A 57,671-nucleotide genomic window follows, 5' to 3' on the forward strand; every position below is an offset into this window, starting at 1 on the left:
TTTACTTGATGAAGCGGCACTGGCAGCCTGTATGGCGTATGTTGATTTAAACCCAATCAGAGCAAAGATGGCTGATACACCCGAAACCTCAGACTACACCAGTGTAAAAACTCGCTGTGAACATGCCAAAGAAGGCAAGCAACCTAAACACTTGGCACGTTTTACAGGTAGCCCCCGAAAGCACATGCCCAAAGGTTTACCGTTTGAATTAAAGTCCTACTTAGAACTTGTAGAGTTGACAGGCCGATGTATGCGAGCAGACAAACGCGGCGCTATAAGCCCAATCAACTCCCCAATTTTAGACAGGCTCAACATAGCACCAGAAAATTGGCAAAAACTCACTTCACAATTTACCAAAGTATTCCATGGTGCAGTAGGGCGACCCCAAAAGCTTGATAATTATTGTGCGAGCCTAGAAATAAAACGGCGCGCTAATTATAAGCAGTGTGAAAAGTTACTGGCTTAACTTTTAGGCCATTAAGGTAATCTCTAGATAACCAATACATCATGGTTTGGTGGGTTAGCCGTGCCTTTTGGATGCGTATAAGTTCAGTTTTTTGTATTTTTGAGCTTATAGTGCATGTAGTTAATTGAACATTGCCTGCTTATTGATTTTAGTTTTTTGAATGGGTGTCATTGTCCGTTACTATTTCATTGTCCGTTACTATTAGACAAGCTTATACCGCATGTAGTTCATTCGGTCTTACTGACTAAGTCGTATTTCAGGTTGAACGTGGCCTGCTTAATGGTTTTAGTTTTTGAATGGGTGTCAATGTTTGAGTTTTGGATTCGCATTGAATGGGTGTCAATGTTTGAATTTTGGATTCGCAGGAACACTATGCTTAAATGGATTTAGGCAGTAGAGCGAAGCAGGCTGCCAGAGCCGAGACATTCATCGATTAACCTCATCGTGGCACTATTCAAGGCGGCTGGTTTCATCATTGTGATCCAGTTAGTTTCAGGCTCAAGTCAGGTGTAAGCAACTTTGCATATTGTATTCATGCACGCGTGCTGAGCATCTTGAAAATCGAAGTGGAAAGCCACTAAACGATTGAATCAAAATAGGAACTCGGCTATGGTTGAGGCATCAATAAAAAAATAAGTTAAAACGAGTAATTCTACAGGCTCGTTATATTTCAAGGATGGCTCGGCGTTGGATTCATTAAAATTAAACGATTTTCTTCACCCAAGACCTTCTCCTAAATGGATTGATGTTCTCTGTAAATTACAACATTTTGCGATTATCACCTATGCAGTTGATCCTTCAAGGTTTGATGGGCTTTTTCCTGAGCGTTTTAAACTAGATACTTTAAAAATTAATGGTGAAGAAAAAGCTTTAATTTCCGTAGTTCCTTTTATCGATGTAGATTTTACATCTGCGGTTATGCCATTTCCTAAGTTCACAATGGGACAAACAAACTATCGAATTTATATTATCGATCAAGAAACAAATGAGAGATGCGTTTGGTTTCTTGGTACAACTTTAGATTCATGGACACTTGCAGTACCAAGACTTTGTTGGAACTTACCTTGGTATAGTGGTGAAGTTAAATTTGAATGTGAATATGATGAACCACAACAAAGATACCGTAAATACAAAATGACGACAGAAGCCACTTGGGCTCCAGCTAATGTTGAATTAACACAAACCAAAGACTCCAAAATTGAATTGTCAGGCTTCCCTGATACAGAAACGGGTCTAGTATACCTAACGCACCCTTTAGCTGGTTTTTATCATCGTCGAGATGGTAAATTAGGTACGTATAGGGTGTGGCACAAGCAATTAGAAGTATCTTCTGCAAACCTTAAGTTTGCTAGTTTTGGTTTACTATCTCGCTTAGGTTTAGTCACTCAAGAGGAACAACAAACCCCTCATAGTGTACTAATTGAACCGATTAATGAATTTACTATTTATTTACCGCCAAAAGTGGTGAAATAGAAATATATCAAGCAATTAAAGAGGAACTTTTTACAGTTTGCTCGGTTCCGCTTCGCTTCACATTTTAGCCAACTATTATTCACTGCTTAAGGCGCTAAGTATTTTTCATGTTGAGGTGTCAAATTGAGCAACCCATTTCATTTATCATTGGTTGTTCCTGAGTTACGTTTATCAGAAGAGTTTTATGTCAACTTTCTCGGCTGTAAAAAAGGCAGGGATACAGGAAAATGGATAGATATTATCTTTTTCGGCCACCAATTAACTCTTCATCAAGAAACAGAAACTATGAAAGCTCAATCTATAGACCATTTTGGTGTCATTTTAGAAAAAGCAGAATGGTTGTCTATTATTCAAAAGGTTGAAGTTGATACTTTACCATTTGTTCTTCCACCTAACGAAAAAACCAATGATGATAATAGCGAATCAGGTAAATTTATTATCAATGATCCTGCAGGTAATTTAATAGAATTCAAATTTTATAAAAAGTCACCTTTAATTATTGTGTCATAAATACATAACAAGGATTTAAAGCAGTGCTGCTATTAGTTTACAGGGCTTTCGCTTCGCTATACATTTTAGAAAATTATTATCCGCCTCTGAATAGGCTATATGATCTCCTCGTTATCAAGCAATAACACTTTCTGCCTTAAAAGTTTGTCTCCCGCAACTATGAGTGGTGAACTTCTTATTGGAATTCCCCTATAATTACATCTAAATGCATGTTGAAGTAAACGGTCGTTGGATAATGACTTTTTGCAAATCGACAACAGCACATGTTCTATTGAGGGGATTATCCTGTTCCCGTAAAATGAGTATTTGTATTTATTTTCACTTTATATTAATTTGACAGTATGAAACGGAGTGCTTGCTTAATTTTAACGCTAGAGAATGAAGAGAGTACCCAGCAAAAAGTTGTTATATTTTATGTAGATTAATGAGTATATTTTATGGCTACAAACTATAAATTTGAAAGACTGAATGCTGGCAGAGATTATATTGCTGATAACTATGACGCTCCGCTTAGCTTATCTGGTATGGCAACATATTCATATATGTCCCCTTACCATTTTTTGCGTGTTTTCAAGAATACTTATGGAGAAACGCCTAACGAATTCTTGATTCGTCTTAGAGTCGAGCAAGCTAAGAGGATGCTTATTACTGAAAACTTTAGTGTCTCAGAAATTTGCGAGAAAGTGGGTTATACAAGCCTTGGTAGTTTTTCTTCATTATTTTTAAAACAAGTTGGTATGGCGCCTACGGTGTATCGTCGTAAGCTTTGGGCTTTGTCTGCAGAATCGTATCGCTTTCCATCACAGGCTATACCGGCATGTTATGCGTATAATTTTTTAGGGAAATCGACTAATTGAGCAATATTGGAGAAATATCATTGTGATTATTTCTATAGAATAAAGAGACATTAAAACAAGGAGTATTGAGATGATCACATCCATAGCACACACCACAATATATGTACTGAATCAGGATGAAGCACTTGATTTTTATAAAAATAAGCTAGGGTTCGAAGTCGGTGATGACATGAAAGTAGAAGGCGATTTCCGATGGCTAACGGTATATCCGAAATCTAATTCACAGCTTCAGTTGGTATTGGCAGAGCCAAAAGAGGGACCAATGTTCACTAAAGATTCTGCCGAAAAGATACGAAGTTTGATCGAAGAGGGCGCATTTGGGGCGGGTGTTTTCGAAACTGAAAATTGCCAAAAGACGTACGAAGAGCTTGTGGCTAAAGGAGTGGAGTTTATGCAGCCACCGACAGAGCAGCTTTATGGCGTGGAAGCTATGGGCATAGACAACTCTGGTAACTGGTTTAGCTTGGTTCAACGATAAAATACAACAAGTAAAGTCAGCTTGGTGCCGTTAACGGCATCTTGCTTTAGGCATTGGTATGGTCGCCTATTGTCAAATTTATGCACACAGCTTCAAGGCGTGTTGGTCACAAAACGTGAATTAACAAATTAATCAAAATGACGTCAAAAGCTTTGCTTGCACTCACTTTTATAAGTAAATAAAAAGGGCAGACATTAAATACAGGGATCTTATGCGTGCGCCTTTGTATTGTTTATTGGGTCAAATCATGGACCTGAAACTAGTCCGAACGACGGAGGTGGCAAAGTTTGTGTGCCGCCATACAGACCGTGTCGATGATGAGTTGTAGTGGGGCGTTTTTACTACGGTGAATACTTCGCCCACGCACTAAACTAAGCTTTGTCAACGAGTTTCAATGTTGAGTGACCGAAACATAGTGTCGGTGGGAGGAATGAGCCGCGCCTTTATTTTGGGGGAAATCACACCGAGTTAGCTAGCAAAAACTTTATGTGAGCTTTTGCTATGCTTACAAGGGTGAGGCTTATTCTATGGTGTTGGCTTTGTATAAAATATGGTGCTTCTTTATTGTATTTTTTTGTACTACTTGTGTTGCTTCTACGCCGTTTTCTGAACCGGAATTTAGCCAGATTAGTCAACATATCCACTATCTTAATGGCGACTCCCCACTTAAAGCGATAGCGGAAATCGAAAGAATAAAAAAGGAAGAAGGAAATAAGCTAACTCTGAGACAGCGTATCAGATTGAAATACGCTAAAACATGGGCATTAGTTTTGGTTGACCGCCTTGAAGAGGCATTGAGAGAACTTGCACAGTGCAAAGTTTTGGATGCAGAATTAGAAGAGTCATTATTGTTTTTTTATTATGGACTAACTGCCACTATTTTCAACCGAATAGAAATGTATGAGCTTGCCCTTGAGCATTACCTCGATGGTTATCGAATTTCTATCGACAATGAACGAGATGTTGATATTAGATTAGCAGAGAACAATATTGGTACTGTTTATCTAGCTATGGGACATTTGCAGCAAGCTGAGCATTATTTTGATTTGTTTTATCAAGATGCACTTGAGCGAAAAGACGACCCGATGAGCAGTCTTGCGTTAACCAATTTAGGTAAACTTGCTTTTGTAAGAGGAAATACAGAGCTAGCCTACAGGCACTTTCAGGGTGCGCTTGAAACACAAAAAGCCATCAACTTTAATTACTTTTCGTCAGAGTCACATTATTACCTAGGTAAAATATATCGACAACGCGGGCAAGTAAATAATGCGCTTACCCATTTGAACACCGCAATAAATATCGCCAAAGAGTCAGATAGCTTGTCTTACAGTATCGCGCCCATAATAGAAAAAGCACGTCTTCTGTTGGATCTAGAACGATATGAACAAGCACTGAAAGATGTTAAGCAATCAATTAGTATGGCGATTAAATTTAAGCGTCATAAATCGTTAGCTGAAGCCTATTTACTGCAAGCGTCAATTTATACACAGTTGCAGCAGTTTGATTTGGCCTTAAAGGCAACCAAACAATATGCTGATGTGAAAGTAACGCTTTCTGAATGGCAGTCTAAAGTGAGTGTTGCTTACTACCTTGCTGAAGTCGATGTAACCAGTAAAGAACTCGATATTGCTAATTTAACTAAAGAAAATCTCATTCGAGAGTTGAACAATAAAGCCATAAAGCGTCAGTTTATACTTTTTGTTGTGGCCGCAGCGGTAATTGCTGGGTTATTGGTTTTCTTTCTTCATAGAATTCGTGGGAAAAATCAGTTACAGGCGAAAACACTCAAAAAACTTAAAGAAACCCAGCAGCAATTAATTGAAGCGGAAAAGCTCTCTGCATTGACAATCATAGTGTCTGGGATGGCACATCAACTGAATACCCCCCTTGGTATTGTGGTGACTTCAACGTCTATAGTGACCGAACGTCTGCAATACATTAAATGTGCAATAAACGAGAAAAAGTTAACGCAAAAAATGCTTTCTGACTTTATTGAACAATCTGCAGACGCATTGATCTTGGTAAGAAACAACAGTAGCAAGGCAGCAGGTTTAGTTGAGAAATTTAAATTAATTGCAACAACATTAACAGGGATGAAATCAACATCGATTGATTTACGTGCGTTTATTAATGATAAGCTTGCTGGGTTATTAGGTAAATATAAGTGTGGAGTAACGACAAATATTGAGGGTGACACCGTGCACATTGAGGGGTACCCAGAATTATTATTAAATGCCTTGGATCAACTCGTTGATAATTCAGTTCATCACGGGTTTTCGCAAAGAAGTGACAACCAAATTAACATAACCATCGACGTAAAAGATGGGTGGGTGACAATAACGTACGAAGATAACGGGGTAGGCATAGAAAAGGATCAATTAAGTCAAATATTCACGCCGTTTTATACCTCCAGTATTCAAGATGGTAACTTGGGGATTGGTCTGAATATTGTTTATAACTCAATTGCCGTGTTGATGGGAGGTGAAGTGTCTGCGCAACCTACAGAGCAAGGGGCTAAGTTTGTGATGGAGTTTAGCCAAGTTATAAAAGAGGCTGAGTAGTTGGCTTCGGGTTCTATCGCCAGAAACTAGATAAAAAGGGTAGATAAACAGGATAGGCAAAAAGCTTTGATACCAGTGCAGGTTTAAGTCCTACGTGCGTCACTTTTTAAGATAACTATGCTTGCGTTTCATAATTCCTCGAACACTGCGGCAGAGTGTTTATAGCATTAGCCCTTATCGATCTTAAATTTAGTGCTGATTTAGATATTTAACCTGATTTATTTATGGTTTTTTTAAGTTTGCTCTTTTATTTTTTTGCCTCAAAAGAACCGGTCAGATCACTTTGCTTATGTTTCAGGCCAAATCAATAACTCCGACCCCTTTGATTTAAACCATTTAAGTTATTTCTGCGACTAACTTATTTTTAATATTAAAGATATGATGGCAATGATAAAAAGAACCACTATTTTCATGATTTTCAGCTGCGTGCTTGGACCGTTTGCACACGCTGAGCCGATACTACTTACTAACGGTACGTTATTAGAGCCAAGCACTCAATCAGTAATTAAACAACACCTCTTGCTTGATGGTGATCGGATTATTAGTCGACTAGAGCGTATTTCAAATAACTTTATGGGGAAACAAATTGATATAGCTGGGAAATATGTGATCCCAGGTTTAATTGATATGCACACCCACGCATTTGGCAATAGAGCGCCAAACACCAAAACAGAAACGATGGGTCCAAGTACGACCGCTCAAGTAGTTTTACATGCTGGTGTAACTGGTTTTGTGGACTTATTTGGTAACGAGCAAAGGTTGTTTGAGCACAGGAGGCTCCAACACGCAAAATTAATTACGGGAGCAGATATTTATGCGAGTTTATCGTGTTTAACAGCCCCTGGTGGACATTGTTCTCAGTTCGGCAAAACACGTACTATTTCTAATGAACAAGAAGCTACTCGGCACATTGCTGAGCTTGCGAAAAAGCAAGCTGACGTGATAAAGCTTGTGAGTACTTTAGAGGGGAAATTACCATCACTAACGGCGCATCAGCTTGAATACACAATTAAAGAAGCCAAAAAGTACGGTATTAAAACGATTGTGCATATTCATACTCTTGCAGATATTGAAAACGCAATTAAAGCAAAGGCAGATGCAATCACTCATTTACCTGATGATACGGTTTTGCCTATAGAGCTTGCAAAAACCTTAGCCGAAAATGGTATTGCAGTTATTCCTACCACCTCAGTTGATACAGATTATTATGAGTTTTTGTTTTCTAATGTGCTAGAGGCACCGTTGGCTAAAAAAGTCGCTGCTTCACGGATTTTAGACGCTTATGCAGTGTCTGCAAGCAATATGACGATGAAAAGTAAACATAAAATTAAGCGAAGAACTAATATGTATTACCAATCCTTAGCAAACTTAATTGCAGCAGATGTAAAGTTGTTAGCAGGGTCAGACTCTGGTAATTATGGTACTTTGCAAGGATTTACAATGCACCGTGAACTTGAGAAGTTTGTTAGCGCGGGTCAATCGCCTTGGCTTGCCCTAGCGAGTGCAACAAGCTACGCGCGTGAGTTTTTAAATAGGCCAACAGGCTTAAATAAAAATGGGGAGGCAAGTCTGGTTATTTTAAATAGCTCCCCCATTGAAGATATAAAAAATAGTCAAGATATTTTTGCTGTGATACACCGAGGTAAGCTAATCAATTAAGGCCTATTACCCATCAATTGATGAACTGTTTCAGGTTATAAAGTAGGGTTCAGGTCACTGCCTTCATAATACTATTTAATGAGCGTTTATCGGCGGTTGTTATCATTTTTTGTATTGATTTTTCTTGTCAGCTGAAAGTTACTTGCCATAAAAAGCGCACTATGAGTAAGTAGCCAGCTTAACTGGCCACTTATTTTATCGAGTGAAGTTCACACGTTTATTCTGTCGCATTACAACCTTTACCAGGTTCATTGCTACATACAACATCGGTGATGGTGACTGTGCCCGTTGGAAGCGGGTTACCGTTTAGGGTTACGGCAACTCCTGATGCGAGCATGTAGTTGAGAATACGTTGCAATGCATCGCTTGCACCTCTGGCTCTGTAGCCGGTATAGTTATGTGATTCGTGTAAGCGGATCCCTTTATCTCGCCCTGAATCAATAATGGGTTCAAACATGACCGACACGTCACCATTTAAGTTTTTTATTATACCTTTAAACATAAAGGCATAAGTCGTACCATCGCTAGGAAAGTGTACATTAACCGCGAGGTTAACTGTAAGCGCTTGATTTACTATAGCGGTGCCTAAACTGACTGATGCAGACGTAATGGCACCGGCTATATTACCTGTAAAGTAGTCACTCAGTGCTGTTTTAATCGCTGCCTTTTGTGGTGCATACTTAGCAACCGTATGAGCCGTATTAATATCTGAATATGCCCCTAAGAATGGCCGTAAATGCTCGATGTTTACGCTACCTTGAGCTAAGTCTTCAATTGTATTTTTGGCGTTTCGAACATGTGTTACACCTGCTCTAATAGACTCTTTTACAGGAATAGCCCAATACATGACCAAGCCTTCTTCACGCTCAGTTTGATAAGCGCTCACTTTATTATTATGTATATCAATAACATGTACTTTACCACCATTGGGAGCATATTGAATTGCACGGTTTTGCATTTGTTGTTCAGAACATGCATTACAGACAGCAATCATATCACTTGCAAAACTAAACGAACTAAGAAGGGTGCTGCTTACAGCAAACGAGACGACAACGACAGTTGAAAATAATTTCTTCATGGTATTTCCTTATAAATTGAAGATTAAGTGGCACATCAGTGTGCACAAAATTAACTTTAGCTTGCTTTATGAGAGGGTCAAGTAGAAATTGACGCCGTTTTTAGCAAACTAAAATTGACGACCAAAGGGATGCCTTTTGAATTAAAGCTGTACTTTGTGCTTGTAGATTCATTGATTGGCTTTCTTGTTCTGAGCATACTACTGAAGCGCTACAATGAAACTATTGTAGTCACAATGCTTTATTCATAAATATTTTGTAATACTTTTAAACACTTTTTTAATCTGTTTTTGCTAAGTAGGCGTATAAACTGAAGTCATAAAATGCTTTGAGTGACTTAACAATGAGAAAAATAATTATATTACTTGCGCTATTAACAGTTGCGGGGTGTTCTACTAAATTCGCATACCGAAATGCAAGTTGGCTCACCTATTGGTATTTAGATGACTATATTTCATTGACGGATGATCAAGAAGCGCGTTTTGACGAACGTTTACAACTTTGGTTAAGTTGGCACAAAGCCGAGGAACTTGATAAATATATTGCTCACTTTAATGAAATAAAAGCAGATGTTGAAGCCGATAACATGTCTGTGCAGCGCATAGAGTTTCACCAAAACAGATTGCGCGCGCATTGGTATCGAGTCAGAGATACATTAGCGCCTGATTTGGCTGCAATGGCACCCATGTTAACTCAAGAGCAAGTGAACACGCTTTTTTCTGAGTTGGCTGAATCAGAATTAGAGTCGATAAAAAAGCGTCAAAAGCGCTCGGTACAAAAACGTAAAAAACGGTGGCTGAATGACCAAGAAAATAATTTAGAACGTTGGTTAGGTAACCTCAATGACAGGCAAGAAGACTTGATAGTCGCATTGTACGACAAACAGCAGACGACTGCTGACTTGAGAGCTGAATACCGAACCAATTATCAAGCTCAACTCAAGGCCCTATTGGCAAAGCCTAGTACAGATAAACAATTTGAAACTGGTTTGGTAAAGTTACTCAAAGAGCCTGAACAGTTTAGAAGTGCGGAGTTAGCTGAGCGCATTGCCCACAATAGACATCAACGTAATCAGTTTTTAGCTGAGGTTTATCAGAGTTTGTCTGAGAAGCAACATCGTCATTTAATAAAAGAGTTAGAAGAACTGATTGATGACTTTACCTCATTAAAAAAATAATGAATACAGCAGCGGCTGAAAACTTAAAAATAGGTGGCTATTTATCAGTTTATTTCATTTAACTACTGAGCAATGTTAAGTCATACATATAGTGGATAATTAGGAGGTAACAAACATTTAGTTTGCTTTTAACTGTTGTCATGGAGAAAGTTCAAAAGCGCTAATTCTTTGTTTGCATCGTAATACTATGAAAGAGAGAATGAATCGTACTGTTTTTAAAGTAATGATAAGAATCTTTATATTTATGCAATGTTTATTACGTCATGTTATTTTTATTTTAGATGTGCAGTGCAGGTTGTTTATTTGAGTTTTTGATAAAATATGGATATAGCATTGTAAATTTTACACTATATAGCCGTTTGTAAAAGCAACAGCTATATAGCGCTAAAAGAACTATTCAGTTACAACCCGAGTAAGTACTTTAACTGAGCTAAGTGGCACATATACTAGGTCGTATATAACAGGCGCTGGCCAGATCAAGCTCTTAAACTCGCCCATAACGGATCTTGGCTCAGGGCAAACTGCCTGTTCTGGAGCGCTGAACCAAGATGTATATCGAGTTTCACCTGCCGAAAAAGAATAAAGAGTTCCATTCTTTTGTGTTATTCCAGAGTTTGTATAATTACACTCTTTCGAATAATAAGTTACCTTTTGAGAGGCTGCTGCTTTATTTAAAAAAACTGAACTAAATAAAAAAGAGCAAGTTATTAAAGTAAGTATATTTTTAGCTTTCATTTTTATCCTTAAACAATTCTAATTAAAAGCCACTATCATCGCGGCTGAAGTAATTTAACATGATTGCTGCAAAATGCATCATGAAATTAATTTATTTTGGTTTTAATTGTTGTGAACAACAGTAACCATAAATGCACTTATTCCATTGCTAGTTTAAAATGATGTATTTGATTTTTACTTTATTTCGGTTTTCCTACTTCTGATGGCTTAGTGTTATAAATAAAAAACTATCAATTTATAATGTCAATGAATGTGTTAATTACTGTTTATATATCACAAACTATGTGCGTGATAAATATGGTGAGTACAGAGAATGAATAGGCAGATTTTTGAGCAATGCATGACTGCCACTTAATAGTACATTGTGTATGTTATGATGTTTTTTCTATTTGGAAGTGGTAAGCATCAAACATCAAACGAATAGCGCTAATAACAAATAATTGAACTACGAGAATGAGTGGTAGTTGTGTGGGTAAAGCTACTCAGTATGTATTATCAATAAAGCTAGCGACTGAGGGCATTATGAATAACGAATATCTCATCTCCTACATTTTATGCTCTATTGAGGTAATCAATTGAGAGAGAAGTCATGTGTTCATAACAGCAGCTGAGCTGCCTAGATGATTATTTTCACATACAACCGTTTCAGAGCTTACAAAAACATTAGTCACTAGAGTGTTGATATTGAAATATCTCTTCTAGTGGTAACTTAAATACCGTCGCAATTTTAAATGCTACTTCAAGCGATGGAGAGTATTTATTGGCCTCAATCGCCATGACGGTTTGACGTGTTACGCCAATTTCCTGAGCCAGTTGCTTTTGCGTCATTTCATTATTTAAAAAGCGCAGAGTTCGAATTGAATTGGTAATAACGCCACTAGCCATAAATAGCTCCGGTTCGTCCTTTGTAGAGTTGTGTCGCGTAGTTGGTTATTTCCGCCAATAAAAAGGCGCAAACCATGATATGTAATGGCAAAAAAGGTATGTTGTATTCTATAGACGGTCCAAACCCTTGCGCATGCGCTTGATATTGAAAGATTGCAATGCATATCCCTGTTTGTAATATATACGTGGTGTATTTATATCCAACTAAGCTTATTTGTTTTTCGCGCACATCAAGTGGTTGTTCAAGCTCATCATCGCTGATGAAAGCCAGCACGATATAACTGATCACCATGAGTACAATACTGTAAATAATTACTTGCAGTAACAGCTCAGACAGCCAAACCGGTGATGCAAGTTGTTCTGAGCTAGCTGAAAACACGTTTTTTAGATAGAAATAGCCAATGTAAGTACTGACTAATAAGTCAATACTCAATGTAACTTCTCTAAAACTGATACTTTGCAAAAATTCTTTTAAAGCGGCTGATCTAGTCATGTATTTTATACCTGAAGTCAAAAATATTTAACATAGGTATAGCGTAGATTACTTGACTTGTTGATGTCAAATATTTTTTACCTTAAGTTAAGTTTTATATACCTATCGTGATATTTAGACTGTCATGTTCAGTCAAACTAAGCCCTTTAATCGATAAATAATAACGTTACTTGAAATGAACTACGATACATATTTAGGGTATAAAAGTGAGGTTGTTTTAGCTTACAGCTGAGTGGTCTTTAGGCTTAATACCGTCACTTTATCTGGGATCGAGATGGTTCAATGGTGTGTTTTCAAAGTGTATGGAACCTGCGAAATTTAAACTATGTTGCTCAGTATAGTTGAATTGGCACCCAGAATATTAAAATTAAAGTATTTATAACAATGGCTTATGTGTAATTTCTTGGTGGCGAAAAGTTTTGTTTGGTGTTGACTAAGTGAAATCATGTAAAAATCATTAGGACGTCAAGTGTTTTGATATTGACCGGCGTAATTTGAGCATCGATGCAATCATATTGAGCATGATATTAATAAAAGCCATTTCAAGATGGTCGCTAAAATACACTGGTTTCAAGTTAGGGGAAGCATTATGAAACGTATAGGCATATTCGCTATTTTATTACCTTCAATTATGGCAGTGAGTAGCCTTAGCTATGGTAAAGACACACCACTGGACTTAAAAGAGCGCTATTTTGGTGAATCGCCACCGGGTTTGGTCCCAAAACTCTTTGACCCTAAAATAGTATCACCACAAGGGCGATTCGAAGGCGGGACGTTTACACCTGATATGACTGAGTTTTATTTCACTCGCAAAAATGGGAAATATAAAAAGCGCACCTTTTTTGTTACCCAATATATAAACAATCGCTGGGGGCCTGAAGTTGAAACCGATATCAGATGGCCACAATTCTCTGCTGATGGCACTCTCTTATATGGTGGGAGGGAATACAGAGAACGGACAGACACGGGGTGGTCGGCTGCTAAAAAGCAAGGTGTGTTCTTAAAAAATCAAGCTCATGGCATCTCACTGTCTTCTAACGGGACCTACTATTTTGCTTTTTTCAAAAAAGAAGACAAAGGACATGGCTATCTGGGTTATTCACGCCTAATCGATGGGAAATATAACTCCCCCGTAAAATTGGGCGCAGAGATAAATACGGGAGAATGGATTGCACACCCTTATATCGCACCGGACGAATCTTATCTGATGTGGGATGTAGTGAGAAAGGATGGCTATGGCCAAGCAGACATCTACATCAGCTTTAAAAACGAAGACGGGTCTTGGTTACCAGCAATGAATATGGGCCCTCAAATCAATACTAAGCTACAAGAAAGCTCACCACGCGTGACTCATGATGGAAAGTATTTATTTTTCTCTAGAGGAGAGTGGCAAACTCGAAAAGACGGCAGTACCAATTGGGTTGGAAAAAGTTACTGGGTAGATGCCCAAGTGATTGAGCGTTTAAGGCCTAAACCGTAGTTTATATAGCAATCTCGGCAACATCAAAATTAAAAATAATGATCCCGTTATAGTTACTGTTTAAAGCTATCAGTTAATTATTGCGGCGAGTATAAAACGCTGAAGCTTAATACGGCCGTTATTTAGAAATTAGAGAATTTACTGGTTACAAATTAAAGGTACATTATGAAACATAGTTATATTTCATCGGTGTTATTGGTTTCTGCCATTGTGGTGAGTAGTCATAGTTACAGTAAGAATAATGCCCCTGTTAGAGAAAACATCTATCTTGGGCAAAAGCCACCAGGTTTGACGCCTAAAATTTTTGCTCCGAACCTGATAAAAAAGGGCTTCAGAGCAGCCGCTGCTGCATTTTCTCCTGATTTAAAAGAGTTTTACTTTCGAAGAAGAGGTGGTGAGTATAAAAAGAATACATTGGTTTTCATTCAGTATAAAGATGAACAGTGGGTGGAGTCTGTTTTGCCGCCCCGAGCTGGACAACCATTTATTTCTACAGATGGTCAAGTTTTACATTTGGGGAAAACGTACAGAGAGCGAGTTGGGTCTGGTTGGTCTGAAGTGAAAAGCTTAGGGGCTCCTTTTGATGATATGCCTATCATGCGTCTGACGGCGTCATCTAAAGGCACGTTTTATTTCGATGAGGCAACTGAAATAGGGAATATCCGCTATTCTCGGCTGGTCGATGGCAAACGAACGTTACCTCAATCTGTGAGTAAAGAAATAAATACCGGTAAATGGACAGCACATCCATTCATTGCTTCAGATGAGTCGTATATTATTTGGGACAGTGAAAGACAAGAAGGCTATGGTGATAATGATTTATATGTTTCTTTCAAACAATCAGACGGTACCTGGGGCGCTGCGATAAACTTAGGAGATAAGATAAATTCAAAACATCAAGATTCGTATGGCAGTGTGACACCTGATGGCAAATATTTTTTCTTTCACCGTTCGTATGGATCTCGCGGTGAGAAAGCAGATATTTACTGGGTCGATGCCAAAGTTATAGAATCGCTGCGATTACAACAATAATCCAAATATACTCGAAATGTAAAATTTGGCTTTTCAATTTGTGTTGCTAATCAATCCAAATTATCAATGGTGAGATTTCGGTATGGAAGACTACGCATGCTTTCATTGACTAACATAATCTGGATGTAACTGAAGTCAGGTTTTAATGCGCAGCTGGGTAAGTTATCCAGCTGCGACTTTACTTGCTTATTCTACACAGCTCGGCGCATTTATTAATTCACCACTGTGGCTTGCCAGTGCACCTTCCATAATTTCAGGGTTAGACTCTATTTCAGAGACTTTTACATACGTGACATTACGCTCTTTAGCGATACCGCCGGAGGTCATGGTTTTTCTAAATTGTGAATAGCCGTCAATTTTAAATGCCGTGTTTCTTGGAAACAGTACTTCAAATTGATTTTTAGCAACGCCACCAGAGGTGAAGTTGGTTGGTAAAAACCGACCGTTTTGGCCTTCTATTTCGTAAAAAACAAGATCATCTGCATTACCATAAAATTGCTCAGCTTGAGGTGCATTCATAAAGTTTAGATTGCTAGAGGTGGATTGATAGGCTTTGTCTGCCACTACATCACCGATCTTGATTTCGCCACTGGCGAGTTTATTGCCAATCCCCAAGTCTTGCGTATAGCGATAGCTTGTACCCGTATACTTAGGTAAATGTTGTAGCCCTGTATCTAAGTTATTCATAAACATTTGAGTGTCAGCAAGGTCCGCCGCTACACCATTGGGGCCTGTAGGGACCCCCGTACGGGCATAGTTGTTAATGGCTTTAAAGTCTTGTGTATATCTGGCAATTGCTGATTTAGATTGAGCAATGAGGCGACCAAAAAGTCTACTCGCTTCTGGGAATGAGTTTTCATACTCTGCAAGTGTTGTTAGTGCTGCACCTGAGTCTTCATAAGCGAATACATCATTAATATAAGCCGTATTTGCGGTGCTTTTCTCAACATTTGCCGTGGTATTTGCAAAGCGCTCAAACAGCGCTGTTTTTGCTTCTTCACTTAAATCTGACGCATACGTAAATGATTTACCATCAATGATATGAGTTTGTGTGTTTTGGGCATAGGTACTCGCTGAGCAAATTATCAACATGGATACTGTAAGCATTGCTTTAATCATGATTGTTCTCCGGTTTAAATAGGGCAAAAGGCGGCAAAATTGATCTCTTGTGTGGCTTCACTACCGATAAGTGAGCTTTCTAAACTTGCACTTTCTTCTTCCAAAGTGGCAATGCCTTCCTCAGCAAAAGAGCTCATTGACATACCTTCTTCTTCAAGCGCAGCACTGAGTGTACTGACTAAATCCATGGCGCGAATTTCTTCAACAACGGGCAGTAGAACCATTAACCAATCGGCAAATTGACCAAAATAGCCTTTGCTGCCTTTTTGAGTAATAAAGTCGCTAATTGCTTGTTGACGAATGCGCACTACCTTATTTAAATCAGCTTGTAGTTGCGGATAGAAACAATTCTTGACGAGCTCATAATCAAATTGGCTGGCTGCACATGCGGAAGCAAGTTGCCCATCAACATGATCAAGTAGCTCTTTTTTGTACGCGTTTCGCACATAGTGCGCTGCTCTAACAAGTGGATCATAAGCATTCATTGCACCAGGTAAATACGCTTGTTGATACTGAGCAATAGCACGCTGAGCTGCTGCATATAACTTATCGCCGTTATGACCGTTGAGTTTGTAAAACGCCACAGTTTGCTCTAGTGCGGCGTCTTTGGCTTCTAGAAACTCGAGATATGTGGTACCACTCGCTCTACTACTGTAGCTATAAACATCTAATCCAACAGCAGAGAAAGCCCACATTGCAGGTACTTCAGCACGGTGGAAAAGTCGCCAGTTTTGTTCATTTTGCCAATCGTTATCTGGATTTTTAACTGTTGGTATTGGAAAATTGCCAGCACCATACTGGCGCGCCGCGATGTCGTTAAAGCGTGTGAATTGCAAAATATGTTTAGCGCTATCGGATACTTTACCAAACCCAGAATAAGCCAAGAAGGGACCGCTAAAGTAGTTATCAATGATGTCACGAGTGAGTACATTAGCAAGCGTTATACCACCTGTGTGCGTATCAACAGACATGTTTATATAGGGCGTAATTGTTTTTAAGTAAATAGTTTGTCCAAGGCTTTCTTGCTTGGAGAGGTTCGCCATACTGTCATTATCAAGCCTGTGCGCTTTTAGCTTTTTTAAATAAGCGCCGACCGCATTGACCCATAAGTTTCCTCGGCTTTTAGGGTGACCGCCAAGCTGTCGTGTGGCTTGCTTGGTATTATATTGTAATCCTTGAAACATTTTTACAAACTGCGGGTAGTAAACGTACATCGCTTTTTGATCTGGCGTGAGATATTGATTGAAATGCGTAAATAGCCCCTTTGCAGTCGCTTGTAAGTTGCCTTTAAAACTATCAATGTTGGTGCCTTGTAGGGTTGGCTCCGTGTTGATGTTAAAGCGTGAGTCTTCAAACCAATTAGCGACTTTGTCTGCATCGGTGTCTTCTTTGAACGAGACTTCAGCAACGTTTAATATTGTTTGCGTTGTAGTAAGATTCTCGTGAGGCTCATCTATACGCAAGTTTTGTGTATAGTTTAGGTTGCGAATATCGACACTACCAGAAAAGTGTTTACTACCAGCATGCAAGCCGATGGGTTGAGATAAAAATTCATACACCGTATCAGCACTTAAATTATGCATGACAGATAGAGCATAATCAGGGTTTGCTTTACCGTGTGCGCTATCAGCGTCGTTTGCAGATAAATACAAACCAAATGCAAAGGTATCAGATACATCGTCAGTGACTCTTTTGGTCCCTATGAGTGCTGAATGCCAAGTACAATCACCAATAAGGGTCTGATTTGCGCCTGAGTTCATGACACTATAATCATTGGTATCAATTAGTTTAGCGCTGGTATTTACCCCAACGTGTAGCGCAACGCCCTGTGCTTTATTGGCACCTAGCAGGCCATATGATTCAGGAGTAAGGGCGTTTATATCGGTTTGTTCGTAGGCTGCAATGATGTCTATTTGGTTAAGGCTCAATGCTAAACCGACTTCAGTTTGGACTGTATTGTGTGCAGGACAGATACGATAATCAAATTCAAAGCCAAATTCGGCGTGTTCTAAAGGTGGTAAAAAAAGGCTGCTGGTTGTCGGCGCATCATCTGAGGTGATTAATAATGAAAATTCACTGGGGTTTTGCTTGTTATTACGAGTGTGCGATGGACTATTGTGGTCAGAATTTGAGGTGAAAATTGCGTCAATGCCTTCATAACGAACATTGCGAATCGTATAGCTATTACTTTGCTGTGGCAGACCAGCTTGGCTGCCCGCGAAAAAGGTGACAGGGTGCGAGTATATATTCGCAACTTGTTCATCAGTGAGTTGCACTTTGTCTAAAATACTGTGCTTGCCTATGCTGAGTGAAAGTGCGTTGTTGGTATTAATGTGCAGAGTGACTTCTTGAAATTGGCAATTGGTGTATTGCAGATCAGTATCAACATAGTTACGGATATCGACACTTGGATTATGCCCCCATACACCTATCATACGGCCGAAGGTATCTCTGAAGAAAATCTCAATACCATTTGCACTGTCACTGTGAACAGGGCCAATGGTTGATTGAGGCTTAATTTCGAGGCTTTTCGGCGTAGTTGCACCAAGACGTATGCCAAATGATGACATTTGCATAGAGGTCATGCTCGGCTTACCATCGGCATTACAGCTATTATATTCAAAGGCAAGTGTTGCCCCTGTTTGGTTAGGTATCAACTGGCGTTTAAAAGACAAAATACTGAGCGTTTCTTTATTTTGCTCATTAATGAGCTGATATTCTCCATACCCATCTTTGTTGCTGTACTTTGGGTATCCCTCGAGCGTACTGGCCATGTAAGTTCGAGCGTGCGACTGGGAGATGTCAGGAGCTATAGTCTCATCTTCAACAGGGGCACCATCGGTAACATCGACGGCTGAAGTAGATAAATGAAATTGGCGTTCACCTGTGTTCGCCACACTAATAGCAGGGCCTGAAGCGGTAACGTAATGCCCATTTTCAGCCTGCATCTCAATTAAGTCACTGCCTTTAGAAGTGACTGTAAATGTTGAAAAAGCATCGGGGGTCCAACCTGGCGTAATTGAGACGTACTGTTTATCTTGGTAATACCGTTTCAAATAACGGCCAGCATATTGAGATGTGGTATTTTGATGTACCTTCAGATTGAGGGTACCACGTTGTGCATCCACTATTTCTACGTTGAATTTACACCAAGGGTTGTAAAAACCTCGCAAGTTTGAGGGAAGCCCACTGTGATCTGGTACTGCAATCGTGACCAACCCGTTACTCTCACGTCCAAGACATACAAAGTCGGTTGACTGTGCATTTTTTGGTTTAAGTACAATGGTATCACCAGTTTGTAATGACAAGCTCGGTGATAAAATAAGCTCATCAGCTTGTGTATATTGGCTGACAGCACTTAAGCTAAGCAAAAGTAAGCTTTGTGTAGACAGTACAAACTGACATGGTTTTTTATGTTTCATTCTAACCTCTATTTGGAAACAAAAGCCGCTTAAACGTTGTTCATTGCATACTAGAATGAACATATGGCTTTTCTTTAAGTGTTTAATAAATAACCTCAGTTCTGGATAAGCGAATTTGCCCAATAAAGCTATTTTTCTCACTCTCGGCGTTGCTTTCATTTGTAATAGCCCGCTATTACTGCATAAAAACGCCTTGATATTGAACGAAATATCATCATTGGATTGCACGTAAGCTTGTTTTCAAAATATTTTCTATTCCAAAACTCTTATCCAAACCTGAGGTTAAATAAAATGTGTTCTCTGAATGTTTCTCTTTGCAGCAAACAGTAATAATCGTGTTTTACAAAGCGCATGCACAGTGAAGTCAATACTTCACTGTGTGGTTTGGCTTTAACTTTGAAAGTCACGCTTGGCGATGACGCTTAAAAGCACGAGCCAACCGAACAACTAAATGCTGAGTGAGCGTCATACATGACATATATGCACATAAGGACCAAAAGTAAGGCTCCGTAGAACAAGTGATCGTCATTCTTAATTTTCATTTCAATACCTAATGTTCAGTGATAAGTGGAAACGCGATGTGAGTTAAAGCGCTAATGAGTTATCGTATAAAGACTTGAGGTTGCCTTGAGTGAGCGTATCTCTCATGCGTTGTATTTGGCTTTGCGTGAATGTTTTTCTGTGCTCATCTGAAGCACTCTCGCGCATAAAATTAAAGTACAATTGTTCATTTGCACAGGTGTCACGGAAACTGGTCGGCATATCACAAGGCGGAGTAATTGGACTATCAACAACAAAACCATGCAATCCTAGGAAGTGACCTACTTCATGGGTTAATACTGTTTTGGGCGCAGCGTGTAACGGTGTTTTTTGCTCTATCGTGGGGTTGTGTTTTTCAGGTTTTGCTTTTTGGGTATTGAATATGCTGCTGTCGATGATAATGCCCGTTTTTTCATCTGAGCCAGCTTGCGTTTTGATAGTTTTACTTAGTTTAAAACCAGTTTCAGTATCAAGGTCGCCTACCCAGACATTAACGTAACGGGATGTATCCCACACTGGTTTGTTGTTACTGAACGGCTCAGTTGTCGTCGAGTGAGCGACACGGTTGATACCTGAAGTTACTTCACCTGAGGGCGTTTTAGATGCTAAGTAGAATTGAATGCCACTGTCTTTCATGCCGTGTGATAGCTTTTTTGCGCCAAATGTTGAAATTGCCTGACTCGCGCTTTGTGCTCTAAAATTTCTATTCAACTGAACAAGTTGGGCGCGAATTTGAGAATCAGTAATAACGGTGGTTGCACTGTCTAATGCGTGTACAACAATGGGTAGCTTAATGACTTCTAGTAATGCGTCGGGTGCTTGAAATTGAGACTCAAATTTCGCAGTAATATGGCACGGAGCTATGGCGTTTTTTACTATCCAAGCATTTTTGTTTGTTCTTGTTACGCCACACCCAGAGAGGCTTCCGATATGATGATTTGAGCGAGCTTGAGAATTGAATGTAAAGGCGCTGCCTGCTGCGATTGATTCAGGTAAACCAATAAGTTCGCCCAACCCAGTTACTGTGCTAGTAATTGCGACTTTATTGACTATTTTTTTGTCTAAAATGGTAATGGTACAATCTTGGTTTGTACCATTAAGTGTAATTGCGTTTTTTTGAGCGCTTAATTTAGCATTACACCCTGATACTTGCTCAACCTTAAACCCAGCCATGACCTTGATTGCAAAGGAACCATCTTGGTCTTTAGTAAGCATTAAGCTCGAGGGCGTTGCGTTTAAAGCGAGTGGATTGTATTTGAGAGAGATAGTTGACTTTGATGCGAGCGAGCTATCGGTTTGTGGCAGTTGTTTAGTGATCCCTTTATTTTCTGGGGTAGCAGAGGCAACCGTGTTTTCAGAGCTGCCGGAGCATCCACCCAGTAAGCTTACAAGGGCCAAGCTTGCCAATGAGAAGTGTAATTGAGTCATGTTTTTTCTCTTTTTATTAAATAAGTGAGTTTAAAAATGTTTGCGCTCAAGCGCTTTTAACACAATGAGCGTGTTGTTTGCTTTTCGTGCTAAATATGAATTGCGATGAACTTATCACTGATTGAAAAAACATGTTCTTTCTTGTTCTTAGTAATTATTTGAATATATTTTAAGTTTAATTTTTTCTTATTAGATTTCTGAAAAATAAGCTTATATTTTTTAATTTTTAACCGTATAACGGGGACATTGAAAATGTACTAAATACAACAACAGAATAAGTCAAAGAGATTACCTATAACGTGTTATTTAAGTAATTTACAAATTTAACATTTTATCGTTGTATATTATTTTGTTATTTCTATCTGGTATGAGCTCTTAGTTGATGTTTTAGAGCAGTAGGAATGGCAGTATATCGAGAAGGGGCACGACAGTATTCATTCAAAATCGATGTATTCGGCATCATCTATAAAGCATTGAGGTTACTTTGACTCATAAGTACATACACTGCATTTTTTACAACTATTTTGACTGTAATGAGGTGTAAGGACTGAGTTATTCAGTACTTTAGGCACCAATAGGTTGATTAATGTTGAGGTACTCAGGGTGATAGTTATTTAGTGGTTTTTCCTTCTTTTTAGTGTGTTTTGTTCACCTACGTTATTGTCGTTAGTGGAGTTGCTTCACTGATATAGAAGCTTTTCGATACATTTTATACGCTTATTTGACCTTGAATCTTAAAAGAGATGAATTCTCATTCTTATCAGTATATATTGTTATGTTATAACGTTTGTTGTTTTTAGGAGAAGATCACTATGATAAAAACTGAAGTTGTCATTGTTGGTGCTGGCCCTGCAGGCTTAGGCTGCGCGGCGTTACTTAAGCAAATGGGCATAGAGGAGGGGGAGTTGATTGTTTTAGAGCAGGGGGAAATAGGGGAAACTTTCTTAAAGTGGCCTGAAAGTATGCGTTTCATTACGCCTTCTTTTCCTTCTAATGGATACCATCAAACTGATTTGAACGCCATTACACCTGACACATCACCCGCCTTTAGTACCGGTAAAGAGCACCTAAATGGGAAAGAGTACGCGCAATATTTAAATTTGGTTACTCAGCACTACGACATTAAAGTTAATACACAAACACGTTTGAAGTCCGTTGTAAATTTAACCGATGAAGAGGGGTTTTTACTGGAAACTGACTCACTCAGCATCCGTTGTAATTTCATTATTTGGGCTGGTGGTGAGTTTCATACACCGAACGTAAACGCATTTAGTGGTGCGTCATTATGTATACATAATAGTGAGATACAACGATGGAATGAGAAGGAGCAGGGAGCATACATCGTCATTGGTGGATATGAGAGTGGGGTTGATGCAGCATACAACTTAGCAAATGAGGGGAATAAAGTAACGGTATTGGATTTTATAGGTAATAATTCAGATTCATACGACCCAAGTATGGTTTTGTCACCTTATACGGCAGAGCGTTTAGCTAATTTAAGCTCCTTGGATCAGGTTGAGCTAGATGAGGAGTTTAAAGTTGCCTCGGTACAAAAAAAAGCTGAACAGTATGTGGTTACTTCCACCTGCGGTAAAGTGCTAACCTCCCGCTTTCCACCTATCAATTGCACTGGATTTGATATTAATTTAGGGCCTGTTGCAGAGCTTTTTGATTATCAGGCAAATGGGTATCCATTAGTCAATAAATTTGATGAATCAAGTAAAGTGAGAAACTTGTTTTTAGCGGGGTCTCGTTTGTATCACGATCCCACGCTGTTATGTTTCATCTATAAATTTAGAGGCCGATTTTTTGCACCATGTAGTGTTATTGGCGAAGAACTGGCTTTAGATATGAGTATATTTCGACATTACAAAAAAGCGGGGATGATACTAAATGATCTAAATTGCTGTGTTGAACAGGAGTGCTTCTGTTGAAGACCCAACGGATTGAAGTTGAAACCTATTATCCGGAAAAAAAACTAGACAGTAATTGGTTATTGATAGGTAAAGAGAGTGTTGGAAAAACCGCATTTATTGAGAGCTTAGTCGGTAAAAAGTCGACCAGCAGTAATTTACAAGGAAGTTCTTTATTCTGCCAAAGTTATGATTGGAACGCGCAAACGATAATAGATACGCCGGGCATTCAAACCCGTATGGACAGTGTGGTAACCTCTCAAGTATTACAAAAGTTACATATCAGCAAGCAAGTTATTTTGATGGTAAAATCAACTGATTTACTGAGTGACCTAACCGACCTATGGCCATTAATACAGGGTCGGGTTGGTATCATAGTTGTAACTTATTGGGACAAAGTGAGGCACCGCCCCGATGTATGCCAAGAAATAGCACGGTTAAAAGCGGTCACGCAGCTTCAGTGGATCACAGTAGATAATCGTCGTGTTTCGCCTGATCAATTACTCGAACTTGCAGCGGCACTAAAAGGGGCTACTAAGTTTCCGAATCAACCACCTCATTTAACGGCAAATTGGTCAGTCATACCAAGAAGGGCATTTTTTGAATTACCATTGATAGGGCCGTTACTGTGTTTCATGCTACTTGTTCTTCCTGCTTGGGTGTCTGTGGTGAATGCAAATGCATTTGCCGATTGGCTTTACCCCTTCGTTGAAAGTGGTGCTAATTGGCTAAAAACACGCACTGGTACATTACCTGATGTACTTAACCATATGTTGCTCGGGGACTATGGCGTTGTGTCGATGTTGCCTTTTCTTTTATTATATGCACTACCAACGGTATTGGTTTTTTCTGCCATTATTGCTTTGTATAAAACAACAGGGTTGGTTGATAGACTCTCGTTTAGTTTAGACCCATTTATGCAGAAACTCGGGCTAAGTGGACGAGATCTTGTACGAGTGATTATGGGATTTGGGTGCAATGTACCCGCAATTATTCAAACTCGTCATTGTTCATGTTGTACTCGGGGAACATGTGTCTCAGCAATCTCTTTTGGATCGGCATGTTCTTATCAACTTCCAGCAACAATCGCGGTATTTTCAGCAGCAGGTAAATCGTATTTAGCTTTACCTTATTTGGCGGTACTTGCAGTAACCACTTGTCTATATTTATTACTGACGACATCGAAACGTCAGCGCAGAGCAGCCGTATCTGCAAACTTATTAAATCGAGGGTTTTTACAACCCCCTAATTTGCAGTTTGCGATACCTGAAATGCTTGGTGTTATAAAAGAATTCTTTACTACCGCTTTTCCGTTATTTATTGGTATTTGTTTAGCCGCAGGGTTTTTATCTTGGTTGGGTTTTTTCGGATTTCTAACAGAGGTTATTGCGCCACTGATGGCGTTGGTTAATTTACCTGAAGGTGCGGCAATTGCTGTGATTTTAGGGGCAGTCCGAAAAGATGGCTTGGCCATTGGTTTAATTGATAGTGCATCACAAAGCTTAAAAGTGTTTGGGATGTCAGATGTTCAGCTATTGTCTGCGGTTTACCTTGCTGGCGTGATGTTGCCGTGCATTGTATCCTTGCTGACGATTGTTCGAGAAATGCGTTGGCATTTCGCGATAAAAATGGCGCTGCGTCAAATGACATGTGCTATTGCTTTTACCGCAGTACTGAGCTGGGGGTGGGGATAGGAATAGCTAACCGCAACGTACGTGGACAAGTCATACATTACATCTGTTATGACTTGTCTAAATATTCCAGCGGTCATTTATTAATTCAATTTACGGTATCGAATACCCAGTAATGTGACGACTTGTAAGATTGACACATTGCTTATGTTTTATACACACCATATATGCTGCTGGGGTTGCACTATAAGTCAGCCATTGATCTTTTGAAATCTGTTTTGTAGCCACTTTATTTAAGTGAGTAATAACATCACCTACTTGTATCCCCGCATATTGCCCTGGTAAATTAGGCATAACGTAGCGTACCAAAAATTCACCCGAGAGTAACTTTCGTACTTCTAACCCCATTAGGTTATAACGTGACGTGATAGGGCGATTATCTAAGGGAGTTAAATATAACGTTTCAGTGAAGTAATCAACAGTTGTAATGAACTGATTAAATATGCCATTACCAATGACCCAATAGTCTTCCTCATCTACATGTTCAATTAAATTTGTTTTGACGTTTGGCAAAGTCAACGTACCAAAACTCACGCTAGGGAGTGTAACGCGTTGATGCTCGGCTTTTCCGCTGAGACCGATATCAGCTCCAGTTACTTGGGCGTTGGGAAGTGTTAAATCGTTATTGATAGGGTATTGTGCACTGAGTTTGAAATAATGTCGGCTTCCAGTATCAATAATGACGTCATTTTTAGCGATATGACCCTGACCAAAATCAATTCTTCCTTCCACGTATAGTTTACTCATGAAAGTATCGAACGGGAGAGAATATGCGCTTTTAGCTGCAACTACAGGGCTGTTTGATACGGTCACTTGCTTCGCTTCTTTGTTAAATGTCCAAGCAAAATGACGCATTAAATCATGACCAATAACGCCATCAAAAATTAGCTCATCCTCACGTTGAAAATACTGAGTGTGGCTTGCTTTGATAAATGCGCCTTGAAAACCCTGAACTTCGATATCGGCAAACCTTAAAGAGCGCATAGTCGTTTGATAACTTTTGCTATCTTCTTGGTCACCCCAGCCGCTTAATTTTAAATCGTAGCCTCTTGGTAAGTTCAAAGTTCGAACTTTTGGCGTATCAAACAGCACTGTAAATGAAGCGCCTGTGTCTACCATAAACTTGAAATTATCAATGCCATTGATACTGCCGTAAACATACGTTTTTTCGCCAATATAATCAGTTTTGATATCAATCTGGTTCAATTGTGTGTGCCAGGTTGGCACTACATCATCATTCGCGCTGCGTAACTTTAAAATGTTGATCACACTGCAGCCATTGAGTGAAATAAATAGTAAAGTTATTATGACCAGTCTTTGATAATTGGTTATCACATTTATACCCCTAGAATACGTCGAGTACACAATATTAGGGCGTAAGGTGTGAAGAGAATGTGAAAGCAGGGAAGTGCAGCATTCCAAAGGTATACTCTTTCTAATACTCCAGCGCTGCGATTGCTGTGGTTGAGCAATAGGGTGATAGACTTTGAATTTATGTTTAAGGAGGGAGTATTGAAGTTATTGTGATTGACAAAAAAGATCCGCAAAATGTCAGCGGATCAACTTTTTACAACGATTGAAATCGTTGCGCTAATACGTTATTTATATATTGCTAACTTAGTACGCTGGCTCACATACACGAACACGACGAGTTTCAGTTTTTACTGTATGGGTATCAACATCGCCTGTTACATTCTTACCTTCACGCCACCAATACTCGCACTGCTCACCGTTTACTGGGTAATAGCTTTCCCATGTGTGTGACATCCATCGCGTTCCGCAGCTAGGCATGCTTCCTTCTTGTGTAAATGTTCTTTTTATTCTTAAGTCTTTCTCTAAAGACACTTTACGCCAGTACTTAGTCGGGCAATTACGGCTTGGGTTACTATTAAAGTGAAAGTACGGTAAACCATAGTACTCAAAAGCAACTTCGTACTCACATTCAACCGTATGTACTTGTACTTGCTGGTTTTCGTACCAACAGATCTCGGGTGCGCGATCTTCTGGTGCAGCTAAAGCGCCGGTTGAAAGTAGGACTGTAGCAAGACTCATTGCGAGTGTGTTTTTTAACATGATCATTCCTTTTTTATTTAAGTTAATTGAACAAAAATAATACTAAAGGGTCTTTATGTTATTAATATTTTATAAATAATACAGCTGTGTTACGGTTTGATTTTAGGGACTGTGAGATTTATTGAAAGCTACCCGGATGCTTTCTTGATTTGGTACTTACTTTTACGTCATTCAATATAAAAACGACTTTTCTTCGATAATCTGTTTGCTTTACGTGCAGTACTTGATTCCTTTATCTAAACTTTAAAATAATTATGAGAAAGGATTCACCATGGATATAAAAAGCTTTTCTGACGAACTTAAACTTCTTGTAGTCGACAAATTATTATTTGGCGGCTTGGTATTCGCATGCGTATTTTTGGTCCAATCAGAGTATGAACAATTTAACAATGAACGGGCTTTTAAAATTGAAGTTACGAAAATCACTTGGGCTTTAACAGATACAAGTATTTCAAAGCTTAATACTTGTTCAGAGCAATTGGCTGCCACTATTTTACATGTTTATCAAGGGGCAACACTAAGTTCAATTGATAGAAACAAAGCATACGAAAATATAATGTGCATTGAATTACAAAGTGAGGCGTTAGCTTCTCACTTAGATACAAACATTAATGGTGAAGAAACGGAACTGATTTCAGAGCTTCAAATTACGAGCTCTGTAGATCAAAAGAAAGCTTTGTTTGAAACGTTTAAGTCGAGGCAAGTAGAAAGAATTAACACGATTAAACAAGCGTTACTCAGAAAAGCGGAAAAAGAATTTGACCAAAAAGGATAAGTAAATGAAATACTTTATCAGGATCTTTTTGATACTATTACTATTGGCTGCAAATATGGCTAACGGGCAAAGTGATCCATATTATACAACGGCTAGATCATTTGGGCTTTCCATTATGCCTGAAAAGAAAGGGCTGGGAGAGTATAGACACTCCGTCATCACTTTTTTGCCAAGATCATTTTTGTTATTTATTGATGATAGAAACATGGTCACTAAAAATATTTATGGGCAACGGTATATTAAAGTTAAATCACAAGATGGCGTGCAATTGTGGGTATTGGAAGCTACTGTTTCTAAAAGTACAGCAAAGCAAAAATTTAAAAACGCGAGTGTACATTTTAATACAACAACGGTTGTTTGCAGAATAGAACAATGTGATTCTTCAATAGATGATCATACCTATGAAATATGGGGCAGCGAAGTCTTAGAGGTTGATGAAAATTACGAAAGTTCAACTTGGTTTAAGTTGAACTGGATAAGAAATGGTAGCGCTTTTACGGGTTATATTCGAAAGAGTAAATTAAAGAAACTGAATGATGAAGGTAGTATCACGTTTTCTAACGAACAGCACCCAAAGTATACAATTGAAGTGTCTAAAAACTTTAAAGCGTCCAAGAAATGTGGTGATATTTATAATTATGGCGAATCAAAAACCTTTGGCCGTAAATTGGCTCTTTGGGAAAAGGAGTTAATTGTCCAAGCAGGCATTGGAACGGTAACCGTTGATGGGTTAAGGATCAACTTTGAGCGTTTAGTGGGAAATAAGGAAGAACTGCATTACTTTCGTACTTACAAAATAACAGACAATGATTCTGGTCAAACATATTCTTTGGTTGCTCAGATTCAATATGCTTGTAAGTTAGATGGTGGACTTACTGTTCTGCAAAAAATAAAAAATGTTAATTTAATTCAAGAAGGAGAGATTGAATATAATTTATCTGATTTTGATGTGGCGTTAGAATTATCTAATGAGTTACAAACCCCTGATTATCTATGGAGTATCAATACTCGTGTACATTACTTCGAACTACTTAAAAGGTTGTCTGAGACGCTAAAGAATCGGGCTTTAGCTGGATATTTCCTCTCAGAATTCAATCGTTCTTGCCCAAGTAATCTGCGAGGTTCACTGAAGTGTCGCAAACATGATTACGGTAAGTAGGGCTGTAGCAGGGACTTAATAATAATCAAATAAAAATGACACGATATGCTGAAGGGTGTTATTACTCAGAATGCTGAATTAGAATCTATTTGCAAGGGTAAATAGGGATATTTAACTTTGGAATAATTTTCAATTATTAAATGGTACAACCGAGTGGATTCGAACCACCGACCCCTACCATGTCAAGGTAGTGCTCTAACCAACTGAGCTACGGTTGTATTATACATATTCTCTTTAGAAAGAGTTGGTACGACCGAGTGGATTCGAACCACCGACCCCCACCATGTCAAGGTGGTGCTCTAACCAACTGAGCTACGGTCGTACTATAGTGTTGTTATGTAATGAATATTACGTTGCAACGGCGGCTAATATATAGCGACTCAGCGTTTTGATCAAGCGAGTTTTCCATATTTTTGTTTGTTTGCACTTTTTTTATTCATTGAGGACGAATTTTGCACGTTTTGTAGAAAGTTTGCCACCATTTGACGTGTGATATTGCACTCGATTTTAACTGTGTAAGTAAATACTGTGGGTTATTTTCATCAACCCATTGCACTAACTCAGGGTGATTCTGCCATAGCGCGGCCAAAAAAGGCGATACTTTTTGAAGCATACTTGTCAGTTGTGCTTGATAGCCCTGTAATTGACCTAAATAATATTTTGAAAAAATATTATTTAGGATGTGCGCTTTTTGTTTGTTTTTTCCGGACGGGCAAACTGTGTTCTCTATATCTACTGTGTGTAACCAGGCAGAGGTAGCCTGGTTCAATAAAACTTGTTGCCGCGCTGAAGTAATAACGCGCTGAACAAATGCATTTTTATGAAGTTTTTTAAGTACTGTCGTAATTTCAGTTGCCTCTAGGTTTTCTATTTTATCTTTTTGACTAAGCAGCTGTTTGAGTTGCACAAGTTGCGCGAGCGCTTCCAGTGTTTGGTTTTGTAATTCTGAGTGTCTATCGAAGGATACCTCAGTTGCAGCTAAATGGGTAAACTGCTTGAGCTCTCGTTCTGAAAAAAGCATGTGCTCGAAAAATAGGTTAAGTTGGTGTTGTTTTTCTCTTCGGGCTTCAAGTAGCTTATCCTTAATTAATGGGTTGTTTGTTTGCCCGCTATTTATACATTCATTGGCTTGTTGTACAAACTGAACACTGTATTTAAGCGCTTCACTTGGCAGTTGTACTTTACCTAATTGATTGTTTCTTTTTGCAATAGTTTGGCTGAGCCGACAATGGTTAATACTGGCCAGTTCAATAATAGAAATGCTTAGTGTTGATGTGGGTCTAGTTACGTTTGGATGATGTAATGACCGAGAGTCCGGTATGTCTGGCGTTGTGCTATTGAGTGCAGTGCTAAGTCTGTTTTGATACTCATGATAAATCTCACTGGGCTGGGGTGAGCAGCCAGTGAGAGTAAATATGCTTAAGCTAATCAGTGCTAATTTTAACAAGTCGACTCCTTACACTCAATAAGAGTAAAACTGCGGCAATACTTAAACCAACAATGATACCTATCCAGAATCCTCTGGGGCCCATCGCGGTAACTAAAAGGTCTGTTTTAGTTAATACGTAACCGAGTGTAAAACCGATAACCCAATATGATAAAAATGTGATCGCGGCAATGGGCTGGGTATGCTTTAAACCTCGTAATACACCATTTGCTGCAACTTGCAAAGCATCAGGTAACTGATAGATGCAAGCTAAAATAATGATGCTGGAAGCAAGTAATGCAACATTCTCGTCTTTTGTGTACAGAATGACAATGGCATCTCTGGCTATGAAAGTAATAAAGGCAACAAAGAACGCAATCATTACCGCCAGTAATAAGCTGGTGTTGATGGCTGATTTAAGCTGAGTATGGGCTTGTTGGCCTGATAGATTACCAATTCGAATAGCTATGGCCATTGATAGGCTCAATGGCATCATAAATAATATAACACTGACACTTGCAGCAATTTGATGGCCAGACACCGCAGTAGCACCTAAATCAGCAATAAACAGGGGGATGCATGCAAATAACGTCACCTCAAAAAAAGTAGCTAAACAAATAGGTAAGCCAAGCTTGGTTATGTAACTCAGAGTTTTAATTTTAGGAGGTTCAAATCGATGGAGCAGCCATTTTCCTTTGAGCTTTTTACTGTTGAAACTATACATGAATTGAGCCAAGGCCATCACCCAAAATACTAAGGCTGTGGCGAGACCACATCCAGCACTTCCAAGTGCTGGCATTCCTAACTTGCCATAAATGAAGACATAGTTAGCCACGACATTTATGCATAAGCCAACAATGCTAATGTAAAAAGCAGGTTTCGTCAGGCCAACTCCTTCTGTGACATTCCTATAAACAGAAAATAGTAAAAACCCCAAAATGCCCCATTTTACAAAGTCGATGTAACTTTGTGCTAATGTGGTGATCTCCGTGGTTGTACCTAAATTGTCGAATATCAATGGCGTAAAGTTGGCCAATATAAAGCCAAATGTGGAAAGAATTAAGCACAAGTATATGCTTTGTTGGAAGTAGTGTTTAATGCCTTTTTGATCTTTGGCACCAAAGCAGTGTGCAACAATACTTGTTAAAGCCAGTAGAATACCTTGTAAAGAAAATACTAATGGATTCCAAATACCTGTCGCGATTGACAGTGCAGCTAAATCATTAGTGCTCACTTGACCTGCCATTATTGTGTCAACAACCGACATTAATACCAGCATTATCTGAGCTAAAAAAACAGGGGTGGCGAGCTGGAGTAAGCGTTTAGCTTCCCAATAACTGAACTTCATAATGATACTGCATTCACAAAAATACAATATTAGCGTTAGAAAGCATGAAAAAGCCAGACAATTAGATGAATTGACTTAGAATTTTTAGATGTTCAGGGTATCGGTTTGTTTAATTTTATGGTGGCGACTTTACTTTTACGCGAAGCTTATGGTGTGTGCCGACTAAATAAAACGGAGTGGAAAAACGGGGAATTGCTGTTTAAGAAGAACTTAAAGTCCGCCGGTTAGGTTTTATGGCTTGTTATACTTATACGTTATTTTTGGTGTGGTAATCATTTTATATACGACCGTTTCGTTTAAACTCGACTTCGACATGCCGCCATGTAATCTTGAAATATAAACATGCGCTTAAGATGTCTTTAGCCAATTGCCACAATAAGGTATCATTACTTTCTTAAACGTCTCGCTAAGGTATTCTATGTTTACAGGTATTGTACAAACTCAAGCTACGGTTATTTCGTGTAATAAATCAGGGGGGGTTTTGAGGCTGGTACTATCAGTCTCCAGTAATTACCTTAATCACTTAGATATTGGAGCGAGTATCGCGATTAATGGCTGTTGCTTAACGGTTGTACGTTATGAGGTTAGTCCTCAAGATGTGGTAGGGCAGGTCTATTTTGACGTAATAGACGAGTCACTGAAACTGACGAATTTAGGGTTTTTACAGCGAGGTTTAAAAGTAAATTTTGAGCGTTCATTGACCTTTGGTACTGAGCTCGGTGGTCATATTGTATCTGGTCATATCCATTGTATGGCAAAGATAAAAGCCATTGTGAAAGATCATGATAATTGTCGAGTGCAATTGAGTCTCCCAAACGAGTGGCTTAAATTTGTCTTATATAAGGGCTTTATTACCATTAATGGTGCTAGCTTGACGGTAGGTGAAGTGAATGCCACTGGCTTTTGGTTGCATTTAATTCCGGAGACATTGAGCATTACTAATTTGGGGCGTGCAGTTGAAGGTGACTTCTTGAATATAGAAGTCGACCAACAAACTTATACGATTGTTAATACAGTCGAAAATTATTTACGTAAAAGCACGCAAATTGCGCAGTAGAGCCGCAGTATTCCTTCTGCTTCATGTTAGAATATTTGTTCATCATCACTATCAACATGTAATTCAAGTTTATTAAAAGCTCGATCAATATGCATGTTTAAATGGATCGGGTTGCAACAAGCTGCACAGTCTTCATAAAAATCTTGATCACCTTCACTGGTATCAAGGCTAACAAAGATATGATGGCCGCAATGTGGGCAACTAATACGTTGGTCATAAACAGTTTTCATTTGGCTCTCCATTAGGTCTTATTAACCTAATTATTGCGCTAATTTAAATATAGCAGCTAATGCCAATATGACAGCTTTATTGCTGTTATTTTAATATGTCGTGGATGTGCTGTTTAGCTTGATGCAGGTAGCTACCGGCAAACAAGTTGGCTTTGAGTAAGATAGGGTATAATTGATAAATTTCTTTACGGCGGTTATCGTCAGAAAGTTTGTTTTGAAATGCATAGTAGCCTTGATAGAACTCATTAGGCAGGGCGGAGCACAGCTCTGCCATAGCTAAATCTACCTCGCTGTCTCCATAGTAGCACGCTGGATTAAATAAACAGGGTTTACCATGACTAAATGCAATGTTGTTGTGTGACAGCTGGCCATGAATGAGAGATGGCGTGATGTGATGAGGCAATAAGGTTTTGATGGTTGCAACAAATTCATCAATATTAACAAGCATGATACCTTTTTCAGCCAGGAGTTGCAGTTGCCAACCAATTCGATCTTCTGCAAAAAAAGTTTCCCATTTTTTATGCCATTGATTAGGTTGAAGTACTTGTTGAATGTAATTATCTTGTTCTAAGCCAAACATTTTTTGTTCATGACGTTGATGCATTTTTGCGAGTAACGCACCGCATTCGTGCCAGTTATCCATGTTATCACTGGTATCTAACCACTCTAATACGATAAAGCTAAAATCTAAGCTGGTACCTATGGTAATGGGATCACAGATAAGAAAATCACTATCCCGAGTCATAAGTTCGAGTGCGCTGGCTTCTGATTCAAATCGCTCTAAAGCTGTCAGTCGATCAACTTTTACTAAAAAGGTATGTTTGTCATTTGAAATTCTGTACAGCTTTTCAGCGCTGGGAGACGCAAGTAGTGCCTTGTGCGTAAATTCAAATGATGTATGAAGTGCGTCAGAGATTTGTTGATTAACCATATTCCACATTTGAGATATTACCTGAAAACGACAACTGGTTAACTCAAACTATGGTTGAAAACGAAAAGAACTCAAATGAATAGAGCACTTTTTTCATAACTACCACCAATTAGGGAATCAACTTACACGATAATGGGTCAATAACTGCAAAAGCTAAAAATAAGATGAGGCGTATATTTTTTTTTGACAAATGTATAGAATGCCGCGGTAATAAATATAAGGTGCACAAATGAATAAAAGCTTAATAACAAATATCGTTGCGGCAATATGTGTTGCTCTCGGATACCTTACTGGCCACTCAATCGTGTTTACTATCGGTATTTTTGCGCTTTCAGGGGCTGTTACCAACTTACTTGCTATTCATATGCTATTTGAAAAAGTGCCTTTGCTTTATGGATCTGGGGTTATAACGTTGAAGTTTAAAGAATTTAAACAGTCAATTAGACGTTTGATCCTCGAAGAGTTTTTTGATAAAGAGAAAGTATTCAATGTTTTGCAGAATCAACAGGATAATATTGATCTTGAGCCTGTTATTAAGAAGGTCGATTTGGACCCTGCTTTTGACACCTTAATAACTGTAATTGAGTCGTCTCAGTTTGGTCCAATGCTCACGATGTTTGGGGGAAGTGAAGCGCTACAGCCAATGCGCAGTACATTTGTTGAAAAAATGAAAGAAACATTGGTAGAAATAACGGAAGAACCGCAATTTAAATCGTTACTTGTCACTGAATTACTGGGCGGAAATACGACATCAGTACACGATACTATTGAACAAGCAGTCGATGAGCGTTTAGATGAGCTGACACCCACAATGGTAAAAGACATTATTCAAAATATGATTAAAACGCACTTAGGGTGGTTGGTCGTATGGGGTGGTGTTTTTGGTGGGCTATTTGGTTTAGTTGCGGCAATCATTAATATCTCTTAGTTAGTAAAAAATAGAAAAATTAATGCGTGAAACATCGGTTAAACGCATTAATTTATGTTTGTAATTCATCTATTTCGAACCAGATATAACAAGTGTTTTTTGTGTGTTGTTAATTGATGCAGATAAGTCTCTGATATGTGTGCTGGTTGTCATGTCAATATTTAGAAAATTAGCTGAGTTTTCTAGGTCGAAAAGTGTCGCAAAAGTATCAATAGACATGTTGTTACAAGCTAAACGGTTAGTGAGGACCGGGCGGCTAATGTTATGCTCTCGAATTTCTTTGCGTAACGTTAATTTATGATTTGATGCAACAGCCATACACAATTGTGTTGCAGGTGTATTGTCAGCGGCAATAAATTCATGTGCTAGAGATGAAGACGATGCCAATAAGATTGCTGCGCTGCTTAGTACTGTTATTACATTCATGGGTGTGCTCCATTTGATTTGGTCTGTAGACACCACTAAGTATTGCGGGTTTAAATATGAATGCTGTAAAGCAATCTCGTCAGAGTGTAACTAAGTGTGTGAGTGTGAATGGTAGCTTATAAGGAATTGTTTTTAAGGAGAAAAATTGCGCAGTCATTGACACATTTTTTCATTTTTTTCCAAAAAAAAAATATGTTTACACTTTGTTATCAGTAATTTTTCTTTACGCTAGCAGTTCTTTAAAATTTAAAACTAATTATGTAAATTTATGTCAAAAAACTTCGAAGCTTTATCAAAATATTACCAAAATGGGTTAGCAAAATCGGTTGAGTTTAACCAGTGTTGTTATTATTGCGGCTGTGAGGCGACGCACGTTGACTATTGCCCTCCATTGCAGCACTGCGAGCTCGTCATTGAGTTTTCAGAAACCGCTGACTTTATTACTGTGCCCAGTTGTTATGAATGCCATGGTTTACTACTGGGTCAAAGGTTGCTCACACTGAATGAACGAATCAAAGCACTTAAAAGTAGCTTAGCGAAAAAGTATGCTCAGGCAGTACGCGTTTATAATGTGTGGGAACATGATGAACTCGCGCAGATGAGTCCTGAGTTTCATACAAGTATTGAGGCCGGTATGCGTTTGGGCAAAGAAACGCAAATACGGCTAGATTTCCCAAGTTATATATTGGAGATATCAGGTGCTGAAGTGAAAGTGCCAACAGCTAAAGTGGAGTTTTGTGTTGGTGAACAATATTTTGATGATTTTAAAAGTGCATTAGCGTTTTGTTATGCGAATTACACGTTACAAAAAAGCCAATTTTATGATTTGTTGGTGGGCGAATGTGCAGGTGATTTTAATAAAGCCATTAGTAAATATATGCATAGGCATAAGAAACCAGCTAAAACAGCACAGACGTCAGATCTAATTAAACAGTTTGCGAAAGAGCATAAACAAAACTCAGATTTTGTTGCAAGAGCGAGCGAACAGTTGCTAAAACGACATGCTGAACTTGACCTAGAGGGTGCACTTGCTAAGTTATATGAAGACTATATAGCACCAAAGCGTAATTAAAATCGATAAAACTCATCGTGAATTATTGCGTTTCAAGGTATTTAAATCGCCTTTTCACGATGAATTAGTTACAGTGAAAAAAAACAGAAGAGATGACAACAATGCAAAAATTTGCTCCCTCCGTATTAGTGTTAGCACTTGGTGCTGCGCTGGCGGGCTGTCAAGACCAAGGCCCGCAAAAAGACCACGTTAAAATAAACAAAAACCCATATCCAAGTACTTATGCTGTCTCTGACAGCAGTTCGACTTTGATCACGAATGCGACGGTACTCACTGGTACAGGTGAAAGACTAGATGCAGCTGATGTTTACATTGTTGATGGTAAAATTAGCCAAGTAGGCAAAGACCTAAATGTTAGCGCTGATAATACTGTTGATGCGCAAGGTAAGTGGGTTACGCCTGGCATCATTGACGTTCATTCTCATTTAGGCGCATATCCTAGTCCATCTGTTGAATCTCACCAAGATGGCAATGAGATGACTAGCCCAAATACTGCAGAGGTATGGGTTGAGCATTCGGTTTGGCCTCAAGATCCGGGCTTTAATCGAGCGCGAGAAGGTGGGATCACCACATTACAAATTTTACCTGGTTCAGCGAATTTATTCGGTGGGCGAGGTGTTACATTGAAAAATGTTCCTGCACACACAATGCAAGGAATGAAATTTCCAGACGCACCCTACGGTTTAAAAATGGCGTGTGGTGAAAATCCAAAACGTGTATATGGCTCAAATAAGATTGCGCCGCAAACACGTATGGGTAACATGGCTGGGTATCGTCAAGCTTGGATTGAAGCAACAGAATACAAATTAGCGTGGGAGCAGTATGATGCAGCCCATGCAGCAGGGTTAAACCCTGATGCGCCTAAGCGTGACATTAAATATGATACATTGCGCGGCGTTTTAGACGGCGAAGTTATGATACATAACCATTGCTATAAAGCTGAAGAAATGGCCATGATGATCGACTTAGGTAAAGAGTTTAATTATCATGCTGGTACGTTCCATCATGGTATAGAAGCTTATAAAGTTGCTGATTTATTAGCCGATAACGGCAATTGTGCGGCACTTTGGCCAGATTGGTGGGGCTTCAAAATGGAAGCTTATGATATGGTACAAGAAAATGTTGCGATCGTAGATGCGGTGAAAAACTCTTGTGCCGTTGTGCACTCTGATTCAGATACTACGATTCAACGTCTAAATCATGAGGCTTCGAAGGTTATGCACACAGCTAATCGTAAAGGCTTTGACTTGAAAGAGCAGGATGCAATTAAGTGGATCACTTACAATGCGGCCAAATCGCTTGGTGTTGAAAAAGAAACTGGGTCATTGAGCCAAGGTAAGCAAGCAGATGTGGTTATTTGGGATAAAAATCCGTTTAGTGTATATGCAAAAGCAGAGACTGTTTATGTTGACGGGGCGAAGGTTTATGATCGACATGATGATAAATATCAGGCGGTTAGTGATTTCATGCTTGGTCAGAGATAGGAGTGTACACCATGACAAAATTTAAATTATCGCTAATTACCGGTGCCTTACTTGCTAGCTCTACAGCATTTGCACAGGTTACTGCAATTACCAATGCCACAGTGCATACATCAACGGAGCAGGGTATTTTAAAAGATGCCACTGTGGTGATTGAAGGTGGTAAAATTACCGCAATTAATCCTAGTAATGTTAATGCTGATATCACAATTGATGCGAATGACCGAATCCTAACACCTGGTTTTATCGGGTCTATGAATCAGTTGGGGTTAGTTGAAGTTGGTGCAGTTGCGGGCTCTCGTGATGCAGGTGATGATAAAGCGGGTGTTGATTTCGATACCAGCAGTGCATTTAATCCTCGCTCATCATTAATCCCTTATGCGCGTAAAGGGGGGGTTACGCAAAACGTTGCTGTGCCATACGGCGGGGACAGCATTTTTGCAGGGCTAGGCTTTGTTGCTGATTTAAGTGGTGAATTTGACAGTGTAACAGACAAGCATACTGCGCTCGTGGTGCATTTGGGGGCCAAAAGTAAAGGCTCACGCGCTCTATCATATAAGCAATTAGTTGATAAGCTTGAAGAGCGTCAGCAAGCCTTGGCTAAAAAAGATGACAAGAAAGATAAAGATAAGAAGCCTTCGCTAGAGGAGACAGTATTAACGCAAGTTCTGAATGGCGAAATGCCATTGGTAGCACATTTAACTCGCGCTTCAGATATTCTTGAAATCCTTAAAATCAAAGAACAATTTGGTATTAATTTGATCATATGGGGTGCAGACGATGCGCAGCTAGTGAAATCTCAATTGGCAAAAGCGAAAGTACCGGTGATCATTAGTGCCGTTTCGAACCTTCCCACTAGCTTTGATTCGCTTCATGCGAGCTTAGAAACGGCTGGAGCGCTTGAAAAAGCAGGGGTGAAGGTTATTTTATCAATCGGTGGTGACGGTAGCCATAATGTGTATCAATTGCGTTTTGATGCTGGTATTGCGGTGTCTAATGGCATGAGCCATGAAGGGGCGATTAAAGCGCTGACAGCCAATGTAGCAGAAAGTTTTGGTATTGAAGGCGGTAAAATAGCAAAAGGTGAAAGAGCTGATTTAGTACTTTGGAGTGCAGATCCATTTGAGATCAGTACTCATGTACAAAAGATGTGGATCAATGGTACAGAAGTCACGACGGACTCTCGCCATGACAAATTAAGAGACCGCTATACAACTGAGTCTAAATTACCGAGAGCTTACACTAAGTAAGTTTTAAGTATGGCAAGTCTAAAGATGGGCTTGTTAGTGAATAAAAAGGCGCTATTTAGCGCCTTTTTTACGAATTAATTCACACAATAATCAAGTGGAAATGATGTAGAGTTTGAGTTTATATACAACGGGCAGGTTTAGGTAATCCAGCAATTTTAGTTGCTTGTTTAGCAGGCCCTTTTGGAAATAGCTTATATAAATACATACTATTCCCCTTGTCTTCACCGAGTGCTTTAGCCATAGCTTTGACCAGCATTCTAATCGCTGGACTCGTACTATACTCTTCATAAAAACCACGCACAAAGTGAATGACTTCCCAGTGTGCGTCACTTAATTCAATATTTTCTTTTTCTGCAATGATAGGCGCTAATTCAGGTGACCATTGAGTATGGTCAATCAAATAGCCCTGTTTATCAGTATCAATTGTTTGATGATTAATTTCTAGCATAGTTACCAAGTAATCGTTTTCTTTGCGCTATCGATGAGTTGAACCCATTCAATATCGCTAATAGCTGAGAAGGGAGCTTGCAATTCAACACCTCTTGTAGAAAGGCATTGAGACAATATATAACCATTATCGGTTAAGTTCTTAAAACTGGTTTGATCATAACATGCATCAGCAATTAATAGGATCCTATCGGTGTCACTGAGCAGCATAGAAATAGTATGTGTGTTGTAGTGACTCAACGGTCTAGAGAAAATGTGAATGGTATTTATCATTATAGTGTTACCACCTGATCTTGTTGGCTCAAGAGTTGGCGCTGCTGTGCTTGATTGATTACGGTCACATCAATACTTAATTGGTCGGGGTCTAGGTTAAATTGCTTTAGAGCGATTTCACATACATATATATTTTCTACATCATATATTTCAAGCGTTTTAATTGATTTAAAGAAATCTTTAATACCAAGTTGTTGAGGCGACTGATTAGGTTTTAAGGCCATGACGGCCGAGCCTTGGAATAACCAACTCACATTTTGGTCTATTGCGGCAAAAATCAAGGTCATATCTAACGCATCACGTATATGCATACCATCAAATGGACTGTGATCACTAATAATCATTATATTCTTCATTTGAATTGTATCCATTTGTCTGATGTTGCGCTGAGCATGGCAAACTCTGCAAGACCTGCAACTTTAAATATACCTGTATTTGTAGTATCAATACCGCGCTTTTCCGCTGCGGTTACACAAAGCATGAGTGTGATACCTCTATCTGCTAATGCTTGCCAAATAGCCGCAATATCTAATTCATCACTGGCTAGCTCAACATGCTGCGACGCATGATAGACACCATCTTGATACAAAAAGATGCACGGAATATGATGGCCGTCGTCTAGTGCTGCATGTGCAAAGCGGGATAAGTTATTCAGAGTTGCGTGATCAGATACGCTTGAATGCAAAGAAAGTACAAATTTACTCAAAGCTAGCCCATAAAAAAAGCCCCAATATGGGGCTTAGTTTACCAGAACAAACTGGTTAGTCATCATTTGCACCTAAAAGTGCAAGTAATGACGTGAATAAGTTATAGATATTTAAGTATAGACTAACAGTTGCCATAACATAATTAGTCTCACCACCATTTACGATACGGCTTGTATCATAAAGGATTAAACCAGACATCAATAATACCACCGCGGCATTGATAGCCATGAATGCGATGCTGCTACCGATGAAAATATTAACAATGCTAGAAATAATAACGACAATTAAGCCGACGGTTAAAAATCCACCCATGAATGAGAAGTCTTTCTTGGTTGTTAAAGCGTAAGCAGATAAGCCAAAAAAGATGAGAGCTGTGGAGCCGAGAGCCTGCATTATTAACAGTGTACCGTTAGGCATTGCAGCATAATGATTAAGTAATGGTCCTAAACCGAAACCCATAATACCTGTAAATAAGAATACTAAACTTATCGCAGAAGATGAGTTCGCTTTTTTCTGGATCAGGAATATAAGACCAAAGCCAATCAATGAACAAACAATACCTGTAAAACGAGGTAGAGCCATCGTCATTGAAATAGCTGCAGTGACTGCGCTAAAAGCAAGCGTCATAGCTAATAGAAAGTACGTGTTTTTAAGTACCTTATTAGTTTCGATTGTCGACATAGCTGGTTGAGCTGTGCCATATGAGTGATTAAACGCCATGTTAAACTCCTTAAGTGAAACAATGTTCCGATAATTAAACTGTATTAAGATTACCAAGAGTTATATGGTTGGGCAAACTTTGTCGATCAAATAGAGTCTGTAAAAATCAAAAAGTTCCAATTATTTGTGGCTGTTGCCGTATGTTTATACAAATGTACTGTTTTTTAATCAGTTGAGCGGTTTTTTTAAAAAAAAGCTTCACATTCTCCAAGGGATTCACTAATATTCGCCCCGCTGCGGAGAGATGGCTGAGTGGTCGAAAGCACCGGTCTTGAAAACCGGCAAGGGTTTGTAGCCCTTCTAGGGTTCAAATCCCTATCTCTCCGCCACTAAATTTATATAAGGCTTGTGAGGGATATTACAAGTCTTAGCAGTAAGAAATTTCGGAGAGATGGCTGAGTGGTCGAAAGCACCGGTCTTGAAAACCGGCAAGGGTTTGTAGCCCTTCTAGGGTTCAAATCCCTATCTCTCCGCCATTTATTACTAACTATTAATAGTTAGCGTACGTTTTCGGAGAGATGGCTGAGTGGTCGAAAGCACCGGTCTTGAAAACCGGCAAGGGTTTGTAGCCCTTCTAGGGTTCAAATCCCTATCTCTCCGCCATTATTCTTAAATGAATGTAAAAGCCGCTTATATAGCGGCTTTTTTTTGCCAAAAATTTATTAGGGCAAGTAAATGCGACTAAAGTTGACTGGTGTTTTGCAGCGAATACTTTAATGATGATTGTTTAAAAGTCAGAGTATTTATTATGAAGCAGCTGCTAGCTAAAAGTATTGCTATGTCCCTTTTGTCACCATTGTTAATCGGAGTTGTGCTAGGGGGCTATTACACCTTTACGCTTAATCAGCCAGGTATCCAGATATTTTTTGGTATATTGATAAGTGCATTTTCTAACGCGCATATCGCTGGCTTAGCCATGGCTGTGTTTGTTGTCCCTGGATATTTGCTTATGCATAAGTATAGTAAAGTGCAATATTCAGCAGTGTTAGCCCTGGGTATGATAGGAGGTGCATTTTTTAGTTATGTTCTTGCGGCTACATCTGGAATGGGATTTATTGTTAATACGTGCATGGCAGCCTTAGCTTCAGGGTTGTTTCTTTATGGCTTAAGACGCTTTGCGTAAATCCCTGCTTGTAAATTAATCAAGTAAGTTAATATTTACAGATATTTAATACTTTTTCGTCAGAAAAGGTTTCATTTAATAGCTCGAAAGAGTACCTTAAGCTTTTGTATGACGTAACTGTGATATTGAGTAGATGCACAAGCAAGATTTTTATCAGACACTTGTAAACCAAGCTAATTCTTTAATTTGCGATGAACAAAATATTATTGCAAATATGGCGAATATCAGTGCCCTTTTATTTACTTCTTTGGAAGACATAAATTGGGCGGGATTTTATCTTATCGACACACCTCAAGAGTTGGTGCTAGGACCTTTTCAAGGTAACCCTGCCTGTATTCGTATTCCACTTGGGAAAGGCGTGTGTGGTACAGCAGCACAAACGAATTCAACTCAATTGGTAGATGATGTTCATGCATTTGCTGGACATATAGCATGTGATGCTGCATCTAATTCTGAAATTGTTATTCCAATAATGAAAGATGGTGCGCTGTTCGCTGTGTTAGATATAGACAGCCCAAGCTTGGCAAGGTTTGACGAATTAGATAAGGCTGGTCTTGAAGCGCTCGTACGTTGCTTTGAGGCAACGCTACAATGAAAGATTTAGTCAATGTACAAGATTACCTTTTTGCAATTGCTGATGTGGGCGATTGGGAAGGGGAAGAAGAGCAAGTTACCGAGACTTTAAATGAGTTAATTCATTTTGCTTGGCAACTTTTACCAGATGATCTCGACTGTGAGACCATCGACAATATAATCAACGGTATTTGGGAACATCTTCGTGGAGACTTAGCTTTGATTGAAGTTGAGTTTGAAGAGTTAACTGACTGGGTAATACACTATATCCATTCATCGTTAGATGAAAAGGTATAACAAATAGGTTCAAAAATGGAAGCCACAAACAAGCTAAAAGATATTAATGAGGTACTGGATTTTCTATATTCAGAGTTTCCTCAGTGTTTTAAACAAAAAGATGGCATCAAGCCGCTTAAGGTCGGTATCTTTAAAGATATTGCCGAGCGAATTGAAGGCTCAGAGAAAGTCAGTAAGACGCAAGTACGTCAAGCGTTACGTAAATACACGTCGAACTGGCGCTATTTAGAAGCGGTTACTAAAAACGTATTCCGTATTGATCTTGATGGCAACGATGCTGAAAAAGTTGAACAAGAGCACATTGAGCACGCGCAAAAAGCACTTGAAGAGAGTCGCGCGAAAATGGCTAAACGTAAGAAAACGCAGCGTCCACGTCAGGACGGTGATGCGAAGCCTTTCAAGAAAAAAGGTCCTGCTCATGCACGTAATGGAGACAAAAATACTCGGGTTAACAAAAAGCCAGCTCCTCAGCAAGCTAAAAGAAACCCAGGTAAAGTTGAACCATTACCAGCTAATGAGGTCAAGGTTAATAACAAAGTTAAAGTTAAATTAGGGCAAGCTTTGGTTAATGCTACAATTACTGAAGTGAACAAAGATGACGTTCACGTAGAATTAGTGACTGGTATGCAAGTTAAAACCAAAGTAGATAGTCTGTACATAGTTTAAGGAGTTGTGTATGAGTAAAAAGTTGACACTCATTCCCGTTGTAGCAGCGCTGTTATCAAGCGTTTCGATTGCATCACCGGATTCGGTGACAGAAAAAGACATACCGACGTTAAAACCGGAAATCCAACATACAACGGCAAGCAAACGAGTGACCAACTTATTTACTCGCCAGCACTATAAACGTTTTAAGCTCGATGACGCTTTGTCACAAGAAATATTTGATCGTTATGTAGAGTCATTAGATTTTACTAAGTCGGTATTTTTGCAAAGCGACATTGATGCTTATGAAAAACACCGCTTACAATTTGATGATGCGTTGAAAGCGGGTAAGCTTGAGTTTGCTTTTGACATGTTTAATATGAGTATGAAACGTCGGTTTGAGCGTTTTCAATATGCTATTAGCTTGTTAGAAACTGAAATTAAGTTTGATAAACCTGACGCTTTTCATTATGACCGTGAAGACTTACCTTTTGCAAAAACAGAACAAGAGCTAAATGAATATTGGCGTCAAAGAGTCAAATCGGATGCGTTGCGCTTAAAGCTCACAGGTAAAGATTGGGACGGAATTCAAGAAGTTCTCACTAAAAGATATAAGAACACGTTAAAGCGGTTAGTCCAAACTAATAGTGAAGATGCTTTTCAAGTAATGATGAACGCGTTCGCCAGAAGCGTTGAAGCGCATACATCATATTTGTCTCCGAGACGTGCTGAACAATTTAAAATGGATATGGAGCTTGAGCTCGAAGGCATCGGGGCTGTTTTAGGGTATGACGAAGATTACACTGTCATACGTTCATTAGTGCCCGGAGGTCCGGCTGACAAATCAGAACGTATTAAAGCAGATGATAAAATTGTTGGTGTAGCGCAAGATGGCAAAGAATTTGTTGATGTGATTGGCTGGCGTCTTGATGACGTTGTTGATCTCATAAAAGGTCCGAAAGGAACCAAAGTAAGACTTCAATACTTAAAAGGGTCTGATGCACATGGTACTCCTAAAGTTGTTGAGATAACGCGCGATAAAATTCGGCTAGAAGATAGAGCTGTTAAGTCAGAAGTGTTTGAGGCGAAATACTCTGAACTCTCTAGCAAAATTGGTGTTATTGAAATACCAAGCTTTTACAATAACTTATCAAAAGATGTTAAGGTCGAGCTTGCGAAGTTAAAGGAACAGAAGGTTGATGGGATTGTAATTGACCTACGTCAAAATGGCGGAGGTTCTTTATATGAAGCGACTCAATTAACGGGACTATTTATTGATAAAGGTCCAGTGGTGCAAATTCATACACTTTATAATCGTGTTGAAGCGCAAAAAGATCGTGATGGCATTACATTTTATGATGGCCCAATGACGGTACTTGTTGATAGGTATAGTGCTTCGGCTTCTGAAATATTTGCTGCCGCAATACAAGATTATGGTCGTGGTGTTGTTATTGGCGAGCAGACTTTCGGTAAAGGTACTGTACAGCAGCATCGTGGACTTGGAAAAAATTACGATTTATTCAGCAATCCACTTGGTAGTATTACATATACCATTGCTAAGTTCTATCGCATAAATGGGGGCAGTACGCAACATAAAGGGGTCGTACCAGATATTATGTTGCCTTCAGCAATTGAGCCACAAGAGTGGGGAGAGAGCCAAGAAGACAACGCGTTACCATGGGACAGTATTAAGCGTGCAACTTATAGTAGTTTAGATAACTTAACGCCGGTCATTAAGTATGTTGATGCAAAACATAATTCTCGTATCCAAGGAGAGCCTGAATTTAACTATGTATTTGATGATATTGCACGATACAAAGCGCAAAAAGATGACAAGAAAATATCACTGGTGGAGTCTGAGCGATTAAAGGAGCGTGATGATTCGGAGCAGCGCGCGCTTGCCCGTACTAATACTCGTTTGAAGCGCTTAGGTTTAGCAGCAGTTACAGACTTAGATGATGTACCAGATGTGATTGGCGAGCTCGACCCGTATTTAGAAGAGGCAGCGTTAATTACACAAGATTTAATTTCATTTGGTCGGTTGGCAAAAAATGACCTATAAATGAACCCTATATAGATACAAAGGCGCTTAGGCGCCTTTTTTGTTACGATTTTATCTATGAATTTGCTACTATACCTGCAATTAATAGGCTGTGGATTCACACAGTAATAATAAGCCTGAAATAGGCCTTAGTAAAAATAAGAATAAGCATAGCGTTGTTATGCAGAGGAGTACTCAATTTGAAACAACAAAAACTACCCTCACTATTGGATGCGTTGATCCCAATAGTTGTCCTTGTCAGTCTTTTAGGTGGCGCGGTTTATTTATACGGTGATAACTCGTCTTCTGGCCCGAATCAAATTGCATTGCTTTTTGCTACTTTTACGGCAGCTCTGGTGGGATTGAAAAACGGGTATACATGGAAAACCTTAGAAGAAGCAATGATAAAAGGGATCACCATTTCTCTTGGGGCGATCCTAATTTTACTGATGGTTGGTGCTTTGATCGGCACTTGGTTATTGTCAGGTACCGTACCAACTTTAATTTATTATGGTTTGCAGGTTATTAATCCAAGTTGGTTTTATGCAGCAAGCTGCTTAATTTGCGGCATAGTTGCAATGAGTATTGGAAGCTCTTGGACCACAGCGGCAACAATCGGTGTGGCTTTGTTAGGAGTGGCGACAGGTCTTGGGTTAGATCAAGTTGTTACAGCCGGAGCCGTTATCTCAGGTGCTTACTTTGGTGACAAACTGAGCCCATTATCAGAAACAACAAACTTAGCACCAGCCGTGGCTGGAGCCGATCTATTTGAACATATTCATCATATGCTTTGGACAACAGTACCGAGCTTTGTCATAGCGCTAATTATATTTATTTTTATGGGCTTTAATGCCGATGCTAGTAGTGACGTTGGTCGAATCGATGAAATTGTTGGTATTTTAAAAGGCAATTTTAATATTAATTTGATGATGCTTGTACCGTTACTGGTATTATTGGTCTTGGCGTTTAAAAAGATGCCAGCATTTCCCGCTATTTCTATTGGTGCAGTCGTGGGGGCTGTTTGGGCCATTTTGTTCCAAGGGGATCTAATTCAAAGCCAGCTAGATGGTTCACAAGGTGAATTAGTTGGCTATATTAAATTAGTTTGGGCAACTTTCTATCAAGGTTTTAGTATTACGACTGGTGACACTAAAATGGATGATTTGTTAAGTGGCGGAGGCATGGCGAGTATGCTGACAACAACTTGGCTTATCATGACTGCATTGATGTTTGGTGCGATTATGGAAAAAACAGGGCTACTTGAAATATTTGTTCGCAGTATTTTAAAAATCGCTAAAAGTACTGGCTCGTTGATCGCGTCGACTATTGCGACCTGCGTAGGAACAAATATTGTTGCAGCCGATCAATATATCGCAATTGTTGTGCCTGGCAGAATGTTCAAAGATGAATATAAAAAACGAGGTTTGCGTAGTGTTAATTTATCTCGAACGCTAGAAGATGGTGGTACGATAACGAGTCCATTGATTCCGTGGAATACATGTGGTGCTTACATGCAAAGCGTATTACTTATTAACCCATTTGACTATGCTATATATGCGTTCTTTAATTTAATAAATCCATTATTGGCTGTGGTTTATGCTTACTTAGGTGTGAAAATACTTAGAATTAAACCACAAAGTTCAGAATAAACGTAGACTAAGTGTCCGAACTCAATTCGGGCACTTATGCAAGGATATAAATATGCAAGAAAAACCTCAAGCAAAGTACCTAAAAGATTATCAACCTCCCTCACACACCGTCTCGCACTTGGATTTATCGTTTGATTTACAACCAACCAAAACCAAAGTAATTTCTATCGCTCACTATAATGCGATAAGCGACACTACCGATTTACGACTGGATGGTATTGATTTAAAATTGTTAACTTTAAAGGTAAATGGTAAAGCACATACGCAGTATGAACAGTCACAAAGCCATTTATTATTGACAGAGTTGCCAAGCTCTTTTGATTTGGAGATAAGCACAGAGATATCTCCAAGTACCAATACTTCTTTGGAAGGTTTGTATCAGTCAGCTGGTGCTTATTGTACTCAGTGTGAAGCTGAAGGCTTTCGTAAAATCACATATTTTTTGGATAGACCAGATGTCTTGACTACGTACGATGTGAAGATTGTCGCTGACAAGTCTATCCCATACTTGCTATCAAATGGCAATAAAATCGAAGACGGGGTAACCGAAGACGGGCGCCATTATGCAAAGTGGCAAGATCCATTTAAAAAACCGAGTTACTTATTCGCATTAGTCGCTGGTGACTTTGATGTTTTAAAGGATGAATTCATCACTCAGTCTGGCCGGGCGGTTGAGCTAGCCTTATTTGTTGACAAGGGTAATCTCGACAAAGCTCCACATGCGGTGGAGTCGTTAAAACGGGCAATGGCATGGGATGAAAGTCGTTTTAATCTAGAGTACGACTTAGATATATACATGATTGTTGCCGTTGATTTTTTCAATATGGGCGCCATGGAAAATAAAGGCCTCAATGTTTTTAATAGTGCATGTGTATTAGCGAATCAACAAACGGCAACCGATAGGGATTATCACACGATTGAGTCGATAGTTGGTCATGAGTATTTTCATAACTGGACTGGCAATAGAGTGACCTGTAGAGACTGGTTTCAGTTGTCATTAAAAGAAGGTTTGACTGTATTTAGAGATCAGGAATTTAGTAGTGATCTCGGTTCTAGGGGGCTTAATAGAATAGATGCCGTGATGGCGATGAGGGCGCACCAGTTTACCGAAGATGCAGGGCCAATGGCACATTCAATTCGACCTCAAAAAGTTATCGAGATGAATAACTTTTATACTGTTACCGTTTATAATAAAGGTGCAGAAGTCATTAGGATGATGCATAGCTTGCTTGGAGAGCAGGGGTTCCAAAAAGGCATGAAATTATATGTTGACCGACATGATGGTCAAGCTGTGACATGTGATGACTTTGTGAATGCGATGCAAGATGCCAGTGGTGTTGAGTTAACTCAATTTAAAAGATGGTATGAGCAAGTTGGCACACCAACAATTGAGGTGGTCACGTCCTTTGATCCGACAAAGCAAACGTTCATAATTGAATTGACTCAACATAGAGCAACCAATGACCCAGTGGTCGAGCCGTTACATATCCCGTTTGCACTTGAGTTGTTAGGACCTGATGGAGAAATACTTCCATTAATATGCGACTCCCGGGAAGTTTCGAAAATATTAAATGTCACGAATGAACACCACCAATTTGTTTTTGAAGGTTTTGAGCAGGAGCCTGTACCGGTATTACTTGAAGACTTTTCAGCCCCATGTATTATCCAATACAATTATAAGTTGGAGCAGTTGATCCATATTATTCAGTATGCCAGTAGTGATTATGCGCGTTGGGAGGCGATGCAGCAGGCCTTTTCACAAGAAGTCTTTGCAGAAGTAAACAAGTTTGATGGACATATCACACATACATTAAATCCTAAGTTAATGGCTGTGTTGAAGCAATTATTGACAGAACGTAATGGTGATATTGCGCTTATTGCGGAGCTGATGTCATTACCTAACTTTGATGCATTATCAGCAGGATTTACGCAAGTACCTGTCAATGCGCTTGTAAAAGTGATTAAGGACTTTAAGCATGATATTGCTGTTAGTCTTACTGACGCGCTTAAGACAGCTTATGTAAGCGCTAAAGAGCAGGGAGAATTATCTCATGATGGTGTATCTGCTCGGGCACTGAAAAATACCTGTTTATATTATTTAGCGTATGTGGCTGATGAGGATATTGAAGGTTGGTTGGAAACTCAAAGCCTGAGTGAAAATATGACTTTAAAGCTAGGGGCGCTGAAAGCAGCTACTGCCGCAGATCTTTCCTGCACGGGTGCGTTGATGGAAAATTTTGATGCAGCTTGGCGCCATGACTTACTCGTCATGGATAAGTGGTTTTCTTTACAGGCAACAATTGATTCAAATTCTACGATTGATAATCTTTATGGACTTTATAACCATCCGTGCTTCGATAAATCAAATCCAAATAGGGTGAGGGCATTAGTAGGGAGCTTTGCTAGAAGTAATCCAGCTCAGTTCCATCGAGAGGATGGAGCAGGTTATAAGCTGCTAGGTGATCTGCTGATTGAGCTTAATGGCCTAAATCCGCAAAATGCATCTAGGATGGTGACTCCGTTTATGTCATGGAAAAAGTTTGATAAAACACGCCAAGAACTGATGAAAGCACAATTGCAAAGATTAGCTGACTTAACGAATTTAAGTGATGATTTATATGAAAAAGTCGAAAAAGCGCTGAGCTAATTTGTATGCAAGAATACTTTTTCACGATGTATTTGGACTATGAGCAATGTTTAGACTTTTATGATGGAAGTATAAAGTTTGTTCAAGTCGTAGAAGACCAAGGAAAGCGGATCCGCTTTCCTGCCATTCATGTAAGAAAGTTTGTCTCATCAATAGGGATTAGGGGCCGTTTTCGGTTATGTTTAGATGCACAGAGTGCGTTTATTTCACTCGAGAAAATCGCTTAATGAGACTTTTTCTTATAACTATTATTGTATTTTTGTTAAATGAGTTTGTTATAAACTTAAATTACGTGTTATATATTATCTGGTAGGACGTCTTACCATGAGTAATATAGAGCCTAAAACGTTAAAAAAGCACCGATTGGACGCGTTCTATTTGTAATTTGAATTGATCGCTTCTATCGTTACGACAACAAAAAACAATAACTCGATTATAAAAACCCGCTTTAAGGGGGAGAAATAATGATAAAAAGATCGCTCTTTGTTAAAAACAAAATAATGCTCGGTCTTAGTGCTGCGGCGTTAACGCTAAGTAGTGCACCTTTACTTGCTGCAAACTTCCAAGTTGGTGATTTTGAAATCACATTCGACTCAACATTTTCCTATGGTCAAAGTATACGAGTAGAAGATCGTGATTTTCAGTACATAGGTAAAAGTAACCACCCTCGTTTTAATTGGGATGGCTACAATGCATTGACTGGTAATACTGTTTACACGTCTGCAGATGTATGGGCTAATGCTGGTGCGTACTCAAATAATGGCGATGCCGGGAATTTAAACTTTGATTCTGGAGACACATTTTCTCAGTTGGTGAAAGGGACCCATGACTTTGGCATAAGTAAAGATAACTTTGGTTTCTTTTCTCGCTTTATGTATTTCTATGATTTTGCAATGGAAGATGGCGACTTTGCTTATCGAAATCCCGTGTCAGGTAATAAAGTCGATCCGTGTGCTGATGATGAGACGAAAAAGCAAGTTTGTTCTGATGTACGCCTTCTTGATGCATTTGTGTGGGCTGACTTTGACTTAAATGGTGGCAATAACCCATTGTCTGTTCGTCTGGGCCAGCAAGTTGTGAACTGGGGGGAAAGTACTCTTATTTCTCACGGAATAAATGTTAACCCGGTTGATATTGATCGGCTGAAAGCACCAGGTTCGGAGCTTAAAGAAGCATTCATTCCTGTTGGCATGCTTTGGGCATCATTAGGGATCACTGAAAATATCACTTTAGAAGGTTTTTATCAGTATCAATGGCATGAAACGCGCTTACCGGCCTCGGGTAGCTATTTTTCAACCAATGATTTTGCTTCTGAGAATGGTTATAGTCAAAATGTCCAGCTTGGTTTCACATCAAATCCTGACATAGATTTAATGCATCTAACCGATTCTCTTAACGGCTTGCAAGCAAACTGGCTTGGCGCATTAGCGGCTCAGGGTTTAGATACAACTGACACGAGTGTTTTAACTAGTGCCTCAGCCCAAACTTTACTGGCGAGTATGTATTTGCAATACCCGACAAAGGTTGCTTTAAAGGGAAAAGGGGATGCTGGCAAAGTAGAACCTAAAGACTCCGGTCAATTCGGTTTGCGTTTAGGTATTTATTCCCCCGAGCTGAATGACACTGAATTTGCGCTTTACTACATAAATTATCATAGCCGGCGTCCATTGATATCAGGTAAAGCTTCGAACTTTACCAATGCTGCGGTTGGTGCTGATCTTCAGTATATTTCGCAAAATACAATCACTGAAGATAATATTACTAACTTGAATGCATTTACTCAGGGGCAAATAGCGTACCCAGAAGATATTAAACTATATGGGTTAAGTTTTAATACCGCCATAGGTGAAACAGCGTTTGCAGGTGAGTTTACTTATCGTCAAGATGAACCGCTGCAAATAGATGATGTTGAATTGTTATACGCAGGCATGGTCGAGCAGCTTGCTTACGCGGGTCGACGAGATGATTTCGCTGGTTTTTCTCAATTGAGTCAAGGTGATGCTGTTAGCTATGTGAATCCAGGTGAAATTGCACAAGGCTTTGTATTAAAAGACACGATGCAATTGCAGTTTACTGCGACACATTTATTCGGTCCGAGCTTAGGAGCTGATAGTTGGGCGGTTGTGGGCGAAGTCGGAGGGGTTACAATTAAAGACATGCCTAGCTATGATGAGCTGCGACTCAACGTTGCAGGTACAGGCCGAAGCGGTACTGTGGAAGGTTTATCGGGTCGCAGTTATGATTTAATACACCAAGCAGTGTCTAACGGTCCTGAGGTCAACCCATTTCCAACAGCATCTGCATGGGGTTATCGACTTATTGCGAAAGGTGAATATAACAACTTATTCGCCGGCGTTAATTTCTCGCCACGATTTGTTTTCTCTCATGATGTGAATGGTATCACTCCTGATCCAATGTTTTTGTTTGTGGAAGATCGTAAGTCATTGGGTGTAACTATGAACTTTAGCTATCAAAATGCTTGGTCATTTGATTTTGGTTACAACACGTTCTGGGGTGGCGGTGCTACCAATACATTTGCAGACCGTGATTTTGTATCTTTTAATATTAAGTATTCAATTTAAGGGCTTTCAGTATGTTTAGAAAACCTACATTTGTTGCCGCGACAATAATAGCGATGCTATCAGCACCGAGTGCAATAGCAAAAATGTCGGCAGAAGACGTTGCACGTTTAGGTGCAGATTTGACACCAATTGGCGCAGAGACTGCGGGTAATGCAGATGGCTCTATTCCTGCGTGGACTGGTGGAATAACTAAACCACCAGCGAGTTTTAAATCGGGCATGCATCACCCAGACCCATTTGCTGATGATAAAATCATTTTAACAATAGATAAAAGTAATCTTGATAAGTACAAATCGTTATTAAGCCCAGGCCAAATCTCATTGTTTGAAACGTATCCAGAAACGTTTAAGATGAATATCTATCAGACACGCCGAACGGCGGCATACCCTCAGTTTGTTTATGACGCGACAAAAAAATATGCATCTACAGCGGAGCTGATTGAAGGTGGGAATGGTATTAAAAATACAGCAATTGGTATTCCTTTCCCAGTGCCAAAAGATGGTTTAGAAGCAATTTGGAACCACTTACTTCGTTATCGAGGGCTATCGATAGCACGTTTTGGCGGTCAGGCGATGCCAACTGAGTCTGGGTCTTACAATATAATTGGTTTTGATGAAAAGCTATTGGTGAAGTATTCGGATCCAGATGTGACACCAGAAGAGCTTAAAGAGTCAAATGTGTTGTTTAAGTTTAAGCAAAAAGTCACAGAACCTGCACGTTTAGCAGGTACAGCTCTACTGGTACATGAAACCATGGATCAGATTTTAACGCCACGCCAAGCATGGACATATAATACTGGCCAGCGACGCGTTCGTAGAGCACCAAATGTGGCTTATGATGCACCTGGTACAGCATCTGATAGTTTAAGAACGACGGATGACTTTGATATGTTCAATGGTTCACCAAATCGTTACAATTGGACGCTCAAAGGTAAGCAAGAGTTATATATCCCATACAATAGTTACAAATTGCATAGCGATAAACTTAAGTATGATGATATTTTGATGGCCGGACATGTTAACCCTGAGCATGTTAGATATGAAAAACACCGTGTATGGGTTGTAGAAGCTAATTTAAAAGAAGGTACTCGCCATATTTATAAAAAGCGTGTTTTCTATATTGATGAAGATAGTTGGCAAATTCATATCGCTGACCTGTATGACAATAGAGACCAAATGTACAGGGTAGCAATGGCGCATGGTTTAAATTATTACGACGTACCCACTCATTGGAGTACACTTGATGTTTACCATGATTTGAACTCGCGTCGTTATCTTGCTATCGGGTTAGATAATGAAGAAAGCATGTACGACTTTAGTAAATCTTTCCAAGACAATGAGTTTACACAAAGCGCATTGCGTCGAGAAGGCAAGCGTTAATATTACGCTTATCCCATTTGCCAATAGCCATAGGGCTATTGGCAATTCATATCTAGGCGAACTCTCGCCATTCATATAGCATTTTGAGTAGTCAGCATGATTAAAAAAACCATTGCTAGTATATTTATGCTGTTTGTAATTTCTGCAAATAGTTTCGTGATGCCAAACGCTGCATTACAAGTGGCAACACCAGAAAGAACACTGTTCACAGACATTACATATAATGGCAGCTCTTTAATCGCGGTGGGGAAACACGGCACGATTGTAACCAGTACGGATGGTGTTACTTGGTCACAAGCACAAGTTCCGGCACAGGTACTATTGACGGCTGTTACTTCTTTGAGCCCAAGTGCTTCATGGGCATGTGGCCATGACGGTACTATTCTGTTTAGTAAAGATGATGGTCAAAACTGGCAGTTACAGCAGTATTTGCCTGAAGTAGGAAAGCCTTGTTTAGACATTGAATTTACTGATACCGAACATGGATATGCAATTGGCGCATATGGTATGTACTACGTAACAGTTGATGGTGGAAAAACTTGGCAGAATAAATTTATCGACGATTTTGTGCACCCAGACGACAAAGCATATTTGGCTGAATTAAAAGAAGAAGACATTGTCGCCTATGAAGAGGAAACTCAATTCATTCTCCCACATTTTAATCGACTGTTGATAAAAGGAAACAGACATATTTTAGTTGGAGAAATGGGGCTTGTTGCGTTAAGCGAAAATTCGGGGGAGTCATGGACGAGACTTGATGAATTTTACCCCGGATCGTTTTTTACTGTGGCGGCGTATGGCTCTGATCAGCTAATTGTAGCAGGGCTGAGAGGTAACGCATTTATAGCAGACATGAACCAACTGAAGTTTAGAAGGTTAAATATCTCAACGACAGCAACAATTAACTCGATTGTAACCCATCAAGAGCAAGCATATATGTTGGCTAATAGTGGTTTCATTTTTAAATATAATAATACATTGACGCAATCACAACTTGAGACTGGATATTCGGTATTAGCGGCCGTTTCATTTAAGGGTAAGTTGATTATGGCGACAGAGAAAGGTTTGATAGCTTGGGAGGTTAATAAGTAATGCAAGCTATATTGAGTAAACTTGAATATATGGTATTTCGTCATAGGATGATGGTCGTTGTACTATTTAGCCTATTGACGGTTGCACTTGGTTATAAAGCAACACAGATACAGTTAGATGCCTCTTTTAATAAGAATATTCCTCTGCAACATGAGTACATGCAACTGTATTTAAAGCATGAAAAGCAATTTGGAGGAGCAAATAGCATACTACTATCAGTCTGTGATGAAGGAGGTGATATTTTTAACGCTGACTTTTTTGCTCAATTAAAAGCGGTGCATGATCAGCTTTACTTTATTCCAGGTGTGAATCGGCCGTTAGTGAATTCAATTTTTTCTCCAAGTGCACGATTTGTTGAAGTTGTTGAAGATGGATTTGCTGGCGGACCAATTATTCCCGCCAATTTTGCGCCAACAACGCAAGGTTTGGCTACTGTCAAACAGAACATAGAAAAAGCGAATGTTGTGGGGCGTATGATCGCCAGTGATTATAGTTGTGCAATGGTCTCTGCACAGTTAATGGAAATAGATCCGCAAACCCAAGAAAAGTTAGATACGCTTGCTTTTGCAGACAAATTAGAGAAAGAAATCAGAACACCATTAAGTACCGATACTGTTACTATCCATATTATTGGTTTTGCAAAGATGGCTGGTGATATCGCTGATGGTGCAAAAGGCGTGGTGTTCTTTTTTGCATTGGCAATCGGATTTACTTTCATCATGGTTTGGCTATTTTGCAAAAGCTTTAAGTTGACACTATTACCGATAGCTTGTTCTTTTATTGCTGTTGTATGGCAACTAGGACTACTATCAAGCTTGGGTTTTGGTCTCGATCCGATGTCAATTTTGGTACCGTTTTTGGTTTTTGCGATTGGTGTAAGCCATGGGGTGCAAATGATCAATGCCATTGGGAAGAAAGTTGCTGAGGGAGTCTCAAGTAAAGTCGCGGCTCAAGCCAGTTTTAAAGCGCTATTAATCCCAGGTGGTATTGCATTATTATCTGATACCGTAGGTTTTCTGACATTATTGGCGATCGATATCGGTATTATTCGTGAACTAGCAATTACGGCCAGTTTGGGTGTTGCCGTTATTATATTTACGAACTTGGTCTTGTTGCCTATTTTGGCATCGTATTTTAGCTCAAGTAAAATTAGACGCTTAGATGATGGAAATAGTTCCTCAAATACAGTATTCACAAAAGTCAGAGAAGGGTTGGTAAAAGCAACAGATAAGAAGTGGGCACGGTTTATATTGTTGGTGTCCGCTATTTTATTTGCGTTTGGTTATTGGCAATCACAAAGTATGCGAATAGGCGACTTGCATGCTGGCGCACCAGCGTTACACCAAGATGCAAGGTATAACCTAGATACATTCTTGATTTCAGATCGTTATGCGATTTCGTCTGATATTTTGAAGGTAATCGTTGAAGCATACCCAGCTGCATGTACAGAACACGACACAATGGAGCGGATCAGTCGTTTTCAATGGCGAGTAGAAAATTTAACAGGTGTACAGTCGGTGGTGTCGCTATCGTCGGTTGCCCAAGCAGTTAATGCTGGCTATAACGAAGGCAATTTAAAATGGCAAACATTACCAAGAAATAGTGCATCTTTGGTACAAGCCACATCACGAGTTGAAACCAGTACAGGCTTACTCAATGGTGATTGCTCTGTTATGCCAGTCATTATATTTATGAAGGATCATAAAGCAGAAACAATAGATCATGTCATTTCAAATATAAAACAATTTGCAGATGATGAGGGTACAGATAAAGTTGCATTTAAATTGGCATCAGGGCCAATTGGCGTTATGGCAGCGACCAATGAATCGGTATCGTCAGCACAATTACCAATGATGATTTACGTTTATGGTGCGGTAATTATCTTGTGCTTAATCAGCTTCAGAAGTGTTAAAGCAACGATTGCAGTTGTATTACCTCTGTATATTGTGTCGACATTAGCTCAAGCATTAATGGTGAAATTGGAGATTGGATTAACCGTTTCCACATTACCCGTTATTGCGTTAGGTGTCGGTATTGGTGTGGATTACGGAATTTATATTTTGTCTTCGATGATGGGGCAACTGAAGCAAGGAGTCCCTTTATCGGCGGCGTATCGTAATGCATTAGCCGAGCGCGGAAGTGCTGTACTATTTACAGGAATAACCTTGGCAATTGGTGTAAGTACCTGGATATTCTCTGCGCTGAAGTTTCAGGTTGATATGGGCATACTCTTAACGTTTATGTTTTTAGTGAATATGCTGGGTGCAGTACTGTTGTTACCTGCTATAGGCACGCTACTCTGGACCGACCAGAAAAAAAACTGTGAATAAATGTGCTTTGGAATG

49 protein-coding genes, 5 tRNA genes and 1 pseudogene are annotated in these 57,671 nt (G+C 39.3%); 34 read left to right on the forward strand and 21 right to left on the reverse strand.

Features of this window, described 5'->3' with window-relative positions:
- From J8M01_RS08370 to J8M01_RS08400, 7 genes and pseudogenes are all read left to right on the forward strand, one after another.
- Positions 1-466 (forward strand): annotated as a pseudogene (locus J8M01_RS08370) (transposase); the annotation flags it as partial.
- Between the two features lie 687 nt (positions 467-1,153).
- The gene (locus J8M01_RS08375) at positions 1,154-1,939 is read left to right on the forward strand and encodes a DUF2071 domain-containing protein (protein WP_192507183.1); all 786 of its coding nucleotides are present in this window, start codon (positions 1,154-1,156) and stop codon (positions 1,937-1,939) included.
- A gap of 123 nt (positions 1,940-2,062) precedes the next feature.
- Positions 2,063-2,449: a VOC family protein gene (locus tag J8M01_RS08380; RefSeq protein ID WP_211057695.1), complete on the forward strand. Its 387-nt coding sequence runs from the start codon at positions 2,063-2,065 to the stop codon at positions 2,447-2,449.
- A gap of 437 nt (positions 2,450-2,886) precedes the next feature.
- The gene (locus tag J8M01_RS08385) at positions 2,887-3,306 is read left to right on the forward strand and encodes an AraC family transcriptional regulator (RefSeq protein ID WP_210998608.1); all 420 of its coding nucleotides are present in this window, start codon (positions 2,887-2,889) and stop codon (positions 3,304-3,306) included.
- Positions 3,307-3,376: 70 nt separating this feature from the next.
- Entirely contained in the window at positions 3,377-3,784 is a 408-nt protein-coding gene (locus tag J8M01_RS08390) for a VOC family protein (protein WP_192507186.1), read from the forward strand.
- A gap of 539 nt (positions 3,785-4,323) precedes the next feature.
- On the forward strand, positions 4,324-6,345 hold the full coding sequence (locus J8M01_RS08395) for an ATP-binding protein (protein WP_211057696.1): 2,022 nt from the start codon (positions 4,324-4,326) through the stop codon (positions 6,343-6,345).
- A gap of 411 nt (positions 6,346-6,756) precedes the next feature.
- Complete coding sequence (locus tag J8M01_RS08400; RefSeq protein ID WP_211057697.1) at positions 6,757-8,004, forward strand: amidohydrolase family protein; 1,248 nt, start codon at positions 6,757-6,759, stop codon at positions 8,002-8,004.
- A 217-nt stretch (positions 8,005-8,221) separates the two neighbouring features.
- Here J8M01_RS08400 and J8M01_RS08405 read toward each other — a convergent pair whose 3' ends face one another.
- Complete coding sequence (locus J8M01_RS08405) at positions 8,222-9,082, reverse strand: hypothetical protein (protein ID WP_211057698.1); 861 nt, start codon at positions 9,080-9,082, stop codon at positions 8,222-8,224.
- Positions 9,083-9,423: 341 nt separating this feature from the next.
- Here J8M01_RS08405 and J8M01_RS08410 point away from each other — a divergent pair, with 341 nt between their 5' ends.
- Positions 9,424-10,257, forward strand: coding sequence for a DUF6279 family lipoprotein (locus J8M01_RS08410; RefSeq protein WP_211057699.1), 834 nt, complete (start codon positions 9,424-9,426; stop codon positions 10,255-10,257).
- A gap of 393 nt (positions 10,258-10,650) precedes the next feature.
- Here J8M01_RS08410 and J8M01_RS08415 read toward each other — a convergent pair whose 3' ends face one another.
- The 3 genes from J8M01_RS08415 to J8M01_RS08425 all read right to left on the reverse strand — a co-directional run bounded on the left by J8M01_RS08415 (position 10,651) and on the right by J8M01_RS08425 (position 12,370).
- On the reverse strand, positions 10,651-10,992 hold the full coding sequence (locus tag J8M01_RS08415) for a hypothetical protein (protein WP_211057700.1): 342 nt from the start codon (positions 10,990-10,992) through the stop codon (positions 10,651-10,653).
- A 663-nt stretch (positions 10,993-11,655) separates the two neighbouring features.
- A complete protein-coding gene (locus tag J8M01_RS08420) occupies positions 11,656-11,877 on the reverse strand; it encodes a helix-turn-helix transcriptional regulator (RefSeq protein ID WP_192507193.1) in 222 nt (73 codons plus the stop codon).
- Positions 11,870-12,370: a hypothetical protein gene (locus J8M01_RS08425; protein WP_192507194.1), complete on the reverse strand. Its 501-nt coding sequence runs from the start codon at positions 12,368-12,370 to the stop codon at positions 11,870-11,872. Before J8M01_RS08425 ends, J8M01_RS08420 begins: the two co-directional genes overlap by 8 nt.
- A 589-nt stretch (positions 12,371-12,959) precedes the next feature.
- Between J8M01_RS08425 and J8M01_RS08430 the strand changes: the two genes are divergently transcribed.
- Together J8M01_RS08430 and J8M01_RS08435 are read left to right on the forward strand one after the other, a co-directional pair.
- Positions 12,960-13,850, forward strand: coding sequence for a PD40 domain-containing protein (locus J8M01_RS08430; RefSeq protein WP_211057701.1), 891 nt, complete (start codon positions 12,960-12,962; stop codon positions 13,848-13,850).
- A 165-nt stretch (positions 13,851-14,015) separates the two neighbouring features.
- Positions 14,016-14,882, forward strand: a complete 867-nt coding sequence (locus J8M01_RS08435; protein ID WP_211057702.1) for a hypothetical protein — start codon at positions 14,016-14,018, stop codon at positions 14,880-14,882.
- Between the two features lie 186 nt (positions 14,883-15,068).
- Here J8M01_RS08435 and J8M01_RS08440 read toward each other — a convergent pair whose 3' ends face one another.
- The 3 genes from J8M01_RS08440 to J8M01_RS08450 all read right to left on the reverse strand — a co-directional run bounded on the left by J8M01_RS08440 (position 15,069) and on the right by J8M01_RS08450 (position 21,391).
- The gene (locus J8M01_RS08440; protein ID WP_211057703.1) at positions 15,069-16,001 is read right to left on the reverse strand and encodes an ADP-ribosyltransferase; all 933 of its coding nucleotides are present in this window, start codon (positions 15,999-16,001) and stop codon (positions 15,069-15,071) included.
- A 14-nt stretch (positions 16,002-16,015) separates the two neighbouring features.
- Entirely contained in the window at positions 16,016-19,423 is a 3,408-nt protein-coding gene (locus J8M01_RS08445; protein ID WP_211057704.1) for a hypothetical protein, read from the reverse strand.
- A 585-nt stretch (positions 19,424-20,008) separates the two neighbouring features.
- Positions 20,009-21,391 (reverse strand): M43 family zinc metalloprotease, encoded by a 1,383-nt coding sequence (locus J8M01_RS08450; protein WP_211057705.1) that lies wholly within the window; start codon positions 21,389-21,391, stop codon positions 20,009-20,011.
- Between the two features lie 812 nt (positions 21,392-22,203).
- On the opposite strand from J8M01_RS08450, the gene J8M01_RS08455 reads away from it, so the two are divergent.
- Both J8M01_RS08455 and J8M01_RS08460 read left to right on the forward strand, forming a co-directional pair.
- Positions 22,204-23,325 (forward strand): NAD(P)/FAD-dependent oxidoreductase, encoded by a 1,122-nt coding sequence (locus J8M01_RS08455; RefSeq protein ID WP_211057706.1) that lies wholly within the window; start codon positions 22,204-22,206, stop codon positions 23,323-23,325.
- A complete protein-coding gene (locus tag J8M01_RS08460; RefSeq protein ID WP_211057707.1) occupies positions 23,322-24,998 on the forward strand; it encodes a nucleoside recognition domain-containing protein in 1,677 nt (558 codons plus the stop codon). Before J8M01_RS08455 ends, J8M01_RS08460 begins: the two co-directional genes overlap by 4 nt.
- Before the next feature lie 90 nt (positions 24,999-25,088).
- On the opposite strand, the gene J8M01_RS08465 is transcribed toward J8M01_RS08460, so the two are convergent.
- Together J8M01_RS08465 and J8M01_RS08470 are read right to left on the reverse strand one after the other, a co-directional pair.
- Complete coding sequence (locus tag J8M01_RS08465; protein WP_211057708.1) at positions 25,089-26,264, reverse strand: aspartyl protease family protein; 1,176 nt, start codon at positions 26,262-26,264, stop codon at positions 25,089-25,091.
- Between the two features lie 348 nt (positions 26,265-26,612).
- On the reverse strand, positions 26,613-27,068 hold the full coding sequence (locus J8M01_RS08470; RefSeq protein ID WP_211057709.1) for a hypothetical protein: 456 nt from the start codon (positions 27,066-27,068) through the stop codon (positions 26,613-26,615).
- Positions 27,069-27,339: 271 nt separating this feature from the next.
- Between J8M01_RS08470 and J8M01_RS08475 the strand changes: the two genes are divergently transcribed.
- Both J8M01_RS08475 and J8M01_RS08480 read left to right on the forward strand, forming a co-directional pair.
- Positions 27,340-27,843, forward strand: coding sequence for a hypothetical protein (locus J8M01_RS08475; protein ID WP_210998517.1), 504 nt, complete (start codon positions 27,340-27,342; stop codon positions 27,841-27,843).
- A 4-nt stretch (positions 27,844-27,847) separates the two neighbouring features.
- Entirely contained in the window at positions 27,848-29,002 is a 1,155-nt protein-coding gene (locus J8M01_RS08480; protein WP_211057710.1) for a hypothetical protein, read from the forward strand.
- Positions 29,003-29,143: 141 nt separating this feature from the next.
- Here the strand turns inward: J8M01_RS08480 and J8M01_RS08485 are convergent.
- The 4 genes from J8M01_RS08485 to J8M01_RS08500 form a co-directional block, all read right to left on the reverse strand.
- Positions 29,144-29,220, reverse strand: a tRNA-Val gene (locus tag J8M01_RS08485).
- Between the two features lie 27 nt (positions 29,221-29,247).
- Positions 29,248-29,324, reverse strand: a tRNA-Val gene (locus tag J8M01_RS08490).
- A 114-nt stretch (positions 29,325-29,438) separates the two neighbouring features.
- The gene (locus J8M01_RS08495) at positions 29,439-30,449 is read right to left on the reverse strand and encodes a DUF3080 family protein (protein WP_211057711.1); all 1,011 of its coding nucleotides are present in this window, start codon (positions 30,447-30,449) and stop codon (positions 29,439-29,441) included.
- A complete protein-coding gene (locus tag J8M01_RS08500) occupies positions 30,427-31,776 on the reverse strand; it encodes an MATE family efflux transporter (protein WP_211057712.1) in 1,350 nt (449 codons plus the stop codon). Before J8M01_RS08500 ends, J8M01_RS08495 begins: the two co-directional genes overlap by 23 nt.
- Positions 31,777-32,194: 418 nt before the next feature.
- On the opposite strand from J8M01_RS08500, the gene J8M01_RS08505 reads away from it, so the two are divergent.
- Positions 32,195-32,833: a riboflavin synthase subunit alpha gene (locus J8M01_RS08505; RefSeq protein ID WP_211057713.1), complete on the forward strand. Its 639-nt coding sequence runs from the start codon at positions 32,195-32,197 to the stop codon at positions 32,831-32,833.
- 26 nt (positions 32,834-32,859) lie between these two features.
- On the opposite strand, the gene J8M01_RS08510 is transcribed toward J8M01_RS08505, so the two are convergent.
- Positions 32,860-33,063 (reverse strand): CPXCG motif-containing cysteine-rich protein, encoded by a 204-nt coding sequence (locus J8M01_RS08510; RefSeq protein WP_119860407.1) that lies wholly within the window; start codon positions 33,061-33,063, stop codon positions 32,860-32,862.
- An 85-nt stretch (positions 33,064-33,148) separates the two neighbouring features.
- Entirely contained in the window at positions 33,149-34,003 is an 855-nt protein-coding gene (locus J8M01_RS08515) for a fructosamine kinase family protein (RefSeq protein ID WP_211057714.1), read from the reverse strand.
- Between the two features lie 220 nt (positions 34,004-34,223).
- Between J8M01_RS08515 and J8M01_RS08520 the strand changes: the two genes are divergently transcribed.
- Positions 34,224-34,922 (forward strand): DUF445 domain-containing protein, encoded by a 699-nt coding sequence (locus J8M01_RS08520; RefSeq protein ID WP_211057715.1) that lies wholly within the window; start codon positions 34,224-34,226, stop codon positions 34,920-34,922.
- A 69-nt stretch (positions 34,923-34,991) separates the two neighbouring features.
- On the opposite strand, the gene J8M01_RS08525 is transcribed toward J8M01_RS08520, so the two are convergent.
- Positions 34,992-35,348: a DUF3718 domain-containing protein gene (locus J8M01_RS08525; protein ID WP_211057716.1), complete on the reverse strand. Its 357-nt coding sequence runs from the start codon at positions 35,346-35,348 to the stop codon at positions 34,992-34,994.
- Between the two features lie 268 nt (positions 35,349-35,616).
- On the opposite strand from J8M01_RS08525, the gene J8M01_RS08530 reads away from it, so the two are divergent.
- The 3 genes from J8M01_RS08530 (at position 35,617) to J8M01_RS08540 (ending at position 39,151) form a co-directional block, all read left to right on the forward strand.
- The gene (locus J8M01_RS08530; protein ID WP_210998509.1) at positions 35,617-36,420 is read left to right on the forward strand and encodes a hypothetical protein; all 804 of its coding nucleotides are present in this window, start codon (positions 35,617-35,619) and stop codon (positions 36,418-36,420) included.
- Positions 36,421-36,521: 101 nt separating this feature from the next.
- Positions 36,522-37,904, forward strand: a complete 1,383-nt coding sequence (locus tag J8M01_RS08535; protein WP_211057717.1) for an amidohydrolase — start codon at positions 36,522-36,524, stop codon at positions 37,902-37,904.
- 11 nt (positions 37,905-37,915) lie between these two features.
- Complete coding sequence (locus tag J8M01_RS08540) at positions 37,916-39,151, forward strand: amidohydrolase family protein (RefSeq protein WP_211057718.1); 1,236 nt, start codon at positions 37,916-37,918, stop codon at positions 39,149-39,151.
- Positions 39,152-39,269: 118 nt separating this feature from the next.
- Here the strand turns inward: J8M01_RS08540 and J8M01_RS08545 are convergent, their stop codons facing one another.
- The 5 genes from J8M01_RS08545 to J8M01_RS08565 are packed head-to-tail and all read right to left on the reverse strand — an operon-like array spanning position 39,270 to position 41,298.
- Complete coding sequence (locus tag J8M01_RS08545) at positions 39,270-39,599, reverse strand: TusE/DsrC/DsvC family sulfur relay protein (RefSeq protein WP_211052576.1); 330 nt, start codon at positions 39,597-39,599, stop codon at positions 39,270-39,272.
- A 2-nt stretch (positions 39,600-39,601) separates the two neighbouring features.
- On the reverse strand, positions 39,602-39,871 hold the full coding sequence (locus tag J8M01_RS08550; RefSeq protein ID WP_210998506.1) for a hypothetical protein: 270 nt from the start codon (positions 39,869-39,871) through the stop codon (positions 39,602-39,604).
- The gene (gene tusC / locus J8M01_RS08555; protein WP_211057719.1) at positions 39,871-40,227 is read right to left on the reverse strand and encodes a sulfurtransferase complex subunit TusC; all 357 of its coding nucleotides are present in this window, start codon (positions 40,225-40,227) and stop codon (positions 39,871-39,873) included. Before tusC ends, J8M01_RS08550 begins: the two co-directional genes overlap by 1 nt.
- Entirely contained in the window at positions 40,224-40,577 is a 354-nt protein-coding gene (gene tusD / locus J8M01_RS08560; RefSeq protein ID WP_210998504.1) for a sulfurtransferase complex subunit TusD, read from the reverse strand. Before tusD ends, tusC begins: the two co-directional genes overlap by 4 nt.
- A gap of 55 nt (positions 40,578-40,632) precedes the next feature.
- Positions 40,633-41,298: a Bax inhibitor-1/YccA family protein gene (locus J8M01_RS08565; RefSeq protein WP_192507217.1), complete on the reverse strand. Its 666-nt coding sequence runs from the start codon at positions 41,296-41,298 to the stop codon at positions 40,633-40,635.
- Positions 41,299-41,536: 238 nt separating this feature from the next.
- Here J8M01_RS08565 and J8M01_RS08570 point away from each other — a divergent pair.
- The 15 genes from J8M01_RS08570 (at position 41,537) to J8M01_RS08640 (ending at position 57,656) form a co-directional block, all read left to right on the forward strand.
- A tRNA-Ser gene (locus J8M01_RS08570) sits at positions 41,537-41,627 on the forward strand.
- A gap of 56 nt (positions 41,628-41,683) precedes the next feature.
- Positions 41,684-41,774 (forward strand) — tRNA-Ser (locus J8M01_RS08575).
- Positions 41,775-41,810: 36 nt separating this feature from the next.
- Positions 41,811-41,901: transfer RNA gene (locus tag J8M01_RS08580), tRNA-Ser, on the forward strand.
- Between the two features lie 145 nt (positions 41,902-42,046).
- The gene (locus J8M01_RS08585) at positions 42,047-42,421 is read left to right on the forward strand and encodes a hypothetical protein (protein WP_192507218.1); all 375 of its coding nucleotides are present in this window, start codon (positions 42,047-42,049) and stop codon (positions 42,419-42,421) included.
- Between the two features lie 133 nt (positions 42,422-42,554).
- A complete protein-coding gene (locus tag J8M01_RS08590; RefSeq protein WP_192507219.1) occupies positions 42,555-43,016 on the forward strand; it encodes a GAF domain-containing protein in 462 nt (153 codons plus the stop codon).
- The gene (locus J8M01_RS08595) at positions 43,013-43,291 is read left to right on the forward strand and encodes a hypothetical protein (RefSeq protein ID WP_010363951.1); all 279 of its coding nucleotides are present in this window, start codon (positions 43,013-43,015) and stop codon (positions 43,289-43,291) included. The genes J8M01_RS08590 and J8M01_RS08595 overlap by 4 nt, the downstream gene beginning before the upstream one ends.
- A 15-nt stretch (positions 43,292-43,306) precedes the next feature.
- Entirely contained in the window at positions 43,307-43,957 is a 651-nt protein-coding gene (proQ, locus tag J8M01_RS08600; RefSeq protein WP_211057720.1) for an RNA chaperone ProQ, read from the forward strand.
- 10 nt (positions 43,958-43,967) lie between these two features.
- Entirely contained in the window at positions 43,968-45,998 is a 2,031-nt protein-coding gene (prc, locus tag J8M01_RS08605; protein ID WP_211057721.1) for a carboxy terminal-processing peptidase, read from the forward strand.
- 179 nt (positions 45,999-46,177) lie between these two features.
- Positions 46,178-47,626 (forward strand): Na+/H+ antiporter NhaC, encoded by a 1,449-nt coding sequence (gene nhaC / locus J8M01_RS08610; RefSeq protein WP_192507222.1) that lies wholly within the window; start codon positions 46,178-46,180, stop codon positions 47,624-47,626.
- A 52-nt stretch (positions 47,627-47,678) separates the two neighbouring features.
- On the forward strand, positions 47,679-50,273 hold the full coding sequence (gene pepN, locus J8M01_RS08615; protein WP_211057722.1) for an aminopeptidase N: 2,595 nt from the start codon (positions 47,679-47,681) through the stop codon (positions 50,271-50,273).
- Positions 50,274-50,278: 5 nt separating this feature from the next.
- The gene (locus J8M01_RS08620; RefSeq protein WP_192507224.1) at positions 50,279-50,500 is read left to right on the forward strand and encodes a DUF2835 family protein; all 222 of its coding nucleotides are present in this window, start codon (positions 50,279-50,281) and stop codon (positions 50,498-50,500) included.
- 237 nt (positions 50,501-50,737) lie between these two features.
- Positions 50,738-52,855, forward strand: a complete 2,118-nt coding sequence (locus J8M01_RS08625) for a DUF1302 family protein (protein WP_192507225.1) — start codon at positions 50,738-50,740, stop codon at positions 52,853-52,855.
- Positions 52,856-52,866: 11 nt separating this feature from the next.
- Positions 52,867-54,234 (forward strand): DUF1329 domain-containing protein, encoded by a 1,368-nt coding sequence (locus tag J8M01_RS08630; protein WP_192507226.1) that lies wholly within the window; start codon positions 52,867-52,869, stop codon positions 54,232-54,234.
- 96 nt (positions 54,235-54,330) lie between these two features.
- Positions 54,331-55,326, forward strand: coding sequence for a YCF48-related protein (locus J8M01_RS08635; RefSeq protein ID WP_211057723.1), 996 nt, complete (start codon positions 54,331-54,333; stop codon positions 55,324-55,326).
- A complete protein-coding gene (locus J8M01_RS08640; RefSeq protein ID WP_210997422.1) occupies positions 55,326-57,656 on the forward strand; it encodes an MMPL family transporter in 2,331 nt (776 codons plus the stop codon). The genes J8M01_RS08635 and J8M01_RS08640 overlap by 1 nt, the downstream gene beginning before the upstream one ends.
- Positions 57,657-57,671 lie beyond the last annotated feature (15 nt).

Origin of the sequence: Pseudoalteromonas sp. MMG005 (assembly GCF_018101015.1) — a bacterium.
Taxonomy (GTDB): Bacteria; Pseudomonadota; Gammaproteobacteria; order Enterobacterales; family Alteromonadaceae; genus Pseudoalteromonas; species Pseudoalteromonas aurantia.

Bases quoted from the DNA above. Each gene is read 5' to 3' on its own strand.
- J8M01_RS08530 (WP_210998509.1), top strand. From the start codon at position 35,617: ATGTCAAAAAACTTCGAAGCTTTATCAAAATATTACCAAAATGGGTTA.
- J8M01_RS08545 (WP_211052576.1), bottom strand. From the start codon at position 39,599: ATGCTAGAAATTAATCATCAAACAATTGATACTGATAAACAGGGCTAT.
- J8M01_RS08455 (WP_211057706.1), top strand. From the start codon at position 22,204: ATGATAAAAACTGAAGTTGTCATTGTTGGTGCTGGCCCTGCAGGCTTA.
- J8M01_RS08635 (WP_211057723.1), top strand. From the start codon at position 54,331: ATGATTAAAAAAACCATTGCTAGTATATTTATGCTGTTTGTAATTTCT.
- J8M01_RS08440 (WP_211057703.1), bottom strand. From the start codon at position 16,001: ATGATTAAAGCAATGCTTACAGTATCCATGTTGATAATTTGCTCAGCG.
- J8M01_RS08415 (WP_211057700.1), bottom strand. From the start codon at position 10,992: ATGAAAGCTAAAAATATACTTACTTTAATAACTTGCTCTTTTTTATTT.
- J8M01_RS08385 (WP_210998608.1), top strand. From the start codon at position 2,887: ATGGCTACAAACTATAAATTTGAAAGACTGAATGCTGGCAGAGATTAT.
- J8M01_RS08585 (WP_192507218.1), top strand. From the start codon at position 42,047: ATGAAGCAGCTGCTAGCTAAAAGTATTGCTATGTCCCTTTTGTCACCA.
- J8M01_RS08400 (WP_211057697.1), top strand. From the start codon at position 6,757: ATGATTTTCAGCTGCGTGCTTGGACCGTTTGCACACGCTGAGCCGATA.
- J8M01_RS08445 (WP_211057704.1), bottom strand. From the start codon at position 19,423: ATGAAACATAAAAAACCATGTCAGTTTGTACTGTCTACACAAAGCTTA.
- J8M01_RS08535 (WP_211057717.1), top strand. From the start codon at position 36,522: ATGCAAAAATTTGCTCCCTCCGTATTAGTGTTAGCACTTGGTGCTGCG.
- J8M01_RS08595 (WP_010363951.1), top strand. From the start codon at position 43,013: ATGAAAGATTTAGTCAATGTACAAGATTACCTTTTTGCAATTGCTGAT.
- J8M01_RS08590 (WP_192507219.1), top strand. From the start codon at position 42,555: ATGCACAAGCAAGATTTTTATCAGACACTTGTAAACCAAGCTAATTCT.
- J8M01_RS08405 (WP_211057698.1), bottom strand. From the start codon at position 9,082: ATGAAGAAATTATTTTCAACTGTCGTTGTCGTCTCGTTTGCTGTAAGC.
- tusC (WP_211057719.1), bottom strand. From the start codon at position 40,227: ATGAAGAATATAATGATTATTAGTGATCACAGTCCATTTGATGGTATG.
- J8M01_RS08520 (WP_211057715.1), top strand. From the start codon at position 34,224: ATGAATAAAAGCTTAATAACAAATATCGTTGCGGCAATATGTGTTGCT.
- J8M01_RS08515 (WP_211057714.1), bottom strand. From the start codon at position 34,003: ATGTGGAATATGGTTAATCAACAAATCTCTGACGCACTTCATACATCA.
- J8M01_RS08540 (WP_211057718.1), top strand. From the start codon at position 37,916: ATGACAAAATTTAAATTATCGCTAATTACCGGTGCCTTACTTGCTAGC.
- J8M01_RS08430 (WP_211057701.1), top strand. From the start codon at position 12,960: ATGAAACGTATAGGCATATTCGCTATTTTATTACCTTCAATTATGGCA.
- J8M01_RS08410 (WP_211057699.1), top strand. From the start codon at position 9,424: ATGAGAAAAATAATTATATTACTTGCGCTATTAACAGTTGCGGGGTGT.
- J8M01_RS08500 (WP_211057712.1), bottom strand. From the start codon at position 31,776: ATGAAGTTCAGTTATTGGGAAGCTAAACGCTTACTCCAGCTCGCCACC.
- J8M01_RS08630 (WP_192507226.1), top strand. From the start codon at position 52,867: ATGTTTAGAAAACCTACATTTGTTGCCGCGACAATAATAGCGATGCTA.
- J8M01_RS08435 (WP_211057702.1), top strand. From the start codon at position 14,016: ATGAAACATAGTTATATTTCATCGGTGTTATTGGTTTCTGCCATTGTG.
- proQ (WP_211057720.1), top strand. From the start codon at position 43,307: ATGGAAGCCACAAACAAGCTAAAAGATATTAATGAGGTACTGGATTTT.
- J8M01_RS08470 (WP_211057709.1), bottom strand. From the start codon at position 27,068: ATGTTAAAAAACACACTCGCAATGAGTCTTGCTACAGTCCTACTTTCA.
- J8M01_RS08475 (WP_210998517.1), top strand. From the start codon at position 27,340: ATGGATATAAAAAGCTTTTCTGACGAACTTAAACTTCTTGTAGTCGAC.
- prc (WP_211057721.1), top strand. From the start codon at position 43,968: ATGAGTAAAAAGTTGACACTCATTCCCGTTGTAGCAGCGCTGTTATCA.
- J8M01_RS08625 (WP_192507225.1), top strand. From the start codon at position 50,738: ATGATAAAAAGATCGCTCTTTGTTAAAAACAAAATAATGCTCGGTCTT.
- J8M01_RS08510 (WP_119860407.1), bottom strand. From the start codon at position 33,063: ATGAAAACTGTTTATGACCAACGTATTAGTTGCCCACATTGCGGCCAT.
- J8M01_RS08620 (WP_192507224.1), top strand. From the start codon at position 50,279: ATGCAAGAATACTTTTTCACGATGTATTTGGACTATGAGCAATGTTTA.
- J8M01_RS08450 (WP_211057705.1), bottom strand. From the start codon at position 21,391: ATGACTCAATTACACTTCTCATTGGCAAGCTTGGCCCTTGTAAGCTTA.
- J8M01_RS08420 (WP_192507193.1), bottom strand. From the start codon at position 11,877: ATGGCTAGTGGCGTTATTACCAATTCAATTCGAACTCTGCGCTTTTTA.
- J8M01_RS08550 (WP_210998506.1), bottom strand. From the start codon at position 39,871: ATGATAAATACCATTCACATTTTCTCTAGACCGTTGAGTCACTACAAC.
- pepN (WP_211057722.1), top strand. From the start codon at position 47,679: ATGCAAGAAAAACCTCAAGCAAAGTACCTAAAAGATTATCAACCTCCC.
- J8M01_RS08565 (WP_192507217.1), bottom strand. From the start codon at position 41,298: ATGGCGTTTAATCACTCATATGGCACAGCTCAACCAGCTATGTCGACA.
- J8M01_RS08425 (WP_192507194.1), bottom strand. From the start codon at position 12,370: ATGACTAGATCAGCCGCTTTAAAAGAATTTTTGCAAAGTATCAGTTTT.
- J8M01_RS08640 (WP_210997422.1), top strand. From the start codon at position 55,326: ATGCAAGCTATATTGAGTAAACTTGAATATATGGTATTTCGTCATAGG.
- J8M01_RS08525 (WP_211057716.1), bottom strand. From the start codon at position 35,348: ATGAATGTAATAACAGTACTAAGCAGCGCAGCAATCTTATTGGCATCG.
- J8M01_RS08480 (WP_211057710.1), top strand. From the start codon at position 27,848: ATGAAATACTTTATCAGGATCTTTTTGATACTATTACTATTGGCTGCA.
- J8M01_RS08390 (WP_192507186.1), top strand. From the start codon at position 3,377: ATGATCACATCCATAGCACACACCACAATATATGTACTGAATCAGGAT.
- J8M01_RS08505 (WP_211057713.1), top strand. From the start codon at position 32,195: ATGTTTACAGGTATTGTACAAACTCAAGCTACGGTTATTTCGTGTAAT.